Below are 56366 nucleotides of genomic sequence, written 5' to 3' on the forward strand. Positions count from 1 at the left end.
CCTCGAAACGGTAATAATTGGTGAGCGCGATGAAGGCGCGGCCGGGATGGCTGATGCCAACGAAGGAGGAATGGGCGATGACGTTCAGTGCCTGCAGGCCGCGGTAGTCGGGATGGGCGCGCCAGCTGATATCGGCAAGCAGACAGGCGGCCTGGCGGTAGCGGCTTTCCTCTTCGGTTTCCTGGACGCCGAAGAGAGGCATCATCCGGCCCGTCCATTCCGCCAGCTCGCGGGCATGTTCGGGCGAACGCGCACGCAGGATCGCCAGTTCGCCGGCGGCCGAAAGCAGCGGATCGAGGCGGCGCTCGGATTCGGAAAGCAGAGAATAGAGATAGCCCTCACGCACCCCCTGCGCCGAGAAGGAAATCACCGACGGCTTCATCGTGCCCAGGACTTCCTTCATTGCGATGGCGCCGAAGGGCAGCAACGAACGGCGATGTTTCGACACGGCCTGGAGCGCCGGCTCCCTGGAGTCGCGCGCGGTCATCACCTGATCGAGGAACAGCATCATCTCCTCGAGCGAGACCTCGTACCCTTGCATCATGTGCAGCGGGTAATGGGTAATCTCCATGTGCAGCTTGGCGATGTTTCGCCAAGTGCCGCCGACGGCATAGAAGGTACGCCCTTCGCCTTTTGTCAGCAGCTTTGCCGTCTTCACCTGCTTGCGGGCGAAGTCGCGCGCTTTGGAAAGGGAGCCGCCGGCGTATTCCGACAGGCGCAGGCCGCCGAGCGGCAGGGTGATGCCCTTGCCGATCTCCTTGCCCTTGATGTCGATCAGTTCCAGGGAGCCACCACCGAGATCGCCGGCGATGCCATCGGGATTGTAGAAGCCGCTGATGATGCCGAGCGAGGCAAATTTCGCCTCCTCCTCGCCCGAGAGCACTCGGATCTTGCGGCCGAGGATCGTTTCCGCCTGATGGATGAAATCAGGACCGTTGCTCGCTTCGCGCGCCGCCGCCGTCGCCAGAACATACATGGTAGCGGCGCGTGCCTGGTCGGACAGCGCCTTGAAACGGTGCAGCGCCGCCAGAGCGCGGCCGACGCTCTCTTCATCCATCTTGCCGGTGACGGCTATGCCCTTGCCGAGGCCGCAGAGGACCTTTTCGTTGAAAAGAATGGTCGGCGAGCGGGACATGCCTTCGTAGACGACGAGACGAATGGAATTCGATCCGATGTCGACAACGGAGACCGGGGCGATCCCTGGAAGGCGCCCCTGGGCTTCAGATTCAACCATATGGTCCAGTTTTACTTGTTGTTGCGGCCCTCGAGCAGGCCGGCGATCAGTTTCGGCGCGCTTGATTTCAGAGCTTCACCACGGCCTGACAGGCTCGGATTGGTCATAAAATACTGCTGCGCATTGAACGGTTCCTCGCCCCTGCGCACTTCCATGCGCCGCGACGTACCGTCCGGCAATATCTCGTAGCTTTGCTGATTGTCAATCACGTTGCCGAGCATAATCTGTGACAAGACCTGCTCGTGAACGGTCGGATTCGTCAGCGGAACCATGGTCTCGACGCGGCGATCGAGATTTCTCGGCATCATGTCGGCCGAACCTATATAGACCAGCGCCTTGTCCGACGGCAGGCCGTGGCCGTTGCCGAAGCAGAAGATGCGGCTGTGCTCGAGGAAGCGGCCGACGATCGACTTGACGCGGATCTTCTCCGAAAGGCCGGGCACCTGCGGCCGCAGGCAGCAGATGCCGCGCACGACGAGATCGATCTCGACCCCGGCATGGCTGGCGCGATAGAGCGCGTCGATGATGTCGGGATCAACAAGCGAATTCATCTTCATCCAGATCGCCGCCGGCGCGCCATTCCTGGCGTGCTGGATCTCTTCCTCGATGTGGCGCAGGATGCGCGGGCGCATCGTATAGGGCGAGATGGCGAGCTGCATGCCCTCTTCGGGTTCACCGTAGCCGGTGATGAAATTGAAGATATTAGCCATGTCGTGGGCGATGACGGGATTGCAGGTGAAATAGGAGAGGTCCGTATAGATCTTGGCGGTGATCGGGTGGTAGTTGCCGGTCCCAAGGTGGCAATAGGTCCTGAGCTTGCCTTCCTCGCGACGGACGACCATCGACATCTTGGCGTGGGTCTTGAGCTCGATGAAGCCGAAGACGACCTGCACGCCGGCGCGCTCGAGATCGCGCGCCCAGCGGATATTCGCCTCTTCGTCGAAGCGGGCCTTGAGCTCGACCAGCGCCGTCACCGACTTGCCGGCTTCGGCGGCGTCGATCAGCGCGCGAACGATCGGGCTGTCGTTGGAGGTGCGGTAAAGCGTCTGCTTTATCGCCAGGACATCAGGATCGCGCGCAGCCTGGAGAAGAAACTGGACCACCACGTCGAAGGATTCGTAGGGGTGATGAACGACCATGTCCTTTTCGCGGATGGCGGCGAAGCAGTCGCCGGCATGTTCGCGGACGCGCTCGGGAAATCGCGCATTATAGGGCTGGAACCTGAGATCGTCGCGCGGCGCCTTGGTGATCTCGGAAAGGGTGTTCAGCGCCAGGAGGCCCGGCAGAACTGCGACGCGATTGTCGGGAATGCTGAGCGCCTGCACGACGAACTGGCGCAGCGAGGCCGGCATTTCGGAATCGGTCTCGATGCGAATAACCTTGCCGCGGCGGCGGCGCTTCAGCGCCGTTTCGAAGAAGCGGACGAGATCCTCGGCCTCTTCCTCGACTTCGATATCACTGTCGCGGATGACCCGGAATGTACCGGAGCCCTGCACCTCGTAACCCGGGTAGAGCCTGTGGATGAAGACGTTGGCGACATCTTCCAGCGTGATGTAGCGGATCGTGTTTCCATCATCCGGCAGACGAACGAAGCGATCGAGCGCAACAGGCAGGCGCAGTAGGGCCGTCATCGGCTCGCGGCCGTTCTTGCTGACGAGCTGCAGGCCGATCGAGAAGCCGAGATTGGGAATGAAGGGGAACGGATGGGCCGGATCGATCGACAGCGGCGTCAAGACGGGGAAGATCGCCTGTTCGAATTCGGCGGCCAGCCATTGGCGGTCGGCATCGCTCAAGGCGCCGGGGCGCACGATCAGAATGTCTTCCTTGGCGAGATATTGCTGCAGCACGGCGAGCGATGCCTGCTGCTCCATCTGCAGATGGTCGATCTCCTGGAGGATCGAGTCGAGCTGCTCGGCCGGCGTCTTGCCGTCGGGGCTGCGTATGGCGATGTTCTGGCGCACCTGGCCCTCGAGACCGGCGACGCGCACCATGAAGAACTCGTCGAGGTTGGCGGCCGAGATCGACAGGAAGCGGACGCGCTCGAGCAGCGGATGTTCGGTATTCAACGTCTCTTCAAGAACACGACGATTGAACTGCAGCCAGGAGAATTCGCGGTTGATGAAGCGCTCGGGGCTCGTGAGCAGCTCTTCCAGCGGGGGGATGTTGTCGTTGATCTCCGGAGTGAGTTCCTGATGTTCTGCGACTGCGCTATCCATAGTCCGCTTACCCCGTTTCAATCGCCGACGGCAATTATATCAGTTTGACGACGGAACTGTGACAGTCAATCGGCCGGTTCCGAATTTCCCAATTCATTCAATACTTCCGCAGCAAGCGACCGGGTGATTTTCGTGCCCCGCGACAGGGCCAGCCGGTCGAGCCGTTCGACGATCGTCTGGGCCGCATTCAGCGACCGCTCCATCCGGTTGACGATATAGAGCACGAGTTTGTCATCTATATAAAGCTGGCGGTCTGCGAAGAGCTTGACGATCACCTGCGACAACAGCGCCTCGTCGGGCTCGCCTATCTCGACGACCGTCGCCGCTTTCAGGCGCGAACGCAGATCGGGCAGCGAAACCGGCCAGGATATCGGCCAGAGGCGGCTCGTTATCAGCAGGCTGGTGCCGTTTTCACGCACGCTGTTGATCACGTGGAAAAGCGCATTGTCGTCGAAGCCGAGGCGGTCTGCGTCCTCGAACAGCACCGGGCCGGCTGCGGCGGCGATCGCCGCATCCGAGCCAAGCTCGGGATGGATGCTGACGGCGCCGCTCAGTTCCCGCCAGATGCGGGCGAGGTGCGATTTTCCCGAGCCGACGGGGCCGGCAAGCACCACGACCGGCGACGGCCATGCCGGCCACGCATCGACAATCGACACGGCGGCGGCGAGGCGTTCCGAGATCAGGAGATCGTCGCGCCCGCTTGCGGCAGCATGCGAAAACGCCAGCGGCAGCTGCTCTCCGGCCTTGCGCTTCGGATCAGCGTTTTTCACGTCATTCATTGGGTACTGATTTCGTCTTCCGGGCGCGGCCGTCTGACGACCCGCCAAAATAAAGATCGCTCTGAAGGTAGCGCGAAAGCGCGAAGCGAACAAGAACGCCAACGGCCGCGGCGGCCGGCACGGCGATCAGAAGCCCGACGAAACCGAAGAGCGCGCCGAAGGCAAAGAGCGCGAACATCAGCCAGACCGGATGCAGACCGACGCTGGACCCGACGAGCTTCGGCTGCAGGATATTGCCTTCGAGGAACTGGCCGCTGAAGAAGACGACGAGCACCAGTCCGATCCATGGATAATCCGGCCAGAACTGCACGATGGCCACGCCGACGGAGAGAACGAGACCGACGAGTGAGCCGACATAAGGAATGAAACTGATCATGCCGGCGAAGAGGCCGATCAGCAGGCCGAAGTTCAGCCCGACGAGAGAGAGGCCGGCGGCATAATAGATGCCGAGAATGAGGCAGAGGGAGCCTTGGCCGCGGATAAATCCGGCGATCGCCTGATCGATCTCGCTGGCGATCTGACGGACATCGCTGACGTAATCGCGCGGGATCCACTGATCGACCTTGGTGACCATGCGGTCCCAATCGAGCAGGATATAAAAGGCGACGACGGGGGTGACGACGAGCAGCGATATGACGTCGACGATCGCCTTGCCGGAATTCCAGATCTGCGCGAAGAGCCCAGTCAAGAAGCCCATGCCCTCGGAGAGGATTCCGGAGAAATTGTCCTTGATCGTGCCGGCCTGGCTCCTGATCCATTGCGGCAGCAGCGAGTTCTTCGAGGTATCGATGAACTGCTGCAGCTGGCTGATATAACCCGGCAGCCGCTCGGCGAAATCGTTGAACTGGCTGACGAGCACCGGGATGAGGATCATCAGCGCCAAGGTGAAGATGATAACGAAGGCGATCAGGATGACGATGGTCGCCATCATGCGGTTCAAGCCCAGCCGCTGCAGCCTGTCCGCCACCGGATCGAGAAAATAGGCGATCGCCATGCCGGCGACGAAGGGCAGCAGGATCGAGCTGAAGACATAAAGAAAGACGATGAAGAAGACGAGCACGGCCAGCCAGAAGAATATCTGGCGCTTCAGACTATTGCCGCTGACATGCTGTGGCATCGCTTCCCCGCTGATCGCTCGCCGCTAAACGCCGCGGCCTATCCGGCGCGGTCATTCAGCACATAGGATGCAGGCGCAAAGATGGTCAACCCTGTTGCGCCAAATCCCGGAAAGGCCGGTTGAAGACGCGGGAAATTGGGGGCTTTTCCCATGCAGCGCTTGCATAAAGGCCCCTGTCATGCAATTGCGACCGGCAGATGACGCGGCATGTCAGCCGCCTGAAAATAGCCAGCGGAGACCAGCATGAGCCAGTCTGGGAAAAATGGCCTGACTTACAGCGATGCGGGCGTCGACATCGATGCCGGCAACCTCCTCGTCGAGAAGATCAAGCCGGCGGTGCGCTCGACCCGCCGTCCGGGCGCCGACGGCGAGATCGGCGGCTTCGGCGGGCTCTTCGACCTCAAGGCCGCGGGCTTTACCGACCCCGTCCTCGTCGCCGCCAATGACGGCGTCGGTACCAAGCTGAAGATCGCAATCGACGCCGATTACCACGACACCGTCGGCATCGATCTCGTCGCCATGTGCGTCAACGATCTCGTGGTGCAGGGCGCCGAGCCGCTGTTCTTCCTCGACTATTTCGCGACCGGCAAGCTCGACCCCGACCAGGGCGCGGCGATCGTCGGCGGCATTGCCGCCGGCTGCCGCGAGGCCGGCTGCGCGCTGATCGGTGGCGAGACGGCCGAGATGCCGGGCATGTATTCCTCCGGCGATTATGACCTGGCCGGTTTCGCCGTCGGCGCCGCCGAACGCGGCAAGCTGCTGCCATCCGGCGATATCACCGAGGGTGACGTGATCCTCGGCCTTGCCTCCTCCGGCGTCCATTCCAACGGTTTCTCGCTGGTGCGCAAGATCGTTGAACTCTCCGGCCTCGGCTGGGATGCACCGGCACCGTTCGCCGAAGGAAAGAAACTCGGCGAAGCCCTGCTCGAGCCGACCCGCATCTATGTGAAGCCGCTCCTGAAGGCGATCCGCGAGACCGGCGCGCTGAAGGCACTCGCCCATATCACCGGCGGCGGCTTCCCGGAGAATATCCCGCGCGTGCTGCCAAAGCATCTGGCGGCCGAGATCGATCTTGCCGCCGTCAAGGTGCCGCCGGTCTTTTCGTGGCTCGCCAAAACGGGCGGCGTCGAAGTCAAGGAAATGCTGCGCACCTTCAACTGCGGCGTCGGCATGATTGCTGTCGTTGCAAGTGAAAACGTCGCGACCGTTTCCGCGGCACTGGAAGCCGAAGGCGAAAAGGTCGTCACGCTCGGCCGCATGATCGGCCGCGACGAGGGTGCTGCCGGCACGGTCTACACGGGCACGCTCGCCTTATGAGCACGCCGCGCAAACGCGTCGTCGTCTTTATATCGGGTGGCGGCTCCAACATGATGGCGCTGATTGCGGCCGCGAAAGCCGCCGACTATCCGGCAGAGATCGTCGGCGTGATATCGGACAAGGCGGAGGCCGGCGGACTTGCCAAGGCGTCCGCCGAGGGCATCGCCACCTTCGCCTTCCCCCGCAAGGATTATGACAGCAAGGAAGCGCACGAGGCGGCGATCTTTTCCGCGCTCGACTCGCTTTCGCCTGACATCCTCTGCCTGGCAGGCTACATGCGGCTGCTGACGGCGACCTTCATCCAGCGTTACGAAGGCCGGATGCTCAACATCCACCCTTCCCTGCTGCCACTGTTTCCCGGCCTTCACACGCATCAGCGCGCAATTGACGCCGGCATGCGCATCGCCGGCTGCACCGTGCATTTCGTCACGGAAGCCATGGATGAGGGACCGACGATCGGCCAGGCGGCCGTACCGATTCTTTCCGGCGACACGGCCGAAAGCCTTGCCGCCCGCGTGCTCACCGTCGAACACCAGATCTATCCGCAGGCGCTGCGGCTCTTTGCCGAAGGCCGCGTCACGATGGAAGGCGGCAAGGCCTTCGGCAACGAGTCTTCCGCCGTCGTCCCTCGAGGCCAGCTTATTTCGCTGATCGGCGACCGCGCGTAAAGTGCAACCGCACCCTCTCGGTCCCGCGCAAACCTCTCGCATGACACGTCCCCTCGCCCGTTTACGGGGAGAGGGTTAGGGTGAGGGGCAGCCATCAAGTTCTAGCGAAATGCATCAAGCCGCCAGCGCCCGTAGCGGATGCAGCGTGCCGTCGCTATAAACGAAGCGACCGGCGCGGAATGTTGCGCGGATGCGGTTGATATCGCCCGGCTCGACCACGACCAGATCGGCGCGCTGGCCGATAGCGATTTCGCCGCGGTCCGACAGGCCGGCGGAGCGGGCGGCGTTGCCGGTCGCCATGGCGACGGCGGCCGGCAGGTCGCCTTCCGCCACGTCGGCGAGCTTGAAGATGCCGGGCACGAACGCGGCCGGGTGATAATCGGCGGCGATGATGCTGAGCAATCCAGCCTTGGCGGCATCGAGGGCGCTGAGGTTGCCCGACATCGACTGGCCGCGCAGCGCGTTCGGGGCGCCCATCAGCGTCCAGAGGCCGCGGCGGCGGGCCTCCTCGGCGGCAGGCGCGGTCACCGGAAACTCGCTGATGGTGACGCCGAGATCATGCATCTCGGCGACCTTTTCGACGCTGTCATCGTCATGCGAGGCGAGCGACAGCTTGTGTTTCAGCGACAGCGCGACGACCTCTCTGAGCTTGGCCTCGATCTCAGGATTGCTGCGCATGGCGATGCGCTTGGCGACGATCTCGGCAGCCATTTCCTCGGAGATGGCGCGGCGCTCGGAAATGCTGAGGATGTAGCTTTGCAGGTTGTTGTACTGGCCCTGCCCCGGGGTGTGGTCGGTGAGCGAAACCATGTCGATCTGATTGTCATTCAGCAGGCGCTCGAGCGCCGGAGCGGCGCCGACATTGGTAATTTCGTAGCGGGCGTGGACGCGGTGGTCGATCAGCAGATCGTCGCGCAGGCGGTTGATGCCCTCGATCACCGCGGACGTCGTCTCCAGCGAGCGGACGTGGCCGTAGACGCTTTCGGTGGCGAAGGACACGGCGGCGAAGGCCGTGGTGACACCTGCGGCGGCAAGCTTCTTGTCGAGTTCGTGGATGCCGAAATCGATCGGCATCGTCGCATTCGGCCGCGGTGCGATCTCGCGCTCAATCATATCGCCATGGAGATCGACGAAACCGGGCATCAGCAGCCGGCCGCCGCCATCGATGGCGGCAGCCGCTACCGGCTCGGGCCGGATATCGGCGATGACGCCATCCTCAACACACACGGAACCTTCACTCACCACCTCGTTTGGGAGTACGAGGGTGAAATTGCTGAGCCACATGGGCTTTCTCCTGACGGCATCGATGATTGCCAGACCGCAGCGGATAGAACCGCTTCGTGACAAACATATGAAATTTTCGAACGCCACAACCGCGATAGCGAAACCGTCTTGAGCCCAACCCAACGGCTTCCCGAGAGCGCTCATCCGCTATCGAAGTTTATTCCTGTTCAACAACGCCCATTGCAGCAGCATGATCGTCTTGGCGTCGAAGATCTCGCCGGTTTCGATCATTCCGGCGGCTTCGTCGAGCGGGACTTCGAGAACCTCGATATCCTCGTGCTCCTCCGCCAGGCCGCCGCCTTCGGCGACGCGATCGGCAGTGTCGATCAGGGAGACGAAGAAATGGACGACTTCGGCAATGGCGCCCGGCGACGGGTAGCACTTGAAGAGGAAGCGCGCATCGCGCAGGTGGTAACCGGTTTCTTCCATCGCCTCGCGGCGGATCGCCTGTTCGGGATGATCATCGTCGAGCAGGCCGGCCGGCACCTCGATCATCCAAGCGGGATCGCCATTGAGATGCACGGCAAGGCGGAACTGGCGGACGAGAACGACGAGATCGCGTTTCGGATCATAAAGCAGGATGCAGGCGGCCGGCGTGCGGTGGTAGACCTCCCGCTTCAGCTGCTGGGTCGCGCCCCTACTGTCGATATAATCGAGCAAATAGCTGCTCAACCGCGTCCACCCATTCGACAGCGTTTCCTCGCTGACGATCTTCACCCGTGATTTCGGCTGCATCATGCTGCGTCCTTGCGAAGCCAGACCTTATTATCGTGAACAGCGGCCCCGCCATAGGGCGCGACCGGGTCGGCGCCGGTCAGGACGTTGATTCCCTCGCCGTCGACATGCGCCTTGTTCGGCCAAAGTCCCTCGGCAATCAGCACGCCTGATTTCACTTCGGTGGTGATGCGGGCGTGGATGCGCAGGTCGCCGCGGCTGTTGCCGATGCGGACGAGATCGCCATTGGCGATGCCGTTGGCTTCGGCGTCGGCCGGATTGATCATCACTTCGGGGCGGCCTTCCTTCTGACGCGAGGTCTTGGTTTCGGAGAAGCTCGAATTCAGGAAGTTGCGGGCGGGCGATGTGGCGAGACGGAAGGGATGCTCGGGATCGGCGACTTCGATGACATCGACCTGATCCGGGAAGGCCGGAAGCTCGGCATACGGCCCGAGCACGCCGATCGCCGCCGGCGGCTTGTTCGGCGCCGGCTGATTGATCCAGTCCGGGCGGAAATGGAACCTGCCATCCGGATGGGCAAAACCGTTCAGAAAGTGTGCCTCCTCAAAAGCCGGCTGGCGATCGAACCATTTGTGTTCGAGAAAATGATCGTAATCCGGCAGGCCGCTCGATTCGAGCACACGGTCGACCATTTCGCGAGCGGTGAAACCGAAGCCGGGGCGGTCGGCGACGCCGAGGCGCTTGGCCAGTTCTTCGATGACGAAGAGATTGGTGCGCACGGTTGGCGGCGGCTCGACCAGCTTCGGTCCCAGCAGGATGTGGTTCTGGCCGCCGGCGCGATAGATGTCGTCGTGCTCGACGAACATGGTCGCAGGCAGCACGATGTCGGCAATCTCGGCCGTTTCGGTCATGAACTGCTCGTGGACGGCGACGAAGAGATCGTCGCGGCCAAAGCCACGTCTGACGAGGCGTTGCTCGGGGGCGATGTTTGCCGGATTGGTGTTCTGGATCAGCATCGCCGTCACCGGGCCGCGATGGCGCAAAGCCACCGGATCTCCGGTCAGTACCCGGCCGATCTGCGACTGGTCGAGCATACGGATATCGGCATCCTTCATCGTCCGGCCGGTCAGTTCCGCGTTGTTCATGCGAAAGATATCGCTGTTCGAATGGAAGGCGCCGCCGCCCTCATATTGCCAGGAGCCGAGAACGGTGGCGACCGAGGCGGCCGCATGCATGGCGACCGCGCCATTGCGCTGGCGGGTAAAGCCGTAACCCAGGCGGAAGAAGGTCTTTTTCGTCGTGCCGACGAGGCGGGCGAAAGCTTCGATCTCCCCGACCGAAAGGCCGGTGATCGCAGCCGCCCATTGCGGCGTCTTGGTCTTCAGATGCGCTTCGAGGCCTTCGGGATCATCGGCATATCTCGCCATGTAGTCACGATCCGCATAACCATCTCGGAAGGCGACATGCATGACGGCGCAGGCAAGTGCGGCATCGGTGCCCGGCTTGACGATCAAAGCCATGTCGGCCTGCTTCATCGTCGGGTTGTCGTATATGTCGACGACGACGATCTTGGCGCCACGCTCCTTGCGCGACTTGATGGCGTGCGTCATCACGTTGACCTGGGTCGAGACGGCATTGGTGCCCCAGATGACGACGCAATCGGTGCGGCCCATCTCGCGCGGGTCGGGGCCGCGCAGCGCCCCGGTCGCCATGGTGAAGCCGGTCCAGGCCGGGTTGGTGCAGATCGACGAGAAGAAGCCGGAATAACGCTTGGCATGGCGCAGCCGATCGATCGAGTCGCGCTGCACCCAACCCATAGTGCCGGCATAAAAATAGGGCCAGATCGCCTCGCTGCCGTCCCTCGCCTCGGCTTGCACGAAGGCTTCGGCGATCTCGTCAAGCGCATTCTCCCAGGAAATCTGCTGCCACTGCCCTGCCCCCTTGGCGCCGGAGCGGCGCAAGGGATGCATCAGGCGGTCGGGATGGTAGAGCCGCTCGGCGTAACGGGCGACCTTGGCGCAGATGACGCCTGACGTATAGGAATGATCGTTTGCGCCACGCACGCGGCCGATGCGGCCATCCTCCGATATCTCAACCTCCAGTGCGCAGGTGGAGGGACAGTCGTGCGGACAGGCCGTGTGGCCGACCTTGCTGTCCAGCTTCGGGGATTTGGCTTCGATGGGGGTCGCAATGTTCATGACCTTTGTATATTGCAAGGCTTCTAAGGCCAAAAGCCAGAAAAACTCCGGATAACGCGAATTCATACGGACATCAGCGAAAATGAACTACCGCCACATCTACCATGCGGGCAATTTTGCCGATGTGCTGAAACATGCCGTGTTGGCCCGGCTGATCCGCTACATGCAGAAGAAGGAGGGAGCCTTCCGCGTGCTTGATACGCATGCTGGCATCGGGCTCTACGACCTCTCTTCCGAGGAAGCGCAAAAGACCGGAGAGTGGCAGGGTGGCATCGGCAAATTGATACATGCGGAACTCGGGCCTCAGGTTTCCGAGCTGCTCGAGCCCTACCTCTCGGCAATCCGCGAACTCAATCCCGAGGGCGGTATCCGCTTCTATCCCGGATCGCCGAAGCTTGCCCGCATGCTGTTCCGTCCGCAGGACCGGCTATCGGCGATGGAACTGCACCCCGAGGATTATGCCCGGCTGCATCGGCTGTTCGAGGGCGATCACCACGCCCGCATCACCGAACTCGACGGCTGGCTGGCGCTCGGCGCGCATCTGCCGCCGAAGGAAAAGCGCGGCATCGTGCTCGTCGACCCGCCCTTCGAGGAAGAGGACGAATACCAGCGTCTGGCCGCCGGCCTGGAAAAGGCCTATCGCCGGTTTCCCGGAGGCACCTATTGCCTGTGGTATCCGCTGAAGAAGGGCGCACCCATCAAGGAATTTCACGAGACGCTGCAGGCGCTCGACATCCCGAAGATGCTCTGCGCCGAACTCACCGTGCGCAGCGACCGCGGCATCACGGGACTGACCGGCTCCGGCCTCGTCATTGTCAACCCGCCGTTCACATTGAAGGATGAGTTGCACGAGATGCTTCCCGCGCTGAAGGACCACCTAGCGCAGGACCGTTTCGCCTCCCACCGCGCCTTCTGGCTGCGCGGCGAGAACAAGGTGACCAAGGCCGATTGACCGGGAAACCGGCTTCGGGGATAGTCCCCGCTCGAGCGCGTTGCAGAGAAGTTGATCACGCTACACGCTTTAGTTCTCTGTTTTATGCATGTCGTTGTCCCAAAACCGCTGCACGCTTTTGGCCCATGCATTAGTCACAATCTCGTCAGGTACCTCATGAAGCTTCTTTGTTCCCCCGCCTCGCCCTATTCCAGCAAGGTGCGGATGGCCGCGCATTTTCTCGGCATCGAGATCGACGCCATCCGGGTCGACACCAATACCGGACCGGCAATCCTGGTGGACAACAATCCGCTCGGCAAGATCCCTACGCTTCTGACCGATGACGGGGTTTCGATCTTCGACAGCATCGCGATCATGCATTATTTCGACCGGCTGACGAAGGGCGGGCTTTACCCGTCGAAAAACGGAAAACGCACGGATGCGGAAGTGCTCGAAGCGCTCTGCGACGGCATTTGCGACTGCCTGCTGGCCATCGTCTACGAGCGGCGTTTCCGCGACGAGGAAAAGGTTCACCAGCCCTGGATCGACCGGCAATGGAAGAAGGTGACGGCCGGACTCGCCCATCTCGGCGCCAAGCCGCCGAAACTCGGCAAGAGGCTTAATGGCGGGCATTTTGCGCTGGCCGCTACGCTCGACTATCTCGACCTGCGCTTCAAGGACCAGTGGGAAACCGATCATGCGCCGCTGATCGAATGGCTGGCGCAGTTCGAAAAGAAATTCCCCGCTCATCGCGAACTCAAGGCCAGCGCCTAATCCGAGAACGACAACAAAGCGTCTGCAAACAATGGGCGAACAGCAAAAAGCCGGGCGATGAGCCCGGCTTCTGCACGTTCGGAAGGGTCAATCGGCTCAGAACTTGACGCCGATGCCGAGCTTGACGCTGTTCTCGTCGTAACCGCGCGAGAAGCTGCCGGAGTCGAGGTCGTAATCCTTGCTCTGGTAGTCGGTGTAGCGGTATTCCAGGCGCGTCGTGATGTTGTTGGTCACGAAGGCTTCGACACCGGCGCCGACCGTATAGCCGTAGTTCGTCTTGCTTTCGGACGAGGTGTCATCGGAAACCTTGACGTTGCCGAGGGCAAGACCGGCCGTACCGTAGAGCAGGAAGGGGTTCATGTCGTAGCCGACGCGGCCACGGACGGAGCCGTTCCAGCCATATTTGTTCTCGACGCCGCCCGAGGAAACGTCGTCGCCGCTGTAGCCGAGATCGGATTCAACGCCGTAAACAATCTGGCCTGCTTGCCAGTTATAGCCGGTGAAGACCTGGCCGCCGAAACCGTAGGTGTGGCGATCGGAACCGAAGTCGCCCATGTTGTAGGTGCCGGCGCCGCCGAGGTAGAAGCCCTCCCAGTTGCCGGCCGGCTTGACCGGGGCGTCCTGCGCAACCGGTGCTTCCGGAACCTGATCGACGGCATCGGCCGCCTGAGCTGCGGAAACGCCCGCGATTGCAAAAGCAGAGGCCATGAGGCCAGCAATGAGTACACGCATACTTTTCTCCTTTCAGTCCCGCGCCGCTTTTCATCTGTCTATCAGCGAAGCATTGGCGGGGAAATTGCCAGATGTCCCTTCCGGATCGAGACTGAAATTGGAACTGAATTGCGGATTTGAAAGAGCCAAATTGTGATATCATTGTGGCTGCCGCATGGCCGAAATTCGATGTTGCTTGAGAGCAACATACACTTCATTAACCTTACTCGGCAGTTAAACTCGAAATACTTATTTTAAGAAATCGCATTCTTAAATAATACATAGAATATCCCCGCCGAGGATGCAACCGTAGCCGCCTATTTATATAATCTACGCCCACCCCTATATAGGTTGCACACAGACTCGCGGGATCAGAAGGCAAGATTTTGAACCACAAAAGACTTCGCTCAGCCCTCATAACAGGGGCTGCCAAGAGAATAGGCCGGGCAATGGCCGAAGACCTTGCTGCAAGTGGCTTTTCCGTTGCGATCCACGCAAACGGCTCCCTCGGCGAAGCCGAGGAGCTGGCGGCGGAATTGCGGCGAAAGGGACAAAGGGCGATCGCGCTGCGGGCCGATCTCACCGATGTCGGCGAAGCGGGCGAACTGATCGCGAAGGCGTCGGAAGCGCTCGGGCCGCTCGATCTGCTCGTCAATAATGCGTCGGTCTTCCAACACGATTCCGCGCGGGGTTTTAACGCCGCCACATGGGCGCTGCACTTCGACCTGCATGTACGCGCGCCCTCGATCCTCGCGGCTGCCTTCGCGCAGCAGGTGCCGGCCGAGGCCGCGGGGCTGATCGTCAACATCATCGACCAGCGGGTCTGGGCGCTGAGACCCAGCTTCTATTCCTATACGCTCTCCAAGTCGGCGCTGTGGACGGCAACGCAGACGCTTGCCCAAGCTTTGGCTCCACGCATCCGCGTCAATGCCATCGGCCCCGGCCCCTCGATGCCGAGCGAGCGGCAGACGTTGGAGGACTTCCAAGCGCAGGTCTCAGCCCTTATTCTGCAGCGAGGGCCGGAACTGGAAGAATTCGGACAAACGATTCGCTTCCTTTACGACACGCCCTCGATCACCGGCCAGATGATTGCCCTCGACGGCGGCCAGCACCTAGCCTGGCAGACGCCTGACGTGGCGGAGATTAAGGAATGAACGGACGAAAGCTGCCGGATGGCGGCGTTCTCTACGACGATACGGATGAGAGTGAAGACGAAATCGAGGTGGAAGGCGACGTTTCCGCCTCGCCCGTTGCGGAAGCCGTCGACTGGAACGCCGGCAGCCTCAACGAGACCGGGCTTGTCGGCGCCGAACTGATCGGCGAGTTCGTCAAGCGTCTGCCGAACAGCCCCGGCGTCTACCGCATGTTCAACGCCGAGGGCGACGTACTCTATGTCGGCAAGGCGCGTAGCCTCAAAAAGCGCGTCGGCAACTACGCCGTCGGCCGCGTGCATTCCAACCGCATTGCCCAAATGGTGCGCCAGACCGCCAACATGGAATTCGTGACGACGCGTACGGAAACCGAAGCGCTGCTGCTGGAAGCGAATCTGATCAAGCGCTTGCGGCCGCGTTTTAACGTGCTGCTGCGCGACGACAAGTCCTTTCCCTACATCCTCATCACCGGGGATCATCGGGCGCCTGCCATTTTCAAGCATCGCGGCGCGCGAGCTCGAAAGGGCGATTATTTCGGGCCTTTCGCTTCGGCCGGCGCGGTCGGACGCACGATCAATTCGCTGCAGCGCGCCTTCCTGATCCGCACCTGCACCGACAGCGTCTTCGAAACACGCACACGGCCCTGCCTGCTCTACCAGATCAAGCGCTGTTCCGGCCCCTGCACGCACGAGGTCAGCGACGAGGGCTACGCCGAGCTGGTGCAGGAGGCGAAGGACTTCCTGTCCGGCAAGAGCCAGAAGGTGAAGTCGCACATGGCCGAAGCGATGAACCAGGCGGCCGAGGATCTCGATTTCGAACGGGCGGCCATCTATCGCGACCGCCTGGCAGCACTCTCGCATGTGCAGAGCCACCAGGGCATCAATCCGGCCGGCGTCGAGGAGGCCGACGTGTTCGCCATCCATCACGAAGGCGGCGTGTCCTGCATCCAGGTGTTCTTCTTCCGCACCGGTCAGAACTGGGGCAATCGCGCCTATTTCCCGAAGGCCGACCCGCAACTATCAAGCGCCGAAGTTCTGAATGCCTTCCTCGCGCAATTCTACGACGACAAGCCGGTGCCGAAACAGATCATGCTGTCGGAGACGGTCGAGGAATTGGAGTTGCTTGCCGCAGCGCTCGGCGAAAAGGCCGGCCACAAGGTCTCCATCCTCGTGCCGCAGCGCGGCGAAAAGCGCGATCTCGTCGAGCACGTGATCGGCAACGCGCGCGAAGCCCATGGGCGAAAGCTCGCCGAGACGGCGTCGCAGTCGCGGCTGCTCGAAGGTTTCAAGGACACCTTCGGACTAGCCTATGCGCCGCAGCGCATCGAAATCTATGACAACTCGCACATCATGGGCACCAATGCCGTCGGCGGCATGGTGGTGGCGGGGCCGGAAGGCTTCGTGAAGAACCAGTACCGCAAGTTCAACATCAAATCGACCGACATCACCCCCGGCGACGACTTCGGAATGATGAAGGAGGTGATGACGCGGCGGTTCTCACGGCTGATCAAGGAGGAAGGTATTCCGGACCGGACGGCGCAGGCCGGTGCTGTCGACGCCGCCGATATGCCTTTCCCCGCCTGGCCGGACGTGATCCTCATCGACGGCGGCCAGGGGCAGATGACGGCCGTGCGCGCCATCCTGGCCGAGCTCGGCATCACCGACAGCGTGACGGCGATCGGCATCGCCAAGGGTGTCGACCGCGATGCCGGGCGTGAGCGCTTCTTCCCGCCGGGGCGCGAGAGCTTCACGCTGCCGCCGCGTGATCCGGTGCTTTATTTCATCCAGCGCATGCGCGACGAGGCGCATCGTTTTGCGATCGGTTCGCACCGGGCGCGGCGGAAGAAGGAAATGGTAAAGAACCCGCTCGACGAGATCGGCGGCATCGGCCCGTCGCGCAAACGGGCGCTGCTACAGCATTTCGGCACGGCGAAGGCGGTTTCCCGCGCCGCGCTTTCCGATCTAATGGCTGTGGAAGGTATTTCGGAAGCCGTCGCCAAGCAGGTCTATAACCATTTCCACGATGACGCCGCGAAATAACCGGCGTCCGTCGCAAATTCCACGCAAAGGCAGTGAAAAGACAGAAACAATATTGACGGTCTGCGGCCAAAGCCGTCATCTACCGCATCGGCCCGAAAATCGGAATCGATTTTCGTAAAGGCGCGCGGCGCTGCAGCGGCGCATCAATTCAGAGAAACGATCCATGGCATCGCGTGCGTACAGCCTTCCCAACCTTTTGACTTACGGCCGCATCCTCGCCGTGCCGCTGATCGTTCTCTGCTTCTTCGTCGAGGGCAGACTGTCGATTAGCAATACGGCGCGCTGGGTGGCGCTGTGGATCTTCGTCATCGCTTCGCTCACGGATTTCCTCGACGGCTATCTTGCGCGCATCTGGAACCAGACTTCGAATATCGGCCGCATGCTTGACCCGATCGCCGACAAGCTGCTGGTCGCCTCGATCCTTCTGCTCGTCGCGGCCGACCAGACCATTGCCGGCTGGTCGATCTGGGCGGCAATCACCATTCTCTGCCGCGAAATCCTGGTTTCCGGCCTTCGTGAATATCTTGCGGCGCTGAAAGTCAGCGTACCGGTGACGCGGATCGCCAAATGGAAGACGACGCTGCAGCTCGTCGCCATCGCCTTCCTGCTTGCCGGCCCGGCCGGCGACGAGATTTTCCCCTATACGACGCAGACCGGCATCGCGCTCTTGTGGATCGCAGCACTGCTGACCATTTATACCGGCTACGACTATTTTCGTGCGGGGCTGAAACATATCGTGGATGACGAGGAATGACGCGGCTTGTCTATTTCGCCTGGGTGCGCGAGCGCATCGGCAAGGGTGAAGAGGAGATCGACCTCCCCTCCTCCGTCATCACCGTCGCCGATCTTCTGAATCATTTGAAGACGCTGGGCGAAGAATATGAAGCCGCACTTCAATATCCGGAGGTGATCCGCGTGGCGCTGGATATGGAACATGTCGAACATGACGAGCCGATCGGCGCCGCACGCGAGATCGGGATCTTTCCGCCGATGACGGGGGGATGAGACGGTGACGGTGGTGACGTGTCGCTACCCCCCTCTGCCCTGCCGGGCATCTCCCCCACAAGGAGGGAGATTGGCCGTGCGCACGGGCTTCCTCAAACAATCGGCGTTTCAGCCCGATGAAGCTGTAAATGGTCAGGAAGAGCGCGCCACTTGTGATCTCCCCTGCGGGGGAGATGGCCTGCAAGCCAGAGGGGGGCGGACACGGCACAGCCTTTCCGCATTCTTCACAACGGCTTTAAAGCAGCGGAGGATTTCGCTGTGACCACACCCACCATCCGCGTCCAGCACGAAGACTTTGACCTGCAAGCCGAGGTCGATCTCCTCTCCAAAGGCAAACCCGGCATCGGCGCCGTCGTCACCTTCTCCGGCCTCTGCCGCGATGAAGGCGGTGCACTCGCGGCACTTGAACTCGAGCATTATCCCGGCATGGCCGAAGCCGAGATGACCCGCATCAGCGAACTCGCCATCACCCGTTTCGGGCTGCTCGGCCTGACCGCCATCCATCGTTACGGCAGGATCGGCGTGGGCGAGAATATCGTGCTCGTCGTCGCAGCCGCGCCGCACCGGCAGGCGGCATTCGACAGCGCCAATTTTGTCATGGACTTCCTGAAGACCGCGGCCCCCTTCTGGAAGAAGGAGCATGGCAAGGACGGCGCCGGCGGCGACTGGGTTGCGGCGAAGGACGCTGACGATGCGGCGCGCGACAAGTGGAAGTGATCAGAGCATGATGCCGAAAACTGTGCGCGGTTTTCTTACAACATCAAGCGCCACTTCTAGAGCCTTTCCGGGTTAGCTTGAATCATTCTGTTGGCTCAAACGGAGTCGGATGGTCGACCGGCCGGCGCGCGTCGTTGCCCAGCTCTACGGCCAAGCCGGCCGGTCGATCAGCCGGCCCGTTTCAGCCAACCCGAAGGGCCGGGCATCTTTCCGCCAGGATCAAAGGCGATCGGCTCGGACGTACCTTTGGGTATGCCCGTCGCCAATCGCCTTTGCCCTGACGAAAACCTGCTCCGGCAGAATGCTTCAATCTAACCCGGAAAGGCTCTAAAGCACGACGCGCTCCCTGCGGCTCATGACCAGCAGCAGGACAAGCAGCGAGAAGATAACGAGATCGCGCCAGACGAAGGGGCCATAGGCGCCCCATAGGGTTTCGACGACAGCAAGCCCGGCAGCTCCGCCCGCCGAACGCAGCGGATTGGAATAGCCGCCGACGGCTGCGATCAGCAGCACCTTTAGCCCGAACATCAGACCCGCGCCGAAGTCCATCGAACCGTAATAGAAGGTGGCGAGGATGCCGCAGATGGTGGCGACGAGAGCGGCGGCGGTATAAGCGACAAGGAAGACGCGGCTGGCGCTGGTGCCGCAAAGTTCGGCGGCCAGCGGATCGTCGGTGACGGCGCGCCAGAGGCGCCCCCAGGCCATACGCCTGAGGATCAGCGCACCAATCGCCACGATGGCTGACATCAGCGCCGCGTCGATCAGTTGGATGTAGGTTAGAGTCACTTTGAACGGGCCGTCGCTCCAGAACACGACGACATCGTTCAGGAACGGCGGCAGCCAGATCGCTCGGCTATCGGCAGCGAGCCGGGCGGTTTCCATCAGCACGATCATGATGCCGAGAGCGGCGACGATGACCATATTCGGCGATTTGCTGGCGAGTGGCAGCATGATCGAGCGACCGATCCAGATGCCCGCCGCCAGCGAATAAACGATCGCAACGCAGGCGCCAATGGCAAGGGCGGCCGGCAGCACCAGCCAGAACCTGACATAGGCGAGCTCGGTGAAAAGCAGCAGGATCTGACCCGAGAAGGCGAAGATCGCCCCATAGGTGATGTCGGCGCGCTTGGTCACGCCGAAAGCGACCGCGTAGCCGAAGGCGAGCGCGGCATAGAGGGCGGCAAGCGGAACCGCATTCGCCAGCTGCTGCAGAAGATAGGCCATTCCGAAGACTCCCCGTCGGGAAATTATAACTGGTAAAACACACTTCGCCAGTTATAATTTCCGCATGAGTTTTTCTTGGACCCCTCATCGTTTCGCCGGCGGCGCGCTGGCGCTCGATGTCGCCAACAGCGTGGTTCTGCGCCATGACGAGGCGCGGCGGATCGACCGCTTTGCGGTGAGCGAGCAGATGCGGACCTTTCCGCGCAGTGCCGCCGAATTCTGCGCGGAACGCGCCCTGTTCGGCGAGATCGCGCCGCTGGCAGCGCAAGACGAGGCGGATTTCTTCGCGCTGAGGGAAGCGATCGACCTATTTTTCCGCAAGCGTATACTGGACGGCAGCGACAACCACTTGTTGGCCGGGCTGCTGGAAGCGGTGGCCAAGATCTTGCGCGGAGCCAGTCCCGGCAATCTGGCCGCGGCGACCGCCCATTCGGCGCTCAGGCTGATCGCCATGCCTGATCCGGCGCGCATGAAGATCTGCGGCAATTGCGGCTGGCTGTTCATTGACCGCAGCAAGAACAGGAGCCGCGCCTGGTGCGACATGGCGGTCTGCGGCAACCGCGCCAAGGCGAACCGGCACTATCGGCGCAAGCAGGAGGAGACGCCATGAGAAAACATCTGATCGCAACAGCGGCGGCAGCCGGACTTCTGCTGTCCGCCTGCCAGCGCCAGGCCGAGAATCTGGTCGAGGTCACCGGCCACCTCTTCGTCTTCAACTATCGGGTGGCGAGCGCCACCTATCTGCTGACGCTGAAAAAGACGGGACCTATTCCCGACGGTTCGGCCATCATTGCCGAATTCGAAAATCCCGAGGGGGGCGCGCCGCTAGTGCTGAACCAGAAGATCTACCCGATGGATGACAAGATCGCGCTGCAGAGCGAAAACCTGCACTGCGTGCGTAAGGATCGTCCGTATACGGTGAACGTCCGGCTGGTCGACAAGGACGGCAAGGTGCTGCAGCAGTTGACGACGCAGTTCCGCTCCGACCTCGACCAGACCGTTCTGCCGAGCAAGCCGCTCGTTCTCGGAGCGGGCTATGAAAAGAACCCCGAAGTCTTCAAGCCCGATGGAAGCGTCGACTTCTCGAATACCGACAAATGCCCGGCATAGAAAAAGCCGGAGCGAAGCCCCGGCTTTCGAGAGTCAATTCAAGGCATTGCGAGGCAATGCCGAAGCGCGGCTTCAGCCGACGATTTCGGTGTCGGAGAACCAGTACTTGATTTCCTGGGCAGCGGTTTCCGGAGCGTCGGAGCCATGCACGGAGTTTTCGCCGATCGACAGGGCATGAACCTTGCGGATCGTGCCTTCGTCGGCGTTTGCCGGATTGGTCGCGCCCATGATTTCGCGGTTCTTGAGGATCGCGCCTTCGCCTTCCAGGACCTGGACGACGGTCGGGCCGGAGGTCATCCCTTCGACCAGTTCGCCGAAGAAGGGACGGTCCTTATGAACGGCGTAGAAGCCTTCGGCTTCGCGGCGGCTCATCCAGACGCGCTTGGAGGCGACGACGCGCAGGCCGGCATCTTCGAGCATCTTGGTGATGGCGCCCGTCAGGTTGCGCTTGGTTGCATCAGGCTTGATCATCGAGAAGGTGCGTTCAATCGCCATAGTCAAATCCTCTGTTTTCTCGGGAAAAGTGGGCGGTCTTTACCCGCCCCAACGCCTGAAAACAAGAGGCCGGCGGCAATTTCACGCCGCTGTCACAGTCCTGCCGCGGCTTTCGTTGAGATCGAGGCAGCGTTCAAACCAGAGCATGACGGGATCATCGGCCGCAAGCATGGCAAGGCCAGAGGAGACGCGCAGCCATTGCAGCGCGCCGAAGACGATATAGTCGGCAAAGAGCGGCGATTGCCCGCCGATGAAGGGCTGGAACTTCAGCATGTGCCGCAGCGGCTCCAGCTTGGCGCCGAAGGCGGCCTTCTCCGCCTCGCTGTTGGCGGCAAAGACTTCCAGCGGCTTGCCGAGCCTGACCTCGCGGCTCTGACGAAAGTAGGCCTTATCGCCTTCGTCGAGAATCGCGTGGATATCGAGAAGGGCGATCCGCATGATCGCCGGGTGGATGACCATCTGCGAATAGCCCTCAACCATGCGCGACAGCGCCTTGCCGCCCTCGCCGTCAAACAGCGACGGCCGCTCGGGATAGGCCTCTTCGAGATAGAGGGCGATGGCAAAACTGTCCGAGATCAGCCGGCCATTGTCGTCCAGCACGGGCAGGGTCGGCGACACGCCGCCGCCGATTTCGCGGATACGGGCGTAGGTCGTCGGAATCTCTTCGAAATCGAGCCCTTTATGTGCCAGCGCCATCACCGCCTTCCAGCAATGGGGCGAAAAGAAGTGCCGTTCGTCGGCGCCGCAGAGGGAATAGAGGGCTCTGGTCATAACAATCCTTTCGATTTCTCACTTGCATGCATTCGACGACAGAAAGCGCGTGTGATCAAATCAGGAAATTTCATCGCCCCATCACTCGGATTTCTCGGCAAACGGGTTAGACTGCTCCAGTAGCAGCAGGGTGATCGGATGCTTAGTCATTTCAGGATGTTTGCCGCCTATAACCGCTGGGCCAATGCCCAGGTCTATGCGGCTGTGGCCGAACTCAGCGACACGGAGTTCCGCAGCGACCGCGGCGCTTTCTTCGGCTCGCTTCATCGCACGCTCAACCATCTGCTCGTCGCCGACCGCATATGGATGAAGCGCTTTACCGGTAGCGGCGAAGCGCCGGCGACGCTTGATGCCATTCTCTACCAAGAGCTGGATGCGCTCGCCGCCGCACGCAAGGCAGAGGACGAGCGCATCCTTGCCTGGACAGGCAAGCTCGATGAGGCGAGCCTCGCCGGCGCCTTCACCTATGTGCCGGTGAGCCAACCGATCCAGATCACTCAACCGCTCTCGGGTGCGCTTGCGCATCTCTTCAATCACCAGACGCATCACCGCGGCCAGTGTCATATGATGCTGACGGCGCTTGGCAAACCGAGCCTCGGGCTGGACCTTATCTATTTTCTGCGCAGCGAGGGCCGCGAGTGGATGTGAGACAGCCTTTCCCATCAAGACGGCATTAACCGCCTTTGCCGGTTCCATCGTAAACCCGGCGCTTCCCGCCCAAAAATTCAGCCTCTCTTAAAGCCTTGCAGGCATAGCGGAATGAAGGGAAAAGGCCGGACCGCGAGGGATCGTCATGCTGACTGCAAGCGCAAACGCACTGATGCCGCGCGAGGCCGCGCGCCCGGGTCTCCTGACGGATATCCAGAAAATCGCCCAGCATATGGCGCGCCTCAACGTCGCCACGCTGCCGCGCAACTACGAACTCTTCCATGAGGCCGTCATCGGGCAAAATCCCGGTCTCGCGCAGGATATCGCCGCGCTCGGATCGCAGCCGCAACAGGCGATGCTCGACGAACTCGGGCTGAAATACCGCCTCGTCGGCCATTGCGGGCTGGCGGGCGAGGCGTCGCGCAACGAGGCCAGCCGGACGTTGCGCTTGGTGGCGGAAAGGCTTGCCGAAGGATTGCGGCACAGAGACGCCTTTGCCCGCGCCTGCGTCACGATCCTGAAATCTGTCGCCGGTCATGAGGACCAGAGCCTTGCCGCCTTCATCGGCGAGGTCGATTACCTCACTGCCTCGCTTGCGACGGTGATGTCGACGGAGACGGAAATCGGCGCCAGACTGCAGGACGACATCAACAAGCTGGAAACGTTGGAGCGCGGCATTTCGGCGATGCAATCGGCCACCGTCGCCGACAGGATTACCGGACTTGCCAACCGCATCGCGCTGAACCGGCACATCGCCGAACTCTACGAACGTGAAGAGGGTGCCGCCGGCAGCGCGCTGATCATGATCGATATCGACGATTTCACCGAGCTCAACGAGAGATACGGCACTCAGGCAGGCAACAAGCTCTTGAAGAAGCTTGCCGCGCTCTTTCGGAAATCGGTGAAGAAGAACGACTTCGTCGCCCGCACCGAGGCTGATGAATTCGCCTTGCTGTTTGCCAATGTCGGTATGCAGGATGCGATTGCCATCGCCGAGCGCCTGCGCGCCTCCGTCGAAGAAAATCTCGTCTTCGCGACCTCCGACAAGGGTGACAGCGGCAGGCTAACCATCTCGGTCGGTGTGGCGCTCAGCGCCGATGCGGCGACACCGGGTCAATTGCAGGCCAATGCGCGTGTCGCCCTGCTCGCCGCGCAATCGAACCGTCGCCTGCCGGTGCAGGCTTTCGGCCGCTGAGGCGTATGACCGCCGTCGGCGCTGAAGAACACGCTCGCCGCCGGACGAGCAAGCTCGCCGGGGGACGAGCAAGCTCGCCGGGGGACGAGCAAGCTCGCCGGGGGATAAGCGCTCTTGCCTTGGCGGGCGCTTTCGGCCAAAACGCCGGCCATGATCACGCTCACCGACATTTCCGCCCGTATTGCCGGGCGCCTGCTTCTCGACAATGCCAGCGTTTCGCTGCCTTCCGGCACGAAAGCGGGACTGGTCGGGCGCAACGGCGCCGGCAAATCTACGCTGTTTCGCGTCATCACCGGCGATCTCGGCTCGGAGACCGGATCGGTGTCGATCCCCAAGGCGGCGCGCATCGGCCAGGTGGCCCAGGAGGCGCCGGGAACCGAGGATTCCCTGATCGAGATCGTGCTTGCGGCCGACAAGGAACGCGCAGCACTTCTTGCCGAAGCGGAAACGGCAAGCGACCCACACCGCATCGCCGAGATTCAGATGCGCCTTGTCGATATCGACGCGCATTCGGCCGAAGCGCGGGCGGCGAGCATCCTCGCCGGCCTGGGTTTCGACCAGGCGGCGCAAGCCCGCCCGGCCTCCTCCTTTTCCGGCGGCTGGCGCATGCGCGTGGCGCTCGCCGCCGTGCTGTTTGCCGAGCCGGACCTGCTCCTGCTCGACGAGCCGACCAACTATCTCGACCTCGAAGGCACGATGTGGCTGGAGGACTATATCCGCCGTTATCCGCACACGGTCATCATCATCAGCCACGACCGCGACCTCCTGAACAATGCGGTCAATTCGATCGTGCATCTCGACCAGAAAAAGCTCACCTTCTACCGCGGCAATTACGACCAGTTCGAGCGGCAGAAGGCTGAGGCCGACGAACTGCAGACCAAGGCCAGGGCAAAAAACGAGGCGGCGCGCAAACATCTGCAGAGCTTCATCGATCGCTTCAAGGCCAAGGCTTCCAAGGCCCGGCAGGCGCAATCGCGCGTCAAGGCGCTCGAGCGCATGGGAACGGTCGCCGCCGTGATCGAAGACCATGTTCAGCCCATTACCTTTCCCGAGCCGGAGAAGCAGCCGGCCTCGCCGATCGTCGCGATCCAGAACGGCGCCGTCGGCTACGAGCCGGGCAAGCCGATCCTCAAAAACCTCAGCCTGCGCATCGACAATGACGATCGTATCGCGCTGCTTGGCTCGAACGGCAACGGCAAGTCGACCTTCGCCAAATTCATTTCCGGGCGGCTCGCACCGGAGAGCGGTGAAGTGAAGCTTGCGCCGAGCCTGAAGATCGGCTTCTTCGCCCAGCATCAGCTCGACGACCTCATTCCCGAACAATCGGCCGTGGAGCATGTGCGCCGGCTGATGCCCGCCGAGCCGGAGGCCAAGGTCCGGGCCCGCGTCGCGCAGATGGGACTGGCGACCGAGAAGATGGCAACCGCTGCCAAAGATCTTTCCGGCGGCGAAAAGGCGCGCCTGCTGATGGGGCTTGCCGCCTTCCATGCGCCCAACTTGCTGATTCTCGACGAACCCACAAACCATCTCGACATCGACAGCCGCCGCGCGCTGATCGAGGCGCTGAACGATTACGAAGGTGCGGTTATCCTGATCTCGCACGACCGCCATCTGATCGAGGCGACGGTCGACCGCCTCTGGCTGGTCAATGGCGGCACCGTCACCGCCTTCGAAGGCGACATGGACGAATACCGCGATCTAATTGTCAGTTCCGGCAAGAGGAAAGAAGAGAAGCCGCAAGCCGCCGACGAGACGGCATCGAAGGCCGACCAGCGCAAGCTCAATGCGGAAAAGCGCGCCTCGCTGACGCCGCTGAAGAAAAAGATCAACGAAATCGAATCCTTGACGGCGAAGCTGGAGAAACAGATTCAAACCCTTGATGCGGAACTTGCGGATCCTGTTCTCTATGACAAGACGCCGGCCAAAGCCGCCGAAAAGGCAAAACAGCGCGGCGAAGCCGCGGCAAAACTCGCCGCCGCCGAGGAAGAGTGGCTGATGCTGTCGCACGAATACGAAGAGGCGATGGCAGGATAGCCACAGTCTTTCAGGAAACGCGGTGGAGTGCCTCGCGTTAACGTGAAGTCCTGCCGATCTCAACCGATCGTTAACCATAATTCGAAAGGTTGTCTCAACATTCATTACTGATTTGTTGAGCCCTTTCCATGCATCGCTTTTTCATCCTGGCCTGCATCGCGCTTACGGCCGTCCTCTCCGCCTGCGGCACGACCAGACAGCCCCCTGACACCTCGATCAAAACCGCGTCGGTGGTTGCGCCCGAGGGACGGACGCCTTCCGGCAAGCCCTCCAATGATGATGGAACGCCGCCCTTTGCCGGCCCGCATCACCTTTCCGGGCGGACGCTGGAGGTCTCCTCACTTGCCGATCTCAAGCTCAAACACAAGGAAGTGATCCTGAGCTTCGACGATGGTCCGATCCCCGGCCGGACCGACAAGGTGCTGGCGATCCTCGACCAGTTCGGCGTCAAGGGCGCCTTCATGATGGTCGGCCAGATGGCCGAAATGCATCCCGCACTCGCCCGCAAGGTGGCGATGGACGGCAATGCGGTCGGCAGCCACACCTATGATCATGCCAATCTGAGCTCGCTTGATTTCGATGCGGCAATGGACGAGGTGATCAAAGGCGAGCTGGCGGTGACCAAGGCGACGGGAGCCGACGTTTCTTTCTTCCGCTTCCCCTATCTTGCCGAGAGCCAGAGGTTGCGCACCGCCATCGCCATGCGCGACATGGTCGTCATGGATGTCGACATCGACAGCAAGGACTATTTCGCCACCACGCCGGCTTCCGTGACTCAGCGTATTATGGATCTGCTGCACAAGCGCGGCCGCGGCATCGTTCTGATGCACGACATTCACAAGCGCACGGCGACGATGTTGCCGACTCTGCTTTCGACGCTCGAAGCCGAGGGCTATAAAGTCGTGACGCTGAAATTCAAGAAGGCGCAGGTGCCGAACGACCTCGTCGCCTCGGCTGATTTCGTAGCGACCCGCTAAGGCGGGTTGCCAACTCGGGACCTGGTGCCTAGATCTGGGCAACCTCAATGCAAGCGGCAGCCCAGACATGAACCTTCATCTCGAAACAGACGAAGACCCACTTACCCGCCAGTTCATCGACGAACACAACGCCCTTTCCGGCGCGGCATTGAGAACGCCGCAATTTAGCGAGGATCGCGACGCGATAAAAGCGCTGATTGAGCGGCAGGACAGGCTGATCGTGCCGATGCGCCGCGGGGGGTGGCTGTTCGATTTCCGGCAGAGCAAGGACAATCCGCTCGGCGTCTGGCTGCGCCTGCCGGCCGACCAGCAGCCATTGCCGGAGGCAGATTGGGAGCCGGTGTTCGATCTTGACGCCTTTTGCCTCGACGAGGGCAAGCGCTGGAACTGGCGCGGCGCCGTTACCTGCCCGTGGGAACCGACGCGCGTCCTGCTCATGCTTTCGGATGGCGGCTCCGACCTGGTCCGCCTGCTCGAATTCAATGCTGAAACGAAACAGATCGTCGAGGGCGGGTTCGACACACCTGCCGCGCGGTCGCATGCCACTTGGCTGAGCCGCGACGAAATTTGTTATTTCGGCTCGATCGACCGATTTTCGGCGACCCGTTCGGGCTGGCCGCGCGTCGGGCGGCGATTGAAGCGCGGACAGCGGCCGGAAGATGCCAGGGTCATGTTCGAAGCTGCCGATGAGGACGTCTACGGCTTTAATCTCGTCATCGACCCGGCCCTATCGGGCGGTTCGGCCGGTGCCGGATTGATCGACATTTTCGTCGCCGGACACGAAATCGGCGTGGCCAGTGCGTTCCTCATTGCCGACGATGGCGCGCGACGGCATATCGACCTGCCCAAGGAAGCCGATTTTCAATTCAATCATAATTATTGTCTCTGGCGGGCAAAGACCGATGAGCGCGTTGCGACCGGCAGCCTCGTGCTGCAATCCTTCGATCCCGCCTCGCAGGCGCTGCTTGGGCCGGAACGGATCCTGTTTCAGCCTGGTGAAGGCCAGTCGATTTCGCAGATGATGCTGAAGCGCGAGTGGTGCGTCTTCATCATTTCCGACCGGCTGCGGCCGCGTCTCCTGGTGCTCGACCTGACAAGGCCAGATGCCGAACAACGGGAAATCGCGTTGCCGGCGGATGTTCAGACGGCTCATGTCAGGCCGCTCCATGCGGACCTGCATCTTGGCGACGACACGCTTCACATCGTCGGTCAGGGCTTCCTGCAGCCGCCGACGTGTTACCGCCTCGAACTCTCCGATCGCAGCAGAGAGCCGGAGCCGATCTTTACAGCCGTGGCGCCGAGCTATTTCGATGCGACCGGTATGTCGTCGGAACTGCTGGAAGCTGTGTCCGAGGACGGGACCCGGGTTGCCTATCGGCTGGTGCTGCCGCGACATTGGACCAAGGGCGCACTGCCGGTCCTGATCTACGGTTATGGCGGCTTCGATGTCTCGCTGTCGCCGAGTTATTCCGGGGTGACGGGACGCTGGCTGGAGCAAGGCGGCGCCTATGTGCAGGCCTATATCCGCGGCGGCGGCGAATTCGGGCCTGACTGGTATCGCAGCGCCAAGCGGCAGGGGCGAGACCGGGCCTTTGCCGATTTTGTCGCCATTGCCCGCGATCTCGTCGCCCGCGGATACACCGCGCCATCACGAATTGCCTGCCAGGGCGGCAGCAATGGCGGCCTGCTGACGGGTGTGATGCTGACGCGCTATCCGCGCGATTTCGGCGCCGTCTGGTGTCAGGTGCCGGTGCTCGACATGACGCGCTTCCACCTGTTCAGCGCAGGCCAAGCCTGGATGGACGAATATGGTGATCCGGAAACGCCGGCGGACCGGGACTTCATGCTCGGTTATTCGCCGCTTCACAATATCAGGCCGGCCAGCGAAGTCGCTTATCCTCCGATCTATATCGAAAGCTCCGCCAATGACGACCGCGTTCATCCCTCGCACGCGCGCCGTTTTGCCGCGCGGCTGGAGGAAGAAGGACATAAGCCGCTCTTCCACGAATTCGGCTCAGGCGGGCACGGCGGCGACGGCAATTCCGAAGAGCGCGCCGCGCGCGCGGCGATGGGTTACAGCTTTCTTCGGCAGACCATCATGCGATAGGGTAGAAGGAAAGGAGGAGCAGAGCTTGTCGACGCTCTTCTTTCTGCTAAAAGAAGCTCAATAAATCATACTTTTCATACAAGCCCGAGCGAAGCACCATGTCCCCTATCAATCTCGCCATCGTCGGCGTCGGCAAGATCGTCCGCGACCAGCACCTTCCCTCCATCGCCAACAACCCGGATTTCGAGCTTGTCGCCACGGCAAGCCGTCACGGCACGGTCGACGGCATCAAAAGTTACACCACGATCGACGCCATGCTCGACGCCGAGCCCTCGATCGACGCTGTTTCGCTCTGCATGCCGCCGCAATACCGCTATGAGGCCGCCTATAAGGCGCTCGTCGCCGGCAAGCATGTGTTCCTGGAAAAGCCGCCCGGCGCCACGCTCAGCGAAGTGGCTGATCTGGAGGCGCTTGCCGCCAAACAGGGCGCATCCTTGTTTGCCAGCTGGCACTCGCGTTATGCGCCGGCCGTCGAAGCGGCCAAGGCGTTTCTTGCCTCAACGACGATCAAAAGCGTGCATGTGATCTGGAAGGAGGATGTCCGTCACTGGCATCCGAACCAGGAATGGATCTGGCAGGCCGGCGGCCTCGGCGTTTTCGATCCCGGCATCAATGCGCTGTCGATCGTCACCCATATCCTGCCGCGGCCGGTCTTCATCACCGGGGCCGTGCTGGAATTCCCGGAGAATCGTGATGCGCCGATTGCTGCCGACATTCACTTCCGCGATGCGGACGGCCTGCCGGTTCATGCCGAATTCGACTGGCTCCAGACCGGCAAGCAGAGCTGGGACATCGTCGCGGAAACGGCGGCCGGTCAAATGGTGCTTTCCGAGGGCGGCGCCAAGCTTTCCATCGACGGGACGCTGACATTCGCCGAGCCGGAGCAGGAATATCCCTCGCTCTATCGCCGCTTCGCCGAGATCATCAAAATGGGCAAATCGGATGTCGATCTCGCACCGTTGCGCCACGTCGCCGACGCCTTCATGCTCGGCAAGCGGAAATTCGTCGAAGCCTTCCACGATTGAGTGACTGGACGGTCCTTGCCTACGGCTACGGCGGCAAGGACACGCTCAAGCCTTCTTCTCCCACCGCCCTTCCGGTGTCTGCTGCCAATAGGTGAGGTTATGCCCCTCGCCTTTCAGCTTCTTCCATTGCGCGCGGGCGCCTTCCAACTGCTCCTGGTCGTGACCGTCGAACATAAAGACGACGCGCTCATAAGCATCGGCCGGCGGCGGCTCGGCGCCGTCGACAATGAAGCGAACCGTCGCCGCATTGGCATTGTCCGCCGTGACCGTCAAAAGCACCGGCTGGTTTTCGGCGAAATCGCCCTCGTCGGTGCCATGCGGCAGAAAACTCTCCTCGCGGAACATCCAGAGATGCGCATCGAGAGCATCGCGCCGCGCGGGCTCGCGCGTCTGGACGACGACGCGCCAGCCGCGCTCGACGCTCTTGTCGAGAAGCGGCGGCAGCGCGTCTTCCAGCCTGGTTTCGGTCAGATGATAGAAGAGAATGTCCGTCATCGGGATTCATATTGGGCACGAACGAGCTCGTCGAGCAGACGCACGCCGAAACCGGATCCCCAGGACTGGTTGATCTCATCCTGCGGCGAGCCCATCGCTGTGCCTGCGATGTCGAGATGCGCCCAGGGCGTGTCCTGTACGAAACGTTTGAGAAAGTGCGCGGCGGTGATCGAGCCGGCCTGGCGGCCGCCGGTGTTCTTCATGTCGGCGAATTTGCTGTCGATCAGCTTGTCGTAGTCCTTGCCGAGCGGCATGCGCCAGAGCTTCTCGTTTGTGGAAAGGCCGGCCGCCGTCAGCTGGGCGGAAAGCTGGTCGTCATTGGAGAACAAGCCGGCATGCACGTTGCCGAGCGCCACGACGATCGCGCCGGTCAGGGTGGCGAGATTGATCATGAACTGCGGCCTGAAGCGATCATTGCAATACCAGAGCGCATCGCAGAGCACGAGGCGGCCTTCGGCGTCGGTGTTGATCACCTCGATCGTCTGGCCGGACATGGAGGTGACGATGTCACCCGGACGCTGGGCGTTGCCATCGGGCATGTTCTCGACCAGGCCGATGATGCCGACGGCGTTGACGGCTGCCTTGCGGGCAGCGAGCACGTGCATCAGGCCGGTCACGGCTGCGGCGCCGCCCATATCCCCCTTCATGTCCTCCATGCCAGCTGCCGGTTTGATCGAAATGCCGCCGGTATCGAAGACGACGCCCTTGCCGATGAAGGCAACGGGACGGTCCTTGCCCTTGCCGCCCTTCCACTGCATGACGGCCAGACGCGGCGGGCGCACGGAGCCCTGCGCGACGCCGAGCAGCGCGCCCATGCCGAGACGGCGCATTTCCTTCTCTGTCAGAATCTCCACCTCGACGCCCAGCTTTTCCAGTTCATTCGCCCTGGCGGCGAATTCGACAGGTCCAAGCGCGTTCGGCGGTTCATTGACGAGGTCACGGGCGAGATTGACGCCGCCGGCGATCGCTTCGGAATCGAAAAACGCCTTCTTGGCACCGGCCGCATCGGCAGTGACGATCGTCACCTTGACGGATTTTGCCGGCTTCTCCTCGTCATCATTCTTCTTTGTCTTATAGGCATCGAAGCTGTAGGCGCGCAGCAGCATGCCGAGCGCGAAATCGGCGGCGGCGCGTGCGTCGATCTCCAGGCCGGGCACGTCGATGAAGATGACGGCCTTATCGGTGTTCTTGATTTTCGATGCAGCGGCGCCGCCGGCCTTCAGCCAGTCATGGGCCGTGAGTTCGCCGGCCTTGCCAAGTCCGACGACGACGATGCGCTCGACGGGCGCCCCTTCCGGGGCGACAATATCGAGCGCGGCCATTGATTTAGCGGAGAACCGAGCGATTTTCGCAGCCTTGGTGACAACGCCTGCCGGATCGGCCGTTTCGGCGCCTGCGGCGCTCTCGGCCTCCGCGGTCTTCAACAGGATCGCCAGTCCGCCATTGAGTTTTGCCGACTTCGAGAATGAAATTTCGAACTTTGCTGACATGTCTTCTCCGCTGGGATTCTTTAAAATCCGTCCGTGGCGGATAATTTCGCGTTTGGCGGGTCTGTCAATGGCTTGCGACTATTGTTATGGTCGCCCGCGGCCGTCCAGGCCCTCATGTTTTCGTCAGTTTCGTAGATATTCGCGTTGACAGTTTTTTCGAAAAATCCATGGCGGAGGCCGGTGATCCGCCTGCCGAAAACGACTTTCGGTGCATTCCTGCTTCTGTTCTGGACGTGGTGGGCGCTGCTTGCCGTCTTTCGCGCCTTCCCCGGAATAGACATCTATTTTTCCCAGCTTTTTTTCGTGGGCACAGATTGTGACGCGACCGCCGCTGCCGGAAGCATCTGCGGCGGCTTTCCGTATCGCGATTCGGGAAATTTCGACCTGCTGCGCACCATCTTCTTCCGTCTGCCCTATGTCGTCGCGATCGTAATGCTGTGGAAATTCATCGAGTGCTACCAGCAGCACGGCGCAACTTTCAACGCCGAGCGGGCGCGCAAGCTCAAGGTCGCGCTCGGAACGCTGCTGATCGGTCCGGTGCTGCTCGTCAATGTTATCCTGAAGGAGCACTGGGGACGGCCGCGGCCGGTGCAGACGGATATCTTTGGCGGAACACTGCATTTTGTCGAGGCCGGTTCGCTTGCCGGCAAATGCGTCTCGAACTGCTCCTTCGTCTCCGGCGAGGCGGCGAGTGCTGGATGGCTGTTCTGCCTTCTGCTCTTCGTGCCGAGGTCGATGCGTTACGCGCTGGTGCCGCCGGTCGCCGTCATCTCGATCCTGACCCCGGCCATGCGGCTATCCTTCGGCGCGCATTATCTCTCCGACGTGACGCTCGGATGGCTGTCCTCGCTTGTCGTCTTCGCGGCGCTGCTGGCGCTAACTGAGTCGCAACAGAGCCAAAAAAATTCTGAAATTTGAATGAATTTTTGACACCTGCTTGTCGCAAAAGCGCGACAAAGAGCGTAGAGGGATTCTCCTGCAAGCCGTTTGGGCCTGCAGGTGCTTTCAAGGGCCGGCATGAAACTACTCGAGACATACATATTGCGGCGCGTCGGCCAGATGTTTCTCGTGGCGCTGCTGCCGGTGCTGGCGATCATTTGGACGACTCAGGTCCTGCAGCGCATCAACCTCGTCACCGACAGCGGCCAATCGATCGGTTCGTTCGCGAAGCTCGCGACAATGATCCTGCCCTCGATCATTCCCGTAGTGCTGCCCTTCGCCCTCGTCATCGCCATCACTCAGACGCTGACGACGATGAACAACGATTCCGAACTGACCGTCATCGATGCAGCCGGAGCAAGGCGCAGCATTCTGATCCGCCCGATCCTGCTGCTTGCCGCCGTCATCAGCGTCTTTTCCTTCTTCGTCGACAATATCGTCGAGCCGCGGGCAAAGACCGTGGCCCGTCAGATGATCGCCGAAACCTACGCGGATCTTCTCTCCTCGGTCATCGAGGAAAAGACCTTCCGCAAGCTCGACGAAGGTCTTTATGTGCAGATCTCGCAGCGGCTGGCGGGGCGCATGCTGAAGGGCCTGTTCGTCGCCGATGAGCGGGACCCGGCCTATGAGCTCATCTATTACGCCAAGGAAGGCGCCGTCGACGATACCGGCACGACGCTGATCATGCACGATGGCGAGGTGCACCGCAAAACGCCCGACGGCAACGTCTCGGTCATCAATTTCGATTCCTATTCCTTCGACCTCTCGGACATGACGGAGAGCCGCGGTCAGGCGACGCTGAAAGCCAGCGACCGTGACCTGTGGTTCCTGTTCAATCCGGATTCGAACGACAAGGACTATACGATCCGCCCGCAGAGCTACCGCGCCGAACTGCATCGCCGGCTGACGGACTGGATTCTGCCTGTCGTCTTTGCACTGTTTTCTCTGGCGATCGCCGGTGATGCGCGCTCGCACCGCGAAGCGCGGCTGCACCCGATGGTGAGTGCGCTCGCCTATGCCTTCGCACTCCGATGGGCTGCCTTCTACGCGGCCAACCAGATCGACACCGATCCGGAATATATCGCCGTTCTCTATGCCATTCCGATCGTCAGCAGCATCGTTTCGATCATTTTCCTCGGCCTGCACAAGCGACTGGTCATGCCATCGTTCATCCGGGACCGGATAACGGGGTCCTGGAGAAGAATGCAGGAAAGATTGCTTGCCGCGACCAGCAGGTCCGGCGGGGGCGCTGCCCAATGATGTTCGGCACATTGTCACGTTATTTCTTTCGCCGTTATCTGGCGACGACGGGCTGGTTCCTTATCGGCGTGTCGGCCATCGCCTTCCTGCTCGATTTCAGCGAGACGGCGGGACGCATGTCAGGCCTGCCCGGCTACACGATCGGCGGCGGCATCGTGATGACCGCCGTGCGTCTGCCGCTCATCCTGCAGCAGACAATCCCCTTCATCGCGCTTTTCGTCGGCATGACAGTGCTGATCGGGCTCAATCGCAAATATGAGCTGGTCGTCACGCGCGCGGCCGGCATCTCGGTCTGGCAGTTCATGTTCCCCTTCATCGCCGGCTCAATTGCGCTCGGCGTGCTGACGATGACGGCGCTCAATCCGCTTGCCGCCTGGGGACAGCGCCAGGCGCTGCTCGTCGAATCCGACTGGCGCGGCGAGAACGCGGTTCTGCGCAAGGCGCCGCAGATCCCGTGGCTGCGCCAGATCAGCGGCCGCGACGATGTCATCATCGGCGCCCAGACGGTCCAGGAGAATGGAACCAAGCTGGTCGACGCCGTATTGATCCATTTCGATTCAAGCGGCCGAGTCATTATGAGACAGGACGCCGCCACTGCAAAGTTGGAAGATGGTTACTGGCAGCTTAACGGCGTAGTGGAGCGCAAGCCTGGCGAAATCCCGCTGCGCAAAGCTTCGGTCCAACTTCGCACCAATCTGAAACAAGATTTCGTCCAGGAGCGGCTGACAGCGCCGGAAACAATTGGTTTCTTTGACCTTTCCAACCGCATTGCGGCGGCCAAATCCTTCGGCATCTCAACCAAGGCATTGGAGACGCAATTCAACTCTCTGTTGTCCCAGCCATTGCTGTTGGTGGCCATGACTCTCATTGCTGCAACAGTGTCCCTAAAATTTAGCCGGTTCAACCAATCCCGCCCCGTGATTCTGGGTGGAATCCTGTCAGGCTTCATGCTTTATGTCATCACCGTGCTTGTAAAAGCATTCGGAAGCAGTGGAGTCGTGCCTCCCTTCGTGGCGACGTGGATACCGGTTGTCGTCGCGCTGGCCTTGGGCGCGACTATTTTGCTTCATCAGGAGGACGGCTAGTGGCGGTAGGCGACCGCAAGTATTTTAGTAAACAGTCGGTTGCCCTGCTTGTCGGTGCGGCTCTATGTTCCTATTTCGGCAGCGCCCCGGCCTCCTACGGCCAGGTCAACACGCCTGAACAAAATTTAGGAAATAACATTCCCGAAGGCGCCAAGCTTCTGCTTTCGGCCAATGAACTCGTCTATAACCGTGACGCCGAGGTTGTGTCTGCGGTCGGCGGCGTGCAGATCAACTATGGCGGCTACAAGATGGTCGCGCAGAAGGTCGAGTACAATCAGAAGACCGGCCGGATGATGGCGCTCGGCAATGTCGAGCTCGTCAGTCCGGACGGCAATCGCATCTATGCCGACAACCTGGACGTGACGGACAATTTCGCCGACGGGTTCCTGAACTCGCTGCGCATCGAGACCTCCGACAATACGCGTATCGTCGCCGAAAGCGGCGAGCGTGTCGGCGGCACGAAGATGATTCTCAACAAGGGCGTCTACACCGCCTGCCTCCCCTGCGCCGAAGATCCGAAGCGCGCACCCTTCTGGCAGGTCAAAGCCAAGCGCGTGATCCAGAACGGCGAAACGCATACGATCCGCCTGGAGCGGGCACGTTTCGAGCTGCTCGGTTACCCTATTGCCTTCGTGCCGTTCATCGAGGTTCCCGACAATACGGTGAAGCGCAAGTCCGGCTTCCTGTTCCCGACGATGAGCCTGTCGCAGAACCTCGGCTTCGGTCTTTCCATTCCTTATTATTACGTGATCTCGCCGAGCATGGATGCGACGGTGACCGCAACCGGCTACACGGCCCAGGGCTTCCTCGTCGAAGGCGAATTCCGTCAGCGATTCGAGAACGGCACGCATATCCTGCGCGTCGCCGGCATCGACCAGGCGAAGCCGGGCAATTTCAGCTCCGGCACCAGCGATGCCGAAGCCGAGCAGCGCGGCATGGTGGCGTCAAAGGCGGAATTCCGCATCAATCCGCGCTGGACGTTCGGCTGGGACGTCATGGTGCAGAGCGACAACAATTTCTCGAAAACCTACAAGCTCCGCGGCCTGAGCGGCACGGATCGCACGAACCAGATCTACCTGACGGGGCTTGGGAAACGGAATTACTTCGACATGAGGGCGTTTTATTTCGACGTCCAGGATGCCGACCGGACGAACACGGCCGAAAAACAGCAGGCCATCGTCTATCCCGCGCTCGATTATCACTATGTCGCGCCTCAGCCGCTTGCAGGCGGCGAACTTTCCGCGGACGTCAACCTGACGAATATTTCGCGCACACACGACGACTTCTATACCGTCGACGGATTCGACCGCTTTCGCGGCCTGAAGGGCCAGACTTCGCGCCTGACCGCCGAACTTCAGTGGAAACGCACCTATGTCACGCCGACGGGCCTGGTGATCACGCCGCTTCTGGCCGCGCGCGGCGATGCCTTCGCGCTGAACATGGACGATCCGGCCGGCTACACCGGCAATTATCTTGACGACAATTCAGCCACTCGCTCAATGTTCACCGCCGGGCTGGAGGTGCGTTATCCAATTCTGATGACGACGGATAACAGCACCCATATCCTGGAGCCGATCGCGCAGATCTATGCTCGCCCCGACGAACAACTCGCCGGCCGGTTGCCGAACGAGGACGCACAAAGCTTCGTCTTCGATGCTACGTCGCTCTTCGACCGCGATAAATTCTCAGGCTACGATCGCGTCGAAGGCGGCACCCGCGCCAATATCGGCTTCCAGTATACCGGCACTTTCGACAGCGGTTACAAGCTGCACGGCATCTTCGGCCAGTCTTATCAGATCGCCGGCCAGAACTCGTTCGCGACCGATGACCTCGTCAATGTCGGGGCGGACTCGGGCCTCGAAACCGACCGCTCCGATTATGTCGGCCTTGGCGGCGTCGAAACACCCTACGGTGTTTCCGTCGCGGCCTCATACCGTCTCGACGAAAAGGACCTCGAGTTTCGCCGCGGCGACCTGACGACGGCCTACCAGAACGACACCTTCCAGACGCAGGTGACCTACACCCATCTCAGCGCCCAGCCGGCATACGGCTTCGCCGAGGATAATGACGAGATCCAGACCAGCAGCAGGGTCAAGTTCAAGGACTACTGGTCGATCTTCGGCGGCATCGCGTGGGACCTGAACAACGAGGTGATCAGCCGCCGGACGCTGGGCCTTTCCTACGAGGACGAATGCACGATCTTTACGATCGCCTATACGGATAGCAGGGATTCCGACGACGAGTCGGCGAGCGACTGGACGATCGGCGCACGGCTGACCTTCCGCACGCTTGGCGACATCAAGATCGGCTCCGATACCCTCTCCAACTAACGGGCGGACGGCGTAAACATGGCCTCAAGTCATTCTTTCGCCGTAAGCCTGTGCAGGACATTGCCGCCAGTCGATAATCTGAGGCACAGGGGAATCGCGCCGTGACGGAGCGATGTCAGCGTGTCTCGCACTGTGGTACGAACGCCGCGAACAAGGTTCGCGGCGCTATTGGGAGGTCAACAGATGATTGACGCAAAAAGAGCCATAACCGCCTTTCTGGCCGGCGCAGCGCTTGCGTTGCTGACCGGGCTTTCCGCCCCGGCGCTCGCGGCAAGTGAAGTCCAGGCCGTGGTGAACGGCACCGCCATCACCAGCGGCGATGTCGCCAAGCGCCAGGCCTTCCTGCGCCTGCAGCGTACAACGGCCGACGCCAAGACCGCCAAGGAGCAATTGATCGACGAAACGCTCAAGCGCCAGGAGGTCGCCCGCGTTCGCATGTCGGTTTCGCAGCAGGACGTCGATGCGTCTTTCGCGCGCTTTTCGGCCGGCAACAAACTTTCCGTCGCGCAGATGTCCCAGATCCTCGATCGCGCCGGCGTCGGGGTCGACCATTTCAAAGGCTTTATCGCCGTGCAGATGAGCTGGCCGCGCGTCGTCAACGCGCGCTACGGCTCGACCTCGCGGCTGTCGAACTATGATCTCGTCTCGCGCATGATGCAGAACAACAAGCAGAAGCCGGTGACGACGGAATATATGCTGCAGCAGATCATCTTCGTCATTCCTGAGGCCAAGCGCGGCGCCATTACCGGCAAGCGCAAGAGCGAGGCCGAGGCGTCGCGCTCGAAATTTCCCGGCTGCGATCAGGCAAAGGTCTTTGCCGCAACGATGCGCGATGTCTCCGTGCGCGATCTCGGCCGCATGCTCGCGCCCGAGATCCCGCCGGATTGGAAGCCTCTGGTCGAGCAGGCCAAGGGCAACACGACCGGCACCCGCGTCACCGAGAAGGGCGTAGAATATCTGGCGATCTGCAGCCAGCGCCAGGTTTCCGACGACCAGGCCGCCGAAATGGTGTTCCGCCAGGAGGATCTCGACAAGTCCAAGGCTGGCAAGAATGGTCCGCCGGAAAACGAGAACAGCAAGAAATACCTGGAAGAACTGCGCAAAAAGGCGCAGATCGCCTATCGCTGACCGATGATGGCGATACCGTTCTCACGACCGCTTGCGCTGACCCAGGGCGACCCCGCCGGCATCGGACCGGACATCACCCTGATGGCCTGGCTCCGGCGGCGTGAACTCGGGCTTCCACCTTTTTTCCTGATCGGCGATCCGAATATCTTGGCGTTGCGAGCCCGCCAGCTCAATCTGGCGGTTTCCATCCGTGAGATCGACAAGGCCGACGAGACAACTGCCATATTTGCCGATGCGCTGCCCGTCATGAGCGTGCCGGCCGGCGTCGAGATTGTGGCCGGGGAGCCGCATGCGGCGACGGCGAAGGGCACGATCGCGGCCATCGAGAAAGCCGTCTCGCTTGTTTTGGGCGGCGAGGCACTCGCGGTCGTCACCAATCCGATCGCCAAGGCCGTGCTCTACGAAGCAGGTTTCCGATTTCCAGGCCATACCGAATTTCTCGCCGATCTTGCCGCCAGGGCGACCGGCAGGCCGGTCACGCCGGTGATGATGTTGTCGGGACCGAAACTCAGGGCCATTCCCGTCACCATCCACATCCCGATCCGAAACGTGCCGCAGGCGCTGACGGACGAATTGCTTGTGGAAACCTGCCGGATCGCTCATGAGGATCTGAGGCAGCGCTTCGGCATCGAAGCGCCGCGGCTCGCGGTCGCCGGCCTCAATCCGCATGCAGGCGAATCCGGCATGATCGGCCAGGAAGACGAGGACGTCATCCGTCCGGCGATCGAGCGCCTGCGTGACGAGGGTATCGATGCGATCGGCCCCCTGCCCGCCGATACGATGTTTCATGACGAAGCGCGGGCGCGCTACGATGTCGCCATCTGTATGTATCACGATCAGGCCCTGATCCCCGCCAAGGCGCTCGGTTTCGACGACAGCGTCAACGTCACGCTCGGGCTTCCCTTCGTACGAACCTCGCCGGATCACGGCACCGCTTTTGGCATTGCCGGCAAGGGATTGGCGCGTGAACAGAGCCTGGTTGCGGCGCTAAAACTCGCCGCCCAGCTCGGTCGCACTTGGGAAAGCCGCCACTGATGGCAGCACTTGATGGCCTGCCGCCGCTTCGCGACGTCATTCAGCGTCACGGCCTCGACGCGCGCAAGGCGCTCGGGCAGAACTTCCTGCTGGATCTCAACCTGACGCAGAAGATCGCCCGCACCGCAGGCGCGCTAGAAGGGACCACCGTTTTCGAGGTCGGCCCCGGCCCCGGCGGATTGACGCGTGCGATCCTGGCGCTCGGCGCCAAGAAGGTGATTGCCGTCGAGCGGGACACGCGCTGCCTGCCGGCGCTTGCCGAGATCGCCGATCACTATCCCGGCCGGTTGGAAGTGATCGAAGGCGACGCGCTGAAGACGGATTTCGAAGCATTGGCACCGGAAGGCCCGGTCAAGATCATCGCCAACCTGCCTTATAATGTCGGCACACAGCTGCTGGTCAACTGGCTGTTGCCGAAATGCTGGCCGCCGTTCTGGCAGTCGCTGACGCTGATGTTTCAGAAGGAAGTCGGCGAGCGTATTGTCGCCGGCGAGGACGACGACCATTACGGGCGCCTCGGCGTTCTCTGCGGCTGGCGGACGGAGGCGCGCATGGCCTTCGACGTGCCGCCGCAGGCATTTACGCCGCCGCCGAAGGTGACCTCTACGGTCGTGCACTTGCTTCCTCGTGGAAACCCCATTCCCTGCGCCGTCGCCAATCTGGAGAAGGTCACGCAAGCCGCCTTTGGCCAGCGTCGCAAGATGCTGCGTCAAAGCTTGAAACCGCTCGGCGGCGAAAGCCTTCTCGTCAAGGCCGGCATCGATCCGGCGCGTCGGGCAGAGACCTTGTCCGTCGAGGAATTCTGCCTTCTCGCCAACAATCTTTAGAGAGACGGCGTCTCTTCCAGCAGTTCCCGGACGAAATCGAACATGCCGTGGCGGCGGTCGCGGCGCAGGCGTTCGGCCCTGACGATCGACTGGACGGCGTCGAACGCGGTGTTGAGATCGTCATTGACGATGACATAATCATATTCGCGCCAATGGGCGATCTCGGCGCGGCTGTTGGCCAAACGCGTCTGGATGACCTCCTCGGAATCCTCGGCACGGCGGTGCAGCCGCGACTGGAGTTCCGTCATGGTCGGGGGCAGCACGAAGATCGAGACAACGTCGGCCGACATCTTCTCCTGCAATTGCTGGGCGCCCTGCCAATCGATATCGAAGAGCATGTCCCGGCCTTCGGCCATGGCCTGCTCGACCGGCTCGCGCGGCGTGCCGTAGAAATTGCCGTGCACCTCGGCCCATTCGAGCAGCGAGTCGCTGTCGCGCAGCCGCTCGAACTCGCGCACGCTCTTGAAGTGGTAATGCACGCCTTCGACCTCGCTCGGGCGGCGCTGGCGCGTGGTGACGCTGACGGAGAGGCCGATATGCTTGTCGGTCTCCAGAAGCGTGCGCGCGATAGTGGACTTGCCGGCGCCCGACGGCGACGAAATGACAAGCATCAGACCGCGGCGGGCGATCTGCACGGGCGAGGATTTCGCCGGGTTCATGTCCTACTCCAAATTCTGGACCTGCTCGCGGAACTGGTCGATCACGACTTTCAATTCGATGCCGGCAGCGGTGACCGCCGAGGCATTCGACTTCGAGCAGATGGTATTCGATTCTCGGTTAAATTCCTGTGCAAGGAAGTCCAGCCGGCGCCCGGCAGGCCCACCCTTCACCAGGAGATCGCGCGCTGCGGCGATATGCGCCTTCAGGCGGTCGATTTCCTCGCGCAGATCCGCCTTTGTCGCCAATAATGCGGCTTCGGCATGCAGCCTGTCACGGTCGAGCGCGGCCATGCCGTCCAAAAGCAAGGCGACCTGTGCGGTCAGCCGGGAGGCGATCTCCGCTGGCGAACGTGAGGGATCCATCTCGATCATCCGCGTCAGACCCTCGATCGTCGCGACGTGATCGAGAAGGATGCGGGAAAGCGCCGCCCCTTCCTGTGCACGCATCGCCCTGAGATCGGCAAGCGCGGCGAGCAGGCCGGCGATAATATCGGCATCACGGGCGGCAAGCGCCTCCTCGCCATCCTCGCCCTCACGAAACTCCACGATGCCGCGCACGAGAAGCAGCGTATCGAGCTTCAACGGCGAGGGATCGATCACGTCCACCAGTTGCTCGCGCATGGCAAGCACGGCAGCGAGCGCCTCTTTGTTCAGAACCGCCTCGAAACGGTTCTCGTCGGCGGTGACCGATAGCGATGCCTGCAGATTGCCGCGACTGAAGCTTTCGCCGGCAAGGCGGCGAACCTCCGCCTCCAGGCGTTCAAGGCCGGGCGGCAGGCGCAGGCGCAGATCGAAGCCCTTACCGTTGACCGAGCGCAGCTCCCACGCCCAGCGCCAGCGGCCGCTTGTTCCCTCGCGCCGCGCAAAACCGGTCATGGACTGCAAAGCCATGCGAGCCTCCCGAAAACTGTCAGTTGATCTTCTTTTTCTTCGGCGGCACGACGGTCGCGCCATTTTCGCCCGGCTGCTCTTCCGGCTGGCCGTCGACGGCGATGTTCGGGTCCGAACCTTTGTCGGCCTCGAGCTGACGCCAGCGCTTGACGTTGGCATTGTGCTCCTCGAGCGTAGCGGCAAAAACGTGGCCGCCAGTGCCGTCGGCGACGAAATAAAGATCCTGGGTTTTCCAAGGGTTGGCGACGGCTTCCAGCGCATCCTTGCCGGGATTGGCGATCGGCGTCGGCGGCAGACCCTTGATGACATAGGTATTGTAAGGCGTATCGCGCTTCAGGTCCGACTGGTAGATCGGCCGGTCGGCCGGTTTTCCCTCGCCACCGAAGAGCCCGTAGATGATCGTCGGATCGGACTGCAGGCGCATGCCCTTACCAAGCCGGTTCAGGAAAACGGAAGCGACATGGGCACGTTCGTCGGGAACGCCGGTCTCCTTTTCGACGATCGAGGCGAGGATCACGAATTCTTCCTTGGACCGCAGCGGCAGCGTGGAGTCACGCTTATCCCAAATTTGATCGACGAGCTTCTGCTGTGCGGCCGCCATCTGTTCGATGATTTCCGAGCGCTTGGTGCCGCGTGAGAATTTATAGGTATCCGGACGCAGGCTGCCTTCCATCGGCAGTGCGGCCGGCAGATCGCCTTCCAGCACCGGATCCTGCAGCATGCGGTCGAACATCTGGCGGACCGTCAGGCCTTCGGGGAAGGAAACCGAATAGAGAATGGACTTGCCCGATTTCAGCAGCTCCATGATATCGCTCATCGAGGCTCTCGCCTTGATCTCGTATTCACCGGCCTTCAGGCTCTCGCCGGCGGAAAGATGCGTCGCCGTGAGGTAACGGAAGATTCGCGCATCGGAGATGATCGCGTTGCGCTCGAGGTTCGAGGCGATTTCCGCCAGGCCCGCACCGTTGCGGACGATGAAATTGGTGTTGGTCTGCAGCGGGCCCGGGCTCTGATAGGTCGAGGTCGCGTAGTAGAAGCCGATGACAGCGAGCACGCAGACCAGGACCGTCATCGTCATGATGAAGTTCAGGAAAAGGACGATCTGGCTGCGAGCGTTCTTCGAGCGTTTCGGCGGCTCCGGAACACGTTCGGGACGCAGGGCTTCGCTCGGCGACTTCGGGATGATCGGTCCCTTCTGCGCCTGGGTATCGCTGCTCTGGTTCGTCGTATCGCTCACCGGCAATCCTCTATAACTGGGCCCTCATTCCGCTATTTCGCGAAGCAATGCGGCAAAAAACAGGTTCTGCCACTGTTCAACGAAGCCGCTGCCGGTCGTTGTGCTTTCACACGGCCTGCTACGACGGGACCGTTATTGTGCGTAGCGGCGCAGCACGAGCGATGCGTTCGTACCGCCGAATCCGAACGAGTTGGACAGGGCCACGTTGATTTCTCGCTCACGCGCCTTGTGCGGAACAAGATCGATCGCCGTCTCGCGTTCGGGATTGTCGAGATTGAGCGTCGGCGGCGCGATATTGTCGCGGATGGCAAGCGTCGCGAAGATCGCCTCGATCGCACCGGCAGCACCGAGAAGGTGTCCCGTCGCCGACTTGGTGGAGGACATGGAGATCTTCGACGCCGCGTTGCCGACCAGACGCTCGACCGCCCCGAGTTCGATCGTGTCGGCCATGGTCGAAGTCCCGTGGGCGTTGATGTAATCGATATCGGCCGGCGCCAGGCCGGCGCGCTTCAGCGCCATCGCCATGCAACGGCCGGCACCCTCGCCGTCTTCGGAAGGCGCGGTGATGTGATAGGCGTCACCCGACAGGCCGTAGCCGACGACCTCGGCATAGATCCTGGCGCCGCGGGCTTTCGCATGCTCCAGCTCTTCGAGCACGACGATGCCGGCGCCCTCGCCCATGACGAAGCCGTCGCGATCGCGGTCATAGGGGCGCGAGGCCTTCTGCGGGTTATCGTTGTGCTGAGTCGAAAGCGCCTTGCAGGCGGCAAATCCTGCCAGCGAAATACGGCTGACGGGAGATTCCGTACCGCCGGCGACCATGACGTCGGCATCACCGAGCGCGATCAGCCGCGCGGCATCGCCGATCGCATGAGCACCCGTCGAGCAGGCGGTGACGACCGAATGATTGGGTCCGCGCAGCTTGTGGCGGATCGAGACCTGGCCGGAAACGAGGTTGATCAGGCGGCCGGGAATGAAGAAGGGGGAGATGCGGCGCGGACCTTTGTCGCGCAGGGTGTAGCCTGCCTCGACAATGCCTTCGATGCCGCCGATGCCGGAGCCGATCAGCACGCCAGTGGCAATCTGATCCTCATCCGTCTCGGGATGCCAGCCGGCATCGGCAAGTGCCATGTCGGCGGCGGCCATGCCGTAGATGATGAAGGGATCGACCTTGCGCTGCTCCTTCGGCTCCATCCATTGGTCGACATTGAAGGTGCCGTCGCTGCCGTCACCGATCGGGATACGGCAGGCGATCTTGGCGGCAAGGTCATCGACCTCGAATTCGGTAACGAGGCGGGCGCCGTTTTGGCCGGCGAGCAACCGGGACCACGTCACCTCAGTTCCGCATCCCAAGGGTGATACCATGCCGGTACCGGTGATGACGACACGTCTCATCGCGTGCTCTCCCCCGTCTCATATATTCTATGGAGAAATATGCCGAAAAGAAAAGGGCGGACTCTAGGCCCGCCCTTTCTCATATATACAGGATCAGGCCTGGGCCTTCTCAATAAACTTGACTGCATCACCGACCGTCAGGATCGAGTCGGCAGCGTCGTCAGGAATTTCAACGCCGAATTCTTCTTCAAATGCCATGACAAGTTCGACCGTGTCGAGCGAGTCAGCGCCCAGATCGTCGATAAAGCTCGCGCTCTCGACGACCTTGTCGGCATCGACGCCAAGATGATCAATAACAATTTTCTTTACGCGTTCTGCGATATCGCTCATGTCGGTTTCCTCGACCTTATGTCCTGATCGGAATGCCGTTGCGGCACCCCTACCCTGTTTCAGCCTGCGATGTTTTCAGACATCCTCGGCAAACTCGTTTACCCGGCTTCAGAGATGTCCCAGGCTTGCGAAAAGCCCGCCGGTCCGTCTGCTTTCTCGGGACGACTGTTCACAGTCATTGGCCCGCTTAACATGGTTTAAGTCTGCCGCAAAGCCAGAAAATCAACGCTTCGTGATTGCTCAACATGCTATTGCGGGAAATATCACCATGCCGACAGTTTATCGTTTCAGATCATCGCCATGCCGCCGTTTACATGCAGCGTCTGGCCGGTCATGTAGGCAGCTTCGGCGGACGCAAGATAGGCAACCGCCGAAGCGACCTCGCCCCCTGTGCCCATCCGCTTCATCGGGATCGCGCCCATGATCGCTTCCTTCTGCTTTTCGTTCAGCTTGCCGGTCATGGCGCTTTCGATGAAGCCGGGCGCGACGCAGTTGACGGTCACGTTGCGGGTGGCAATTTCCTGCGCCAAGGACTTGGTGAAGCCGATCATCCCGGCCTTGGAGGCGCAGTAGTTAGCCTGTCCCGGATTGCCGGTGACGCCGACGACGGAGGTGATGTTGATGATGCGGCCATAACGGCGCCGCATCATCGGATGCGTCAGCTCGCGCGTCAGGCGGAAGGTGGCGGTGAGATTGACCTCGAGGACCGCGTCCCAATCCTCGTCGCTCATGCGCACAAAGAGGCCGTCCTTGGTGATACCGGCATTGTTGACGAGGATATCGACGCCTTCGAGATCGGCTTCCACTTTCTGGCCGAGCGCCTTGACCTCGTCGCGGTCGGACAGGTTCGCCGGGAAGATCTTGACGCGCTCGCCGAGGTCGGCCGCCAGCGCTTCCAGCTTCTCGACACGGGTGCCGTGCAGGCCGACGATTGCCCCCTGCTTATGAAGAAGGCGGGCGATTTCCTCGCCGATACCGCCCGATGCGCCAGTGACGAGAGCCTTGCGGCCGGAAAGATCGAGCATGGAAACGTTCCTTGTATCTGGAGATATCAATCAGGCCATGAGGGCGGCGACCGCCGCGTCGATATCAGCCGGGCCGCTGATGGAGATGCCGTTGACTGTCTTGTCGATGCGGCGGGCGAGGCCGGTGAGCACCTTGCCGGAACCGAGTTCGTAAAGCGTGGTGACGTTGTTTGCGGCAAACCATTCGACCGTTTCACGCCAGCGGACCTGCCCTGTGACCTGCTCGACGAGAAGGCCCGCGATCTCCTCGGCATTGGTGACCGGAGCAGCGCGGACATTGGCAATGACGGGCACGGCCGGGTCGGCCTTCTTCACGCCAGCCAGCGCCTCGCGCATGGCCTCGGCGGCGGGCGCCATCAGCGTCGAATGGAAGGGGGCGGAAACCGGCAGCAGGATGGCGCGCTTGGCGCCCTTGTCGGTGGCAAGGCCGGCGGCCTTTTCGACAGCGGCCTTCTCGCCGGAGATGACGATCTGGCCGCCGCCATTATCGTTGGCGATCTGGCAGGCGCCGATCGCGGCGGCCTCCTCGCAGACGGCGACGACGTCGGCATGTTCGAGGCCGATGATCGCGGCCATGGCGCCGACGCCGACGGGGACGGCCGCCTGCATGGCATTGCCGCGGATGCGTAGCAGCCGCGCAGTATCGGCGAGCGAAAAGGTGCCGGCGGCGCAAAGTGCGGAATATTCGCCGAGCGAGTGGCCGGCGACGTAGGCGACCCTGGACTTCAGATCCAGACCTTTGGCCTCCAGAACGCGGACGACGGCGATCGACACCGCCATCAGCGCCGGCTGGGCGTTCGCCGTCAGCGTCAACCTGTCCTCCGGACCGTTGAACATCACGTCAGAAAGCTTTTCCCCGAGCGCCTCGTCGACCTCGTCGAAAACGGCGCGGGCTTCCGCGAAATTCTCGGCCAGATCCTTGCCCATGCCGACGGCCTGACTGCCCTGGCCGGGAAAAGTGAAAGCGATAGTCATTTTCATGTCCCTGATTGCGCCTGTGGAGGCCGTTTTGCCTCCAATTGACATTCTTTCCCGCAGAGTCAAGTGGCGGCACCTACTCCGCAAAGGCTTTCGCGCGCGCGCAAAAGCCCGGTTTTTGCTCTTGCGCTCAGCCAAATCCGGCCTAGATTTGCGCAGACTTCCCCAAGACTTCGATCTCTCCCAAGGTTTCCCATGAAGTACAATTCTCTAGGCCGCACCGGCATCTCCGTTTCAGAAATTTGCCTGGGCACCATGACCTGGGGCTCGCAGAACAGCGAAACCGACGCGCATGCGCAGATGGATTACGCCGTCGAGAAAGGCGTCAATTTCTTCGATACCGCCGAGCTTTATCCGACGACGCCGGTCTCGGCCGAAACCCAGGGCTGGACCGAAGATTATATCGGCAGTTGGTTCGGCAAATCAGGAAAACGCAAAGACATCGTGCTCGCCACCAAGGTCGCCGGCCGCGGCCGGGATTATCTGCGCGGCGGCGAAGGCGCCGATGCGAAGAACATCCGCCTGGCGCTCGAGGCCAGCCTCAGGCGGCTGAGAACCGATTATGTCGATCTCTACCAAGTCCACTGGCCGAACCGCGGCCATTTCCATTTCCGTCAGAACTGGAGCTACGATCCGTTCAAGCAGGATCGGCAGGAGGCTGTCGCCAATATGCTCGATATCCTGGAAACGCTTGACGCGCTTGTGAAGGAGGGCAAGATCCGCGCGATTGGCCTTTCCAACGAGACCACCTGGGGCATCCAGAAATATCTGACGCTCTCCGAACAGAAGAGCCTGCCGCGCGTTGCAAGCGTCCAGAACGAATACAATCTGCTCTACCGCCATTTCGACCTCGACCTCGCCGAACTCTCGTATCACGAGGATGTCGGGCTGCTCGCCTATTCGCCGCTCGCTGGCGGCATCCTGACCGGCAAATATGTCGATGGTCAGAGGCCGAAGGGTTCGCGCGCTTCGATCAATCCCGATATCGGCGGCCGGTTGCAGCCGCTGCAGGAGCCGGCGACCAAGGCCTATCTGGCACTCGCACGCAAATACGGGCTCGACCCGGCGGCCATGGCGCTCGCCTTCTGCCTGTCGAGACCCTTCATGGCCTCGGCCATCATCGGAGCGACCTCGATGGAGCAGTTGAAGGTCGATATCGGCGCAGCCGACCTGACGCTTTCGGACGAGGTTCTGGCGGAGATCGCCAAGGTGCATCGGCAGTATCCGCTGACGCTGTGACCGCATTCGAGACGGCCCGGTATGGCTTTATCGGCCTGCGCCGGGCTTTTCTGCCGCGTGCACTTGCCTTTCGCGTAAAAATCCGTATAAGCCGCGCTGTTCGTTAACCCGGTCTTCTGGCTGGTGGCTGAACGGAGGGCCGATTTTCCCATGGAAATCGTTCGGAACGGAAGCGTTCCAGCCTCCCGTGTCTCCGCTCTCGACCGTCTCGGAAACGCTTTTCTTGCCTGGGTCCGCCCAATCAGGAGCAGTCGTTGAGGCTTAGCCGCCGAATATCGGGTTGAACCAAACGCAAGAAAGGCAAAGCTGTCATGGCTCTTTATGAACATGTATTCCTTGCCCGGCAGGATATTTCCGCCCAGCAGGTCGATGCCCTCGTAGAACAATACAAGGGTGTGATCGAAGCTAACGGCGGCAAGGTCGGGCGCATCGAGAACTGGGGCCTCAAGTCCCTCACCTATCGCATCAAGAAGAACCGCAAGGCACACTACGCCCTGATGGACATCGATGCACCGGCCGCTGCGATCCAGGAAATGGAACGCCAGATGCGCATCAGCGAAGACGTTCTTCGCTACATGACCATCGCCGTCGAAAAGCACGAAGAAGGCCCGTCTGCCATGCTGCAGAAGCGCGACCGCGACGACCGCGGCCCGCGCGAAGGTGGCGACCGTGGCCCGCGTCGCGAATTCGGCGACCGTCCGCCGCGCCGTGATGGCGATTTCCAGCGTGGCCCGCGTCCGGACCGCGCTCCCCGCGAAGACCGTGCATAAGGAGATATAAGAATGTCTGAAGCTTCCTCCGCACCGGTTCGTCGTCCGTTCCATCGCCGTCGCAAGACCTGCCCCTTCTCCGGCGCAAACGCACCGCGGATCGACTACAAGGACGTACGCTTGCTGCAGCGCTACATTTCCGAGCGCGGCAAGATCGTTCCGTCCCGCATCACGGCCGTATCCCAGAAGAAGCAGCGCGAACTCGCCCAGGCGATCAAGCGCGCCCGTTTCCTCGGCCTGCTGCCCTACGTCGTCGCCTGATCGGCCGACGGGATCATATCTGAGGGAAGGCATTCGTGCCTTCCCTTCTCCCTTCCGCGATGGGCGCGGATCGGAATTCTTAAAACCCATGTTGAGACGTTTCTGAATTCGATTCAGCAACAGCCTCTAACTGCTTGATGAAGCAGGACAGCGACCTTGAAACGACCGGATATCAAAACGCTGCTGATCGGCGCACTCGCCGGATTGACCGCCGCCCTGCTGGTGCTGGGCGCAAGCATGCAGCCGTCGTTTTTCAGCGCGCTCCTCTACACAGCCTCGGCGCTGCCAATCCTGCTCGTCGGGCTCGGCTGGGGCAATGCCGCAGCGATTTCGGCCGTGGTCACCGCAGCGGCGCTCGGAGCTATCTTCACCTCGCCGTCTTTTGCCCTGATCATGACGCTGGTGACGCTGCTGCCGGCCGGCTGGCTGAGCCACCTCGCCAATCTCGCCCGTCCCGCCTCCGAACTTGGCGGCCCGGACCATCTGCTTGCCTGGTACCCGCTCTCCGATATCCTGCTGCATCTGTGCGGCCTGGTGACGTTCGCCGTCATCGTCATCGGCGTGATGATCGGCTATGGCCCCGAGATCACCGATCCGATCGTTGATCTGCTGATCACCTCGGTCAAACAGCAGCAGCCGGAATTCATGCCCGATCCCGCGGCAACCGCGCAGACCAAATCGCTGATCCTGCTCATGCTGCCGGTCGTACAGGGCGGCATGTGGGTCAGCATGCTGTTTGCCGCCTATTATTTCGCCGTGCGCATCGTCGCGGCATCCGGCAGGGGCCTTCGGCCGCGCGAGGATATTCCTTCGTCGCTTCGCATGAACCGCAATTCGATCTTCATTTTCCTGGCCGGACTTGCTGCCTGCTTCTTCGGCGGCGTTCCGGCGCTCGTCGGCGCGACCGTGATCGGCACCTTCGGCGCCGGCTTCATGCTCTCCGGCTTCGCCTCGCTGCATTTCCGCACACGCGGCAAGGACTGGCGCATACCGGCCCTCATTCTCTGCTATCTGGCTTCGATGCTCATGCTGCTGCCAGCTCTCCTCATCCTGGTCGTGGGTCTCAGCGATACGCGCAAGGCGATCGCGCTCACCCCGGCGAAAGATGGCGATACCCCCAAACAATCCGATACGAAAATCTGAGACACAAGAAAGGAAAAGAAAATGGAAGTCATTCTTCTCGAACGCATCTCCAAGCTCGGCCAGATGGGCGAAACCGTAAAGGTTCGCGACGGCTTTGCCCGTAACTACCTGCTGCCGCTCGGCAAGGCGCTGCGCGCCAACGCCGCCAACAAGACCCGCTTCGAAGCCGAGCGCGCGACGCTCGAAGCCCGCAACCTCGAGCGCAAGTCGGAAGCCCAGAAGGTCGCCGACGTTCTCGACGGCAAGTCCTTCATCGTCGTGCGCTCCGCCGGCGAAACCGGCCAGCTCTACGGCTCGGTCGCTGCCCGTGACGTCGTCGAGATCCTCGCCGCCGAAGGTTTCAACATCGGCCGCAACCAGGTTCACCTCAACACGCCGATCAAGGCAATCGGCCTGCACAAGGTCGAGCTGCAGCTGCATGCCGAAGTCGAAATCAACGTCGAACTGAACGTTGCCCGTTCTGCCGAAGAGGCAGAGCGCCAGGCAAAGGGCGAAGAACTCACCTCGGTAGACGCGATCTACGGCGTCGATGAAGACGCGCTGCGTCCGGAAGATTTCTTCGATCCGGAAGCCGACGGCATCGACGAAGACGAAGCATAATTCTCGCCGGACATTCCGCGAGAGGAAAGCCCGGCCACCGCGCCGGGCTTTTTCGTTTCCGTTTGTTCAGCGTCCCCGCGGCCGCCGGTCGGCGTTTAACAGGGGATTGTCCGGATGTTTTTGCTGCGTGCCCGATGTCATCGCGCTAACATATCCTTCTCCGGAGCGGGGTGAGCTGAGTCGGCTCCGCACCGTGTCCTGCAGGTGACACTGCCAGTATTTCTTAGTTGTGGCGCCCGGGACTGTGGAGAAGTCGAACAATGGGCACAGCGTTCAGGATTGAGTCACGACGAGCCCCGCTCCTTTCGCAGCCCCTTGATTTTCTCCATCCGGAATTGCAAATCCGGAGTTGGAAAAAGACAGAACGGATGATGATGAACGACGCCGCTCGAAAGATTGCAGCCGTTGCTCCGTCGGAGCAGCATTACCGCGAAGCACCCAACAATATCGAAGCCGAGCAGGCGCTTCTCGGCGCCATCCTGATGAACAACGACGCCTATTACCGGGTGTCGGACTTCCTGAAGCCGATCCATCTCTACGAACCGCTGCACCGGAAGATCTTCGAGGTCGCCGGCGACATCATTCGCATGGGCAAGATCGCCAATCCGGTGACGATCAAGACCTTCCTGAAGGCCGACGAGAAGGTCGGCGACATGACCGTTTCGCAATATCTGGCAAGCCTCGTCAGCAATGCCGTCACGGTCATCAATGCCGAGGATTACGGCCGGGCGATCTATGACCTTGCGTTGCGCCGGGCGCTGATCACCATCGGCGAGGATGTCGTCAACATCGCTTATGACGCGCCGCTCGACATGCCGCCGCAGTCGCAGATCGAGGATACCGAACGCCGCCTCTTCGAGCTCGCCGAAAACGGCCGCTACGACGGCGGCTTCCAATCATTCAACGACGCCGTGGCGCTCGCCATCGACATGGCGGCCGTCGCCAAGGAACGCGATGGCGGGCTTTCGGGCATCTCCACCGGCATTCATTCGCTCGATGCCAAGATGGGCGGCCTGCAGCGTTCGGACTTGATCATCCTCGCCGGTCGTCCCGGCATGGGCAAGACCTCGCTTGCAACCAACATCGCCTATAACATCGCTGCCGCCTATGAGGGCGAAGTGCAGTCGGACGGCAGCATGAAAGCCAAGAACGGCGGTGTCGTCGGCTTTTACTCACTCGAAATGTCATCAGAACAGCTCGCCACTCGTATCATCTCCGAGCAGACGGAAGTTTCCTCCTCCAAGATCCGCCGCGGCGACATCAACGATGCCGATTTCGAAAAGCTCGTCGCCTGCTCGATGATGATGCAGAAGGTGCCGCTCTATATTGACCAGACCGGCGGCATCTCCATCGCCCAGCTTTCAGCGCGGGCGCGCCGCCTCAAGCGCCAGCGCGGCCTCGACGTGCTCGTGGTCGACTACGTGCAGCTGATGACCGGCTCGGGCAAGTCAAGCGACAACCGCGTCCAGGAAATCACCCAGATCACCACCGGCCTGAAGGCGCTCGGCAAGGAGCTCAACGTTCCGATCATCGCGCTGTCGCAGTTGTCACGCCAAGTCGAAAGCCGTGACGACAAGCGCCCGCAGCTCTCCGACCTTCGTGAATCCGGCTCGATCGAGCAGGACGCCGACGTCGTGCTCTTCGTTTTCCGCGAGGAATATTACGTCAAGAACCAGGAGCCGCGCGATCCTCACGATCCGAAATATCCGGAATGGGAAGCGCTGTTCGACAAGGTGAAGGGCACAGCCGACGTCATCATCGCCAAGCAGCGTCACGGTCCGACCGGCACGGTGAAGCTCGCCTTCCAAGCGGAATTCACGCGGTTTGCCGATCTCGCCGATCCTTCCTTCATCCAGTACGAGGAACATTGACGCGGTTTCCCGCGTCAATTTCTTTAGAGCCCTGCGGCCCGCAACAGGGCAACCGTCGCGACGCCCATTACGACGCTCACAAGCATCGGCAGACGGCGTGCGGCGATTGCGGTGACCACGCAGGCGAGTGTCTCTGCCCAACCGGCCGCAAAGGCGGTCGGGGCGATGACGGCCATCAGCACCGCCGGCGGAATGGCCTCGATCGCCGTTTTCCGGCGCTCATCCATCTCGACATGATGGATCAGCGCGAGACCGCTGACGCGGGTGAAGACCGTTGCGACAGCCATCGCCAGGATGGCGATAAGGGTATTGAGGTCGAGCGTCATGCCGCCTGCTCCCGCGCCCTGCCCTGCCAAAGCGCCGTTGCCAGCCCGGCGAGTGCACCGGCGGCGATATACCAGACGCCCGGCACAAAGTGGTGGACCGCAACCGAGGCGACACCACTTGCGGCAAGGACGGCGCCGGTTTCCGGGCCCTTCCAGAAGCCCATGACGAGCACGACGAAAACCGCAGGAAAGGCGAAGTCGAGGCCGATGACGGCAGGGTTGCCGAGAAAGGCGCCGAGCAGCGCACCCGTCAGCGAAGAGCCGACCCAGGTGAGGTAGAAGGGCGTGACGATGCCGGCATACCAGGCGGGTGTCAGCCGCGTGCTGCCGGCTCGAAATTCCGCCATGGCCCAGAGCTCGTCGGCGAGGAAAAGCATGGCGACATAGCGTTTGATGCCGGAGAAGGACTGCATCTTCGTGCCGACCGACGCACTCATCAGCACGTGGCGGATATTGACCAGAAGGGCCGCGAAGCCAAGGCCGATCCAGCTTGCCGGATGCGTCCAGATGTCCATCGCCACGAATTGCGAACCGCCTGCAAAAACAAGCGCGCTCATCAGCGTCGTTTCAAGCGGAGACAAGCCCTTGGTGGCGGCGACCGCGCCGAAAACCAGGCCGATCGGCAAGACGGCGACGACAAGCGGAAAAATGGAGCGCATTCCGGCAAAAAATTCGCCGGATGGCCGGCTGTGCTGCAACATGGCAACCTCCCTATTGAGATTGCGGAGCAGTACCCCAGCCCGAAACGGCCGTATTGAACGAAAGTGATCAGCCCGTGCGGAACTGGCCGGGTGTCACACCCGTGCGCGCCTTGAAATGCCGGGTGAAATGCGCCTGGTCGGCAAAACCGCATTCCAGCGCGACATCGGTCGGCGTGCGCCCCTGCCGCAGCAGCCGGCGGGCCACCTGCACGCGCCGATCCGTCAGAAAGGCGTGCGGTGTGATATGATATTCCTTGCGGAAGGCGCGGATAAGGTGAGCGCGGCTCAATCCCGCCACGCCGGCCAGTTCCTCAAGGCCGACATCGCTGTCGAAATTCTCGACCAGGTATTCGCGGGCGCGGGCGACGGCGCTTCGTTCCTGCGTGTCGACGGGCACGATGATGGCGCTGCCGTGACGCGCAAAGATCGCCGCCAGCACCGAGAACATGCCTTCATCCGATTCCAGCGCGCCTGCGCGGCTCTCCAGCGTTCGATGAGCGGCGTGAAAGGCATTGGCGAGTTGCGGATCGCGTGGAAGTGCGCCGGAGAAAGACGGCGTCGCGTGGAAGGCCTTGCCGGTGACATCCTCCAGAACATCGACGAACAGCTTCATGTCCGGATAGATCATACGGTAACGGTAACCGTTGCCGCCCGGAGCGCCGTCATGGATGACGCCGGGATCGATCAGATAAAGGTCGCCCGGCCCGGTTTCCTCTCGCCTGCCGCTGAGGGTGGCGATCTGGGTGCCGCTTTCTATCGCGCCGATGCTGAAGGTGTCGTGCGCATGCGGCGCGTATTCATGTGTCAGGAAAGTGGCGCTCAGGCACTCCATGTCGCGGAAGCGGCTATCCCGCCAGAAGCGGGCCGATTCAACGTGGGCAAGCGGCATGGCCTCCGCCGCCTCTTTCTGTGATACGTTCTGCATCCGGTAAGAGTAGCGCGGAAGCCTGCATGCGTCTTGAACAAAAGTGATCCTATAAGAGGCAAAGGGTGGTATCTGGCCGCCTGCGCTTTCCCTCGGCTACAATGCTCTCTAGACTGGGCGAGGCGGTTTCCTTCCATTTCTTCACGGCGATCCATGACAGATTTTTCCATCCCCTTCGAAGACGACCTTTTCGCTTCCGCAGGACTGCGGCTGACGGTCGACCTGACCGCGCTGACGGAAAACTGGCGCGACATGGCGCGCCGCTCGGGTGCAGCGCGCGCCGCCGCGGTCGTCAAGGCGGATGCCTACGGCGTGGGCATCGAGGATGCCGGCGAAGCGCTCTATCTGGCGGGCGCCCGGGATTTTTTCGTCGCGACCGTCGATGAAGGGGTGACGCTTCGCCTCTATGCGCCTGATGCACGCATCTTCGTGCTCTCGGGCATATGGCCGGGCACCGAGCGGCGCTTCTTCGAGAACGACCTGGTGCCGGTGATTTCTTCCGACGAGCAGCTCGCCTTCTGGATGGCGGTGCTTGCCGAGTACGGCGATTACCCTTGCGCGCTGCATGTCGATACCGGCTTCAACCGGCTGGGATTGCACATTGACGACGCGCTGGCTCTCGCCAACGACGTCTCGCGGCCGGCAAGCTTCGCGCCGGTGCTGGTCATGAGCCATCTCGCCTGCGGCGACGATCCCAGCCACGCGATGAACCAGCGCCAACTCGAATCATTCCGCAGGGTTAACGCCGCCTATGAAGGCATCGATGCAAGTCTTGCCGCCTCGGCCGGCATCTTTCTCGGCGAAGACTATCACTTCGACCTGACCCGGCCCGGCATTTCGCTCTACGGCGGCGAGGCGGTCAGCGGCATGGTCAACCCGATGCGCCCCGTCGCTACTGCGGAAGCGCGTGTCATCCAGGTGCGCACCGTCGAGGCCGGCGAGACCGTCAGCTACGGGCGGGCGCTGCAGCTTGGCCGCAACAGCCGGCTGGCGATCGTGTCCGCAGGTTATGCCGATGGTTATA

Annotated in this window: 54 protein-coding genes (2 of these 54 cut by a window edge); 31 read left to right on the forward strand and 23 right to left on the reverse strand. The window is 61.6% G+C overall.

Annotated features, from left to right (window positions below; translation table 11 throughout):
* The 4 genes from ppx to GA0061105_RS20170 form a co-directional block, all read right to left on the reverse strand.
* On the reverse strand, window positions 1-1234 hold the 5' portion of the coding sequence (gene ppx / locus GA0061105_RS20155; protein ID WP_064692506.1) for an exopolyphosphatase. The gene continues 287 nt to the left of window position 1, outside the view; 1234 of the gene's 1521 nt are visible here — the first part of the coding sequence; it begins with the start codon at window positions 1232-1234; its stop codon lies beyond the left edge, outside the window.
* Between the two features lie 11 nt (window positions 1235-1245).
* Window positions 1246-3450, reverse strand: a complete 2205-nt coding sequence (locus GA0061105_RS20160) for an RNA degradosome polyphosphate kinase (RefSeq protein WP_064692505.1) — start codon at window positions 3448-3450, stop codon at window positions 1246-1248.
* 65 nt (window positions 3451-3515) lie between these two features.
* Window positions 3516-4229 (reverse strand): DnaA regulatory inactivator HdaA, encoded by a 714-nt coding sequence (gene hdaA / locus GA0061105_RS20165; RefSeq protein ID WP_064692504.1) that lies wholly within the window; start codon window positions 4227-4229, stop codon window positions 3516-3518.
* Window positions 4222-5346, reverse strand: coding sequence for an AI-2E family transporter (locus tag GA0061105_RS20170; RefSeq protein WP_064692503.1), 1125 nt, complete (start codon window positions 5344-5346; stop codon window positions 4222-4224). The genes hdaA and GA0061105_RS20170 overlap by 8 nt, the downstream gene beginning before the upstream one ends.
* A gap of 243 nt (window positions 5347-5589) precedes the next feature.
* Between GA0061105_RS20170 and purM the strand changes: the two genes are divergently transcribed.
* Window positions 5590-6663, forward strand: a complete 1074-nt coding sequence (purM, locus tag GA0061105_RS20175; RefSeq protein ID WP_092752431.1) for a phosphoribosylformylglycinamidine cyclo-ligase — start codon at window positions 5590-5592, stop codon at window positions 6661-6663.
* Complete coding sequence (gene purN, locus GA0061105_RS20180) at window positions 6660-7331, forward strand: phosphoribosylglycinamide formyltransferase (protein ID WP_092752433.1); 672 nt, start codon at window positions 6660-6662, stop codon at window positions 7329-7331. The genes purM and purN overlap by 4 nt, the downstream gene beginning before the upstream one ends.
* A gap of 114 nt (window positions 7332-7445) precedes the next feature.
* Here purN and GA0061105_RS20185 read toward each other — a convergent pair whose 3' ends face one another.
* The 3 genes from GA0061105_RS20185 to GA0061105_RS20195 form a co-directional block, all read right to left on the reverse strand.
* Entirely contained in the window at window positions 7446-8615 is a 1170-nt protein-coding gene (locus GA0061105_RS20185; RefSeq protein WP_092752435.1) for an alpha-D-ribose 1-methylphosphonate 5-triphosphate diphosphatase, read from the reverse strand.
* A gap of 147 nt (window positions 8616-8762) precedes the next feature.
* Window positions 8763-9353, reverse strand: coding sequence for an NUDIX domain-containing protein (locus GA0061105_RS20190; RefSeq protein WP_092752437.1), 591 nt, complete (start codon window positions 9351-9353; stop codon window positions 8763-8765).
* Window positions 9350-11554 carry a molybdopterin-containing oxidoreductase family protein gene (locus GA0061105_RS20195; protein WP_092752439.1) on the reverse strand — a complete coding sequence of 735 codons (2205 nt, stop codon included), beginning with the start codon at window positions 11552-11554 and terminating at the stop codon, window positions 9350-9352. The genes GA0061105_RS20190 and GA0061105_RS20195 overlap by 4 nt, the downstream gene beginning before the upstream one ends.
* 16 nt (window positions 11555-11570) lie before the next feature.
* On the opposite strand from GA0061105_RS20195, the gene GA0061105_RS20200 reads away from it, so the two are divergent.
* Window positions 11571-12440: a 23S rRNA (adenine(2030)-N(6))-methyltransferase RlmJ gene (locus tag GA0061105_RS20200; RefSeq protein WP_092752441.1), complete on the forward strand. Its 870-nt coding sequence runs from the start codon at window positions 11571-11573 to the stop codon at window positions 12438-12440.
* A 156-nt stretch (window positions 12441-12596) separates the two neighbouring features.
* On the forward strand, window positions 12597-13193 hold the full coding sequence (locus GA0061105_RS20205; protein WP_064692496.1) for a glutathione S-transferase: 597 nt from the start codon (window positions 12597-12599) through the stop codon (window positions 13191-13193).
* A 96-nt stretch (window positions 13194-13289) separates the two neighbouring features.
* Here the strand turns inward: GA0061105_RS20205 and GA0061105_RS20210 are convergent, their stop codons facing one another.
* Window positions 13290-13925 (reverse strand): outer membrane protein, encoded by a 636-nt coding sequence (locus GA0061105_RS20210; protein ID WP_064692495.1) that lies wholly within the window; start codon window positions 13923-13925, stop codon window positions 13290-13292.
* 365 nt (window positions 13926-14290) lie between these two features.
* Between GA0061105_RS20210 and GA0061105_RS20215 the strand changes: the two genes are divergently transcribed.
* From GA0061105_RS20215 to GA0061105_RS20235, 5 genes are all read left to right on the forward strand, one after another.
* Window positions 14291-15058: an SDR family oxidoreductase gene (locus tag GA0061105_RS20215; protein WP_092752443.1), complete on the forward strand. Its 768-nt coding sequence runs from the start codon at window positions 14291-14293 to the stop codon at window positions 15056-15058.
* A complete protein-coding gene (gene uvrC, locus GA0061105_RS20220; protein WP_092752445.1) occupies window positions 15055-17094 on the forward strand; it encodes an excinuclease ABC subunit UvrC in 2040 nt (679 codons plus the stop codon). Before GA0061105_RS20215 ends, uvrC begins: the two co-directional genes overlap by 4 nt.
* Before the next feature lie 163 nt (window positions 17095-17257).
* Window positions 17258-17848, forward strand: a complete 591-nt coding sequence (gene pgsA, locus GA0061105_RS20225; RefSeq protein ID WP_064692492.1) for a CDP-diacylglycerol--glycerol-3-phosphate 3-phosphatidyltransferase — start codon at window positions 17258-17260, stop codon at window positions 17846-17848.
* The gene (moaD, locus tag GA0061105_RS20230; RefSeq protein ID WP_064692491.1) at window positions 17845-18099 is read left to right on the forward strand and encodes a molybdopterin converting factor subunit 1; all 255 of its coding nucleotides are present in this window, start codon (window positions 17845-17847) and stop codon (window positions 18097-18099) included. The genes pgsA and moaD overlap by 4 nt, the downstream gene beginning before the upstream one ends.
* A 258-nt stretch (window positions 18100-18357) precedes the next feature.
* On the forward strand, window positions 18358-18816 hold the full coding sequence (locus GA0061105_RS20235) for a molybdenum cofactor biosynthesis protein MoaE (protein WP_092752447.1): 459 nt from the start codon (window positions 18358-18360) through the stop codon (window positions 18814-18816).
* A gap of 327 nt (window positions 18817-19143) precedes the next feature.
* On the opposite strand, the gene GA0061105_RS20250 is transcribed toward GA0061105_RS20235, so the two are convergent.
* Complete coding sequence (locus tag GA0061105_RS20250; protein ID WP_092752449.1) at window positions 19144-20040, reverse strand: branched-chain amino acid ABC transporter permease; 897 nt, start codon at window positions 20038-20040, stop codon at window positions 19144-19146.
* A gap of 64 nt (window positions 20041-20104) precedes the next feature.
* Between GA0061105_RS20250 and GA0061105_RS20255 the strand changes: the two genes are divergently transcribed.
* Both GA0061105_RS20255 and GA0061105_RS20260 read left to right on the forward strand, forming a co-directional pair.
* Window positions 20105-20650, forward strand: a complete 546-nt coding sequence (locus tag GA0061105_RS20255; protein ID WP_092752450.1) for a CGNR zinc finger domain-containing protein — start codon at window positions 20105-20107, stop codon at window positions 20648-20650.
* The gene (locus GA0061105_RS20260) at window positions 20647-21150 is read left to right on the forward strand and encodes a hypothetical protein (RefSeq protein WP_064692487.1); all 504 of its coding nucleotides are present in this window, start codon (window positions 20647-20649) and stop codon (window positions 21148-21150) included. Before GA0061105_RS20255 ends, GA0061105_RS20260 begins: the two co-directional genes overlap by 4 nt.
* Before the next feature lie 72 nt (window positions 21151-21222).
* Here GA0061105_RS20260 and ndk read toward each other — a convergent pair whose 3' ends face one another.
* Both ndk and GA0061105_RS20270 read right to left on the reverse strand, forming a co-directional pair.
* The gene (gene ndk / locus GA0061105_RS20265) at window positions 21223-21645 is read right to left on the reverse strand and encodes a nucleoside-diphosphate kinase (protein WP_004680549.1); all 423 of its coding nucleotides are present in this window, start codon (window positions 21643-21645) and stop codon (window positions 21223-21225) included.
* 81 nt (window positions 21646-21726) lie between these two features.
* Entirely contained in the window at window positions 21727-22416 is a 690-nt protein-coding gene (locus GA0061105_RS20270; protein ID WP_092752452.1) for a glutathione S-transferase family protein, read from the reverse strand.
* A 138-nt stretch (window positions 22417-22554) separates the two neighbouring features.
* Between GA0061105_RS20270 and GA0061105_RS20275 the strand changes: the two genes are divergently transcribed.
* The 6 genes from GA0061105_RS20275 (at window position 22555) to GA0061105_RS20300 (ending at window position 30402) form a co-directional block, all read left to right on the forward strand.
* The gene (locus GA0061105_RS20275) at window positions 22555-23064 is read left to right on the forward strand and encodes a DinB family protein (RefSeq protein ID WP_092752454.1); all 510 of its coding nucleotides are present in this window, start codon (window positions 22555-22557) and stop codon (window positions 23062-23064) included.
* Between the two features lie 145 nt (window positions 23065-23209).
* Window positions 23210-24259, forward strand: coding sequence for a GGDEF domain-containing protein (locus tag GA0061105_RS20280; RefSeq protein ID WP_092752456.1), 1050 nt, complete (start codon window positions 23210-23212; stop codon window positions 24257-24259).
* A gap of 150 nt (window positions 24260-24409) precedes the next feature.
* On the forward strand, window positions 24410-26293 hold the full coding sequence (locus tag GA0061105_RS20285) for an ABC-F family ATP-binding cassette domain-containing protein (protein ID WP_092752530.1): 1884 nt from the start codon (window positions 24410-24412) through the stop codon (window positions 26291-26293).
* Window positions 26294-26421: 128 nt separating this feature from the next.
* Window positions 26422-27270, forward strand: a complete 849-nt coding sequence (locus GA0061105_RS20290) for a polysaccharide deacetylase family protein (protein ID WP_092752458.1) — start codon at window positions 26422-26424, stop codon at window positions 27268-27270.
* A 67-nt stretch (window positions 27271-27337) separates the two neighbouring features.
* Window positions 27338-29377, forward strand: coding sequence for a prolyl oligopeptidase family serine peptidase (locus GA0061105_RS20295; RefSeq protein ID WP_092752460.1), 2040 nt, complete (start codon window positions 27338-27340; stop codon window positions 29375-29377).
* A 98-nt stretch (window positions 29378-29475) separates the two neighbouring features.
* Entirely contained in the window at window positions 29476-30402 is a 927-nt protein-coding gene (locus tag GA0061105_RS20300; RefSeq protein WP_092752462.1) for a Gfo/Idh/MocA family protein, read from the forward strand.
* 45 nt (window positions 30403-30447) lie between these two features.
* Here the strand turns inward: GA0061105_RS20300 and GA0061105_RS20305 are convergent, their stop codons facing one another.
* Window positions 30448-30897 carry a DNA polymerase III subunit chi gene (locus tag GA0061105_RS20305; RefSeq protein ID WP_092752464.1) on the reverse strand — a complete coding sequence of 150 codons (450 nt, stop codon included), beginning with the start codon at window positions 30895-30897 and terminating at the stop codon, window positions 30448-30450.
* Entirely contained in the window at window positions 30894-32387 is a 1494-nt protein-coding gene (locus GA0061105_RS20310; RefSeq protein WP_092752466.1) for a leucyl aminopeptidase, read from the reverse strand. The genes GA0061105_RS20305 and GA0061105_RS20310 overlap by 4 nt, the downstream gene beginning before the upstream one ends.
* A 144-nt stretch (window positions 32388-32531) precedes the next feature.
* Here GA0061105_RS20310 and lpxF point away from each other — a divergent pair, with 144 nt between their 5' ends.
* The 7 genes from lpxF to rsmA all read left to right on the forward strand — a co-directional run bounded on the left by lpxF (window position 32532) and on the right by rsmA (window position 40991).
* Window positions 32532-33305, forward strand: a complete 774-nt coding sequence (lpxF, locus tag GA0061105_RS20315; protein WP_064692479.1) for a lipid A 4'-phosphatase — start codon at window positions 32532-32534, stop codon at window positions 33303-33305.
* A 99-nt stretch (window positions 33306-33404) separates the two neighbouring features.
* Complete coding sequence (gene lptF, locus GA0061105_RS20320; RefSeq protein ID WP_092752532.1) at window positions 33405-34586, forward strand: LPS export ABC transporter permease LptF; 1182 nt, start codon at window positions 33405-33407, stop codon at window positions 34584-34586.
* Window positions 34583-35671 (forward strand): LPS export ABC transporter permease LptG, encoded by a 1089-nt coding sequence (gene lptG / locus GA0061105_RS20325; RefSeq protein WP_064692478.1) that lies wholly within the window; start codon window positions 34583-34585, stop codon window positions 35669-35671. Before lptF ends, lptG begins: the two co-directional genes overlap by 4 nt.
* Window positions 35671-38001 carry an LPS-assembly protein LptD gene (locus GA0061105_RS20330; RefSeq protein ID WP_064692477.1) on the forward strand — a complete coding sequence of 777 codons (2331 nt, stop codon included), beginning with the start codon at window positions 35671-35673 and terminating at the stop codon, window positions 37999-38001. Before lptG ends, GA0061105_RS20330 begins: the two co-directional genes overlap by 1 nt.
* A gap of 183 nt (window positions 38002-38184) precedes the next feature.
* Entirely contained in the window at window positions 38185-39129 is a 945-nt protein-coding gene (locus GA0061105_RS20335) for a SurA N-terminal domain-containing protein (protein ID WP_092752468.1), read from the forward strand.
* A 6-nt stretch (window positions 39130-39135) separates the two neighbouring features.
* The gene (gene pdxA / locus GA0061105_RS20340; RefSeq protein WP_092752534.1) at window positions 39136-40164 is read left to right on the forward strand and encodes a 4-hydroxythreonine-4-phosphate dehydrogenase PdxA; all 1029 of its coding nucleotides are present in this window, start codon (window positions 39136-39138) and stop codon (window positions 40162-40164) included.
* Window positions 40164-40991 (forward strand): 16S rRNA (adenine(1518)-N(6)/adenine(1519)-N(6))-dimethyltransferase RsmA, encoded by an 828-nt coding sequence (rsmA, locus tag GA0061105_RS20345; RefSeq protein ID WP_092752470.1) that lies wholly within the window; start codon window positions 40164-40166, stop codon window positions 40989-40991. Before pdxA ends, rsmA begins: the two co-directional genes overlap by 1 nt.
* Here the strand turns inward: rsmA and gmk are convergent.
* The 7 genes from gmk to fabD form a co-directional block, all read right to left on the reverse strand.
* A complete protein-coding gene (gene gmk, locus GA0061105_RS20350; RefSeq protein ID WP_064692474.1) occupies window positions 40988-41650 on the reverse strand; it encodes a guanylate kinase in 663 nt (220 codons plus the stop codon). The genes rsmA and gmk overlap by 4 nt on opposite strands.
* Window positions 41651-41653: 3 nt before the next feature.
* Window positions 41654-42541 (reverse strand): YicC/YloC family endoribonuclease, encoded by an 888-nt coding sequence (locus tag GA0061105_RS20355; protein ID WP_092752471.1) that lies wholly within the window; start codon window positions 42539-42541, stop codon window positions 41654-41656.
* A gap of 19 nt (window positions 42542-42560) precedes the next feature.
* On the reverse strand, window positions 42561-43778 hold the full coding sequence (mltG, locus tag GA0061105_RS20360; protein WP_064692684.1) for an endolytic transglycosylase MltG: 1218 nt from the start codon (window positions 43776-43778) through the stop codon (window positions 42561-42563).
* Window positions 43779-43910: 132 nt separating this feature from the next.
* Entirely contained in the window at window positions 43911-45173 is a 1263-nt protein-coding gene (gene fabF / locus GA0061105_RS20365; protein ID WP_064692472.1) for a beta-ketoacyl-ACP synthase II, read from the reverse strand.
* 93 nt (window positions 45174-45266) lie between these two features.
* On the reverse strand, window positions 45267-45503 hold the full coding sequence (locus GA0061105_RS20370; protein WP_003547058.1) for an acyl carrier protein: 237 nt from the start codon (window positions 45501-45503) through the stop codon (window positions 45267-45269).
* Between the two features lie 287 nt (window positions 45504-45790).
* Window positions 45791-46528 (reverse strand): 3-oxoacyl-[acyl-carrier-protein] reductase, encoded by a 738-nt coding sequence (fabG, locus tag GA0061105_RS20375; protein WP_092752473.1) that lies wholly within the window; start codon window positions 46526-46528, stop codon window positions 45791-45793.
* A 30-nt stretch (window positions 46529-46558) separates the two neighbouring features.
* Complete coding sequence (fabD, locus tag GA0061105_RS20380; protein ID WP_064692682.1) at window positions 46559-47503, reverse strand: ACP S-malonyltransferase; 945 nt, start codon at window positions 47501-47503, stop codon at window positions 46559-46561.
* A 198-nt stretch (window positions 47504-47701) separates the two neighbouring features.
* Here fabD and GA0061105_RS20390 point away from each other — a divergent pair, with 198 nt between their 5' ends.
* From GA0061105_RS20390 to GA0061105_RS20415, 6 genes are all read left to right on the forward strand, one after another.
* Complete coding sequence (locus GA0061105_RS20390) at window positions 47702-48745, forward strand: aldo/keto reductase (protein ID WP_092752475.1); 1044 nt, start codon at window positions 47702-47704, stop codon at window positions 48743-48745.
* 311 nt (window positions 48746-49056) lie between these two features.
* Complete coding sequence (rpsF, locus tag GA0061105_RS20395; protein WP_004680499.1) at window positions 49057-49515, forward strand: 30S ribosomal protein S6; 459 nt, start codon at window positions 49057-49059, stop codon at window positions 49513-49515.
* Between the two features lie 12 nt (window positions 49516-49527).
* Window positions 49528-49776: a 30S ribosomal protein S18 gene (gene rpsR / locus GA0061105_RS20400; RefSeq protein WP_004680498.1), complete on the forward strand. Its 249-nt coding sequence runs from the start codon at window positions 49528-49530 to the stop codon at window positions 49774-49776.
* 156 nt (window positions 49777-49932) lie between these two features.
* Window positions 49933-50919 carry a DUF2232 domain-containing protein gene (locus tag GA0061105_RS20405; protein WP_064692469.1) on the forward strand — a complete coding sequence of 329 codons (987 nt, stop codon included), beginning with the start codon at window positions 49933-49935 and terminating at the stop codon, window positions 50917-50919.
* Window positions 50920-50940: 21 nt separating this feature from the next.
* Window positions 50941-51519: a 50S ribosomal protein L9 gene (rplI, locus tag GA0061105_RS20410; RefSeq protein ID WP_064692468.1), complete on the forward strand. Its 579-nt coding sequence runs from the start codon at window positions 50941-50943 to the stop codon at window positions 51517-51519.
* A 374-nt stretch (window positions 51520-51893) separates the two neighbouring features.
* Window positions 51894-53390 (forward strand): replicative DNA helicase, encoded by a 1497-nt coding sequence (locus GA0061105_RS20415; RefSeq protein WP_064692681.1) that lies wholly within the window; start codon window positions 51894-51896, stop codon window positions 53388-53390.
* A 23-nt stretch (window positions 53391-53413) separates the two neighbouring features.
* Here GA0061105_RS20415 and GA0061105_RS20420 read toward each other — a convergent pair whose 3' ends face one another.
* From GA0061105_RS20420 to GA0061105_RS20430, 3 genes are all read right to left on the reverse strand, one after another.
* A complete protein-coding gene (locus GA0061105_RS20420) occupies window positions 53414-53716 on the reverse strand; it encodes an AzlD family protein (protein WP_092752476.1) in 303 nt (100 codons plus the stop codon).
* Window positions 53713-54417 carry an AzlC family ABC transporter permease gene (locus GA0061105_RS20425; protein ID WP_092752478.1) on the reverse strand — a complete coding sequence of 235 codons (705 nt, stop codon included), beginning with the start codon at window positions 54415-54417 and terminating at the stop codon, window positions 53713-53715. Before GA0061105_RS20425 ends, GA0061105_RS20420 begins: the two co-directional genes overlap by 4 nt.
* A 67-nt stretch (window positions 54418-54484) precedes the next feature.
* Window positions 54485-55306: an AraC family transcriptional regulator gene (locus tag GA0061105_RS20430; RefSeq protein WP_092752480.1), complete on the reverse strand. Its 822-nt coding sequence runs from the start codon at window positions 55304-55306 to the stop codon at window positions 54485-54487.
* Between the two features lie 189 nt (window positions 55307-55495).
* Here GA0061105_RS20430 and alr point away from each other — a divergent pair, with 189 nt between their 5' ends.
* Window positions 55496-56366 carry the 5' portion of an alanine racemase gene (alr, locus tag GA0061105_RS20435; RefSeq protein ID WP_092752482.1) on the forward strand. It continues 290 nt past the right edge of the window, so only the first 871 of its 1161 coding nucleotides appear in the window; its start codon is at window positions 55496-55498; its stop codon lies off the right edge, out of view.

The organism is Rhizobium aethiopicum (assembly GCF_900094625.1).
GTDB lineage: Bacteria > Pseudomonadota > Alphaproteobacteria > Rhizobiales > Rhizobiaceae > Rhizobium > Rhizobium aethiopicum.

Coding starts and splice junctions, on each gene's coding strand:
- GA0061105_RS20420 (WP_092752476.1), bottom strand. CDS start 53,716: ATGACGCTCGACCTCAATACCCTTATCGCCATCCTGGCGATGGCTGTC.
- GA0061105_RS20335 (WP_092752468.1), top strand. CDS start 38,185: ATGATTGACGCAAAAAGAGCCATAACCGCCTTTCTGGCCGGCGCAGCG.
- GA0061105_RS20160 (WP_064692505.1), bottom strand. CDS start 3,450: ATGGATAGCGCAGTCGCAGAACATCAGGAACTCACTCCGGAGATCAAC.
- rplI (WP_064692468.1), top strand. CDS start 50,941: ATGGAAGTCATTCTTCTCGAACGCATCTCCAAGCTCGGCCAGATGGGC.
- GA0061105_RS20185 (WP_092752435.1), bottom strand. CDS start 8,615: ATGTGGCTCAGCAATTTCACCCTCGTACTCCCAAACGAGGTGGTGAGT.
- uvrC (WP_092752445.1), top strand. CDS start 15,055: ATGAACGGACGAAAGCTGCCGGATGGCGGCGTTCTCTACGACGATACG.
- pgsA (WP_064692492.1), top strand. CDS start 17,258: ATGGCATCGCGTGCGTACAGCCTTCCCAACCTTTTGACTTACGGCCGC.
- GA0061105_RS20415 (WP_064692681.1), top strand. CDS start 51,894: ATGAACGACGCCGCTCGAAAGATTGCAGCCGTTGCTCCGTCGGAGCAG.
- lptG (WP_064692478.1), top strand. CDS start 34,583: ATGATGTTCGGCACATTGTCACGTTATTTCTTTCGCCGTTATCTGGCG.
- GA0061105_RS20370 (WP_003547058.1), bottom strand. CDS start 45,503: ATGAGCGATATCGCAGAACGCGTAAAGAAAATTGTTATTGATCATCTT.
- fabG (WP_092752473.1), bottom strand. CDS start 46,528: ATGCTCGATCTTTCCGGCCGCAAGGCTCTCGTCACTGGCGCATCGGGC.
- GA0061105_RS20200 (WP_092752441.1), top strand. CDS start 11,571: ATGAACTACCGCCACATCTACCATGCGGGCAATTTTGCCGATGTGCTG.
- ndk (WP_004680549.1), bottom strand. CDS start 21,645: ATGGCGATTGAACGCACCTTCTCGATGATCAAGCCTGATGCAACCAAG.
- GA0061105_RS20285 (WP_092752530.1), top strand. CDS start 24,410: ATGATCACGCTCACCGACATTTCCGCCCGTATTGCCGGGCGCCTGCTT.
- GA0061105_RS20210 (WP_064692495.1), bottom strand. CDS start 13,925: ATGCGTGTACTCATTGCTGGCCTCATGGCCTCTGCTTTTGCAATCGCG.
- GA0061105_RS20310 (WP_092752466.1), bottom strand. CDS start 32,387: ATGTCAGCAAAGTTCGAAATTTCATTCTCGAAGTCGGCAAAACTCAAT.
- GA0061105_RS20430 (WP_092752480.1), bottom strand. CDS start 55,306: ATGCCGCTTGCCCACGTTGAATCGGCCCGCTTCTGGCGGGATAGCCGC.
- moaD (WP_064692491.1), top strand. CDS start 17,845: ATGACGCGGCTTGTCTATTTCGCCTGGGTGCGCGAGCGCATCGGCAAG.
- GA0061105_RS20280 (WP_092752456.1), top strand. CDS start 23,210: ATGCTGACTGCAAGCGCAAACGCACTGATGCCGCGCGAGGCCGCGCGC.
- rpsR (WP_004680498.1), top strand. CDS start 49,528: ATGTCTGAAGCTTCCTCCGCACCGGTTCGTCGTCCGTTCCATCGCCGT.
- fabF (WP_064692472.1), bottom strand. CDS start 45,173: ATGAGACGTGTCGTCATCACCGGTACCGGCATGGTATCACCCTTGGGA.
- hdaA (WP_064692504.1), bottom strand. CDS start 4,229: ATGAATGACGTGAAAAACGCTGATCCGAAGCGCAAGGCCGGAGAGCAG.
- GA0061105_RS20300 (WP_092752462.1), top strand. CDS start 29,476: ATGTCCCCTATCAATCTCGCCATCGTCGGCGTCGGCAAGATCGTCCGC.
- fabD (WP_064692682.1), bottom strand. CDS start 47,503: ATGACTATCGCTTTCACTTTTCCCGGCCAGGGCAGTCAGGCCGTCGGC.
- GA0061105_RS20290 (WP_092752458.1), top strand. CDS start 26,422: ATGCATCGCTTTTTCATCCTGGCCTGCATCGCGCTTACGGCCGTCCTC.
- GA0061105_RS20275 (WP_092752454.1), top strand. CDS start 22,555: ATGCTTAGTCATTTCAGGATGTTTGCCGCCTATAACCGCTGGGCCAAT.
- rpsF (WP_004680499.1), top strand. CDS start 49,057: ATGGCTCTTTATGAACATGTATTCCTTGCCCGGCAGGATATTTCCGCC.
- gmk (WP_064692474.1), bottom strand. CDS start 41,650: ATGAACCCGGCGAAATCCTCGCCCGTGCAGATCGCCCGCCGCGGTCTG.
- GA0061105_RS20190 (WP_092752437.1), bottom strand. CDS start 9,353: ATGATGCAGCCGAAATCACGGGTGAAGATCGTCAGCGAGGAAACGCTG.
- purM (WP_092752431.1), top strand. CDS start 5,590: ATGAGCCAGTCTGGGAAAAATGGCCTGACTTACAGCGATGCGGGCGTC.
- lptF (WP_092752532.1), top strand. CDS start 33,405: ATGAAACTACTCGAGACATACATATTGCGGCGCGTCGGCCAGATGTTT.
- GA0061105_RS20425 (WP_092752478.1), bottom strand. CDS start 54,417: ATGTTGCAGCACAGCCGGCCATCCGGCGAATTTTTTGCCGGAATGCGC.
- GA0061105_RS20250 (WP_092752449.1), bottom strand. CDS start 20,040: ATGGCCTATCTTCTGCAGCAGCTGGCGAATGCGGTTCCGCTTGCCGCC.
- GA0061105_RS20255 (WP_092752450.1), top strand. CDS start 20,105: ATGAGTTTTTCTTGGACCCCTCATCGTTTCGCCGGCGGCGCGCTGGCG.
- purN (WP_092752433.1), top strand. CDS start 6,660: ATGAGCACGCCGCGCAAACGCGTCGTCGTCTTTATATCGGGTGGCGGC.
- GA0061105_RS20195 (WP_092752439.1), bottom strand. CDS start 11,554: ATGAATTCGCGTTATCCGGAGTTTTTCTGGCTTTTGGCCTTAGAAGCC.
- GA0061105_RS20355 (WP_092752471.1), bottom strand. CDS start 42,541: ATGGCTTTGCAGTCCATGACCGGTTTTGCGCGGCGCGAGGGAACAAGC.
- rsmA (WP_092752470.1), top strand. CDS start 40,164: ATGGCAGCACTTGATGGCCTGCCGCCGCTTCGCGACGTCATTCAGCGT.
- GA0061105_RS20390 (WP_092752475.1), top strand. CDS start 47,702: ATGAAGTACAATTCTCTAGGCCGCACCGGCATCTCCGTTTCAGAAATT.
- pdxA (WP_092752534.1), top strand. CDS start 39,136: ATGGCGATACCGTTCTCACGACCGCTTGCGCTGACCCAGGGCGACCCC.
- GA0061105_RS20305 (WP_092752464.1), bottom strand. CDS start 30,897: ATGACGGACATTCTCTTCTATCATCTGACCGAAACCAGGCTGGAAGAC.
- GA0061105_RS20205 (WP_064692496.1), top strand. CDS start 12,597: ATGAAGCTTCTTTGTTCCCCCGCCTCGCCCTATTCCAGCAAGGTGCGG.
- GA0061105_RS20295 (WP_092752460.1), top strand. CDS start 27,338: ATGAACCTTCATCTCGAAACAGACGAAGACCCACTTACCCGCCAGTTC.
- GA0061105_RS20270 (WP_092752452.1), bottom strand. CDS start 22,416: ATGACCAGAGCCCTCTATTCCCTCTGCGGCGCCGACGAACGGCACTTC.
- GA0061105_RS20260 (WP_064692487.1), top strand. CDS start 20,647: ATGAGAAAACATCTGATCGCAACAGCGGCGGCAGCCGGACTTCTGCTG.
- GA0061105_RS20170 (WP_064692503.1), bottom strand. CDS start 5,346: ATGCCACAGCATGTCAGCGGCAATAGTCTGAAGCGCCAGATATTCTTC.